General features: G+C 63.8%; 53 protein-coding genes (1 of these 53 only partly in view). 38 read left to right on the top strand and 15 right to left on the bottom strand.

The annotated features are described in order from the left end of the window. Positions 1-18, bottom strand: partial view of a nuclear transport factor 2 family protein gene (locus tag FXV83_RS33445; protein WP_148743821.1) — the 5' end (the start) only. 348 nt of this gene lie to the left of the window's left edge; 18 of the gene's 366 nt are visible here — the first part of the coding sequence; the start codon lies at positions 16-18; the stop codon falls past the left edge of the window. A 308-nt stretch (positions 19-326) separates the two neighbouring features. Between FXV83_RS33445 and FXV83_RS33440 the strand changes: the two genes are divergently transcribed. Then, a complete protein-coding gene (locus tag FXV83_RS33440) occupies positions 327-917 on the top strand; it encodes a TetR/AcrR family transcriptional regulator (RefSeq protein ID WP_148743820.1) in 591 nt (196 codons plus the stop codon). 999 nt (positions 918-1,916) lie between these two features. On the opposite strand, the gene FXV83_RS33430 is transcribed toward FXV83_RS33440, so the two are convergent. Beyond that, positions 1,917-2,876, bottom strand: coding sequence for a c-type cytochrome (locus tag FXV83_RS33430; RefSeq protein ID WP_235940366.1), 960 nt, complete (start codon positions 2,874-2,876; stop codon positions 1,917-1,919). Positions 2,877-3,173: 297 nt separating this feature from the next. Here FXV83_RS33430 and FXV83_RS33425 point away from each other — a divergent pair, with 297 nt between their 5' ends. Next, the gene (locus tag FXV83_RS33425) at positions 3,174-4,799 is read left to right on the top strand and encodes a GMC family oxidoreductase (protein ID WP_148743818.1); all 1,626 of its coding nucleotides are present in this window, start codon (positions 3,174-3,176) and stop codon (positions 4,797-4,799) included. A gap of 23 nt (positions 4,800-4,822) precedes the next feature. Next, entirely contained in the window at positions 4,823-5,803 is a 981-nt protein-coding gene (hemC, locus tag FXV83_RS33420) for a hydroxymethylbilane synthase (protein WP_148743817.1), read from the top strand. 297 nt (positions 5,804-6,100) lie between these two features. Here hemC and hemE read toward each other — a convergent pair whose 3' ends face one another. Then, on the bottom strand, positions 6,101-7,135 hold the full coding sequence (hemE, locus tag FXV83_RS33415) for a uroporphyrinogen decarboxylase (RefSeq protein WP_148743816.1): 1,035 nt from the start codon (positions 7,133-7,135) through the stop codon (positions 6,101-6,103). 110 nt (positions 7,136-7,245) lie between these two features. Here hemE and FXV83_RS33410 point away from each other — a divergent pair, with 110 nt between their 5' ends. Together FXV83_RS33410 and FXV83_RS33405 are read left to right on the top strand one after the other, a co-directional pair. Continuing rightward, a complete protein-coding gene (locus tag FXV83_RS33410; protein WP_148743815.1) occupies positions 7,246-7,464 on the top strand; it encodes a hypothetical protein in 219 nt (72 codons plus the stop codon). Between the two features lie 172 nt (positions 7,465-7,636). After that, positions 7,637-9,541 carry a diguanylate cyclase gene (locus FXV83_RS33405; RefSeq protein WP_148743814.1) on the top strand — a complete coding sequence of 635 codons (1,905 nt, stop codon included), beginning with the start codon at positions 7,637-7,639 and terminating at the stop codon, positions 9,539-9,541. Between the two features lie 8 nt (positions 9,542-9,549). Here the strand turns inward: FXV83_RS33405 and FXV83_RS33400 are convergent, their stop codons facing one another. After that, positions 9,550-9,768, bottom strand: a complete 219-nt coding sequence (locus FXV83_RS33400; RefSeq protein ID WP_148743813.1) for a SlyX family protein — start codon at positions 9,766-9,768, stop codon at positions 9,550-9,552. Then, a complete protein-coding gene (trhO, locus tag FXV83_RS33395; protein WP_187436340.1) occupies positions 9,758-10,540 on the bottom strand; it encodes an oxygen-dependent tRNA uridine(34) hydroxylase TrhO in 783 nt (260 codons plus the stop codon). The genes FXV83_RS33400 and trhO overlap by 11 nt, the downstream gene beginning before the upstream one ends. A gap of 216 nt (positions 10,541-10,756) precedes the next feature. On the opposite strand from trhO, the gene ggt reads away from it, so the two are divergent. From ggt to FXV83_RS33355, 8 genes are all read left to right on the top strand, one after another. Then, positions 10,757-12,343: a gamma-glutamyltransferase gene (gene ggt / locus FXV83_RS33390; protein WP_148743811.1), complete on the top strand. Its 1,587-nt coding sequence runs from the start codon at positions 10,757-10,759 to the stop codon at positions 12,341-12,343. Positions 12,344-12,567: 224 nt separating this feature from the next. Continuing rightward, positions 12,568-13,128, top strand: coding sequence for a (2Fe-2S)-binding protein (locus FXV83_RS33385; RefSeq protein ID WP_187436334.1), 561 nt, complete (start codon positions 12,568-12,570; stop codon positions 13,126-13,128). Between the two features lie 3 nt (positions 13,129-13,131). Continuing rightward, positions 13,132-14,148 carry an FAD binding domain-containing protein gene (locus FXV83_RS33380; RefSeq protein ID WP_148743809.1) on the top strand — a complete coding sequence of 339 codons (1,017 nt, stop codon included), beginning with the start codon at positions 13,132-13,134 and terminating at the stop codon, positions 14,146-14,148. Between the two features lie 2 nt (positions 14,149-14,150). Then, entirely contained in the window at positions 14,151-16,442 is a 2,292-nt protein-coding gene (locus tag FXV83_RS33375) for a xanthine dehydrogenase family protein molybdopterin-binding subunit (protein ID WP_148743808.1), read from the top strand. A 60-nt stretch (positions 16,443-16,502) separates the two neighbouring features. After that, positions 16,503-16,967: an FKBP-type peptidyl-prolyl cis-trans isomerase gene (locus tag FXV83_RS33370; RefSeq protein ID WP_148743807.1), complete on the top strand. Its 465-nt coding sequence runs from the start codon at positions 16,503-16,505 to the stop codon at positions 16,965-16,967. Positions 16,968-17,096: 129 nt separating this feature from the next. Next, a complete protein-coding gene (locus FXV83_RS33365) occupies positions 17,097-17,609 on the top strand; it encodes a cupin domain-containing protein (protein WP_148743806.1) in 513 nt (170 codons plus the stop codon). Between the two features lie 131 nt (positions 17,610-17,740). Beyond that, positions 17,741-18,169 carry a VOC family protein gene (locus tag FXV83_RS33360; RefSeq protein ID WP_148743805.1) on the top strand — a complete coding sequence of 143 codons (429 nt, stop codon included), beginning with the start codon at positions 17,741-17,743 and terminating at the stop codon, positions 18,167-18,169. Between the two features lie 45 nt (positions 18,170-18,214). Beyond that, positions 18,215-18,703 carry a VOC family protein gene (locus FXV83_RS33355; protein ID WP_148743804.1) on the top strand — a complete coding sequence of 163 codons (489 nt, stop codon included), beginning with the start codon at positions 18,215-18,217 and terminating at the stop codon, positions 18,701-18,703. 130 nt (positions 18,704-18,833) lie between these two features. Here the strand turns inward: FXV83_RS33355 and FXV83_RS33350 are convergent, their stop codons facing one another. Continuing rightward, positions 18,834-19,961: a hypothetical protein gene (locus FXV83_RS33350; RefSeq protein ID WP_235940364.1), complete on the bottom strand. Its 1,128-nt coding sequence runs from the start codon at positions 19,959-19,961 to the stop codon at positions 18,834-18,836. Beyond that, positions 19,961-20,668, bottom strand: coding sequence for a FecR family protein (locus FXV83_RS33345; RefSeq protein WP_187436333.1), 708 nt, complete (start codon positions 20,666-20,668; stop codon positions 19,961-19,963). Before FXV83_RS33345 ends, FXV83_RS33350 begins: the two co-directional genes overlap by 1 nt. A gap of 217 nt (positions 20,669-20,885) precedes the next feature. Here FXV83_RS33345 and FXV83_RS33340 point away from each other — a divergent pair, with 217 nt between their 5' ends. Next, complete coding sequence (locus tag FXV83_RS33340) at positions 20,886-22,148, top strand: phospholipid carrier-dependent glycosyltransferase (protein WP_187436332.1); 1,263 nt, start codon at positions 20,886-20,888, stop codon at positions 22,146-22,148. Between the two features lie 58 nt (positions 22,149-22,206). Here the strand turns inward: FXV83_RS33340 and FXV83_RS33335 are convergent, their stop codons facing one another. Further along, on the bottom strand, positions 22,207-22,845 hold the full coding sequence (locus FXV83_RS33335) for an OmpA family protein (RefSeq protein WP_148743801.1): 639 nt from the start codon (positions 22,843-22,845) through the stop codon (positions 22,207-22,209). A gap of 435 nt (positions 22,846-23,280) precedes the next feature. Between FXV83_RS33335 and FXV83_RS33330 the strand changes: the two genes are divergently transcribed. From FXV83_RS33330 to FXV83_RS33320, 3 genes are all read left to right on the top strand, one after another. Further along, positions 23,281-23,517: a hypothetical protein gene (locus FXV83_RS33330; RefSeq protein ID WP_148743826.1), complete on the top strand. Its 237-nt coding sequence runs from the start codon at positions 23,281-23,283 to the stop codon at positions 23,515-23,517. Positions 23,518-23,635: 118 nt separating this feature from the next. After that, the gene (locus FXV83_RS33325) at positions 23,636-23,884 is read left to right on the top strand and encodes a hypothetical protein (RefSeq protein WP_148743800.1); all 249 of its coding nucleotides are present in this window, start codon (positions 23,636-23,638) and stop codon (positions 23,882-23,884) included. A gap of 108 nt (positions 23,885-23,992) precedes the next feature. Continuing rightward, the gene (locus tag FXV83_RS33320) at positions 23,993-25,150 is read left to right on the top strand and encodes a winged helix-turn-helix domain-containing protein (RefSeq protein ID WP_148743799.1); all 1,158 of its coding nucleotides are present in this window, start codon (positions 23,993-23,995) and stop codon (positions 25,148-25,150) included. A 92-nt stretch (positions 25,151-25,242) separates the two neighbouring features. Here FXV83_RS33320 and FXV83_RS33315 read toward each other — a convergent pair whose 3' ends face one another. Beyond that, the gene (locus FXV83_RS33315) at positions 25,243-25,689 is read right to left on the bottom strand and encodes a ribosomal maturation YjgA family protein (RefSeq protein WP_187436338.1); all 447 of its coding nucleotides are present in this window, start codon (positions 25,687-25,689) and stop codon (positions 25,243-25,245) included. 78 nt (positions 25,690-25,767) lie between these two features. On the opposite strand from FXV83_RS33315, the gene FXV83_RS33310 reads away from it, so the two are divergent. From FXV83_RS33310 to FXV83_RS33260, 10 genes are all read left to right on the top strand, one after another. Further along, complete coding sequence (locus FXV83_RS33310) at positions 25,768-27,099, top strand: MFS transporter (RefSeq protein ID WP_148743798.1); 1,332 nt, start codon at positions 25,768-25,770, stop codon at positions 27,097-27,099. A gap of 239 nt (positions 27,100-27,338) precedes the next feature. Beyond that, on the top strand, positions 27,339-28,445 hold the full coding sequence (locus FXV83_RS33305) for an efflux RND transporter periplasmic adaptor subunit (RefSeq protein WP_148743797.1): 1,107 nt from the start codon (positions 27,339-27,341) through the stop codon (positions 28,443-28,445). A 180-nt stretch (positions 28,446-28,625) separates the two neighbouring features. Further along, the gene (locus tag FXV83_RS33300) at positions 28,626-31,763 is read left to right on the top strand and encodes an efflux RND transporter permease subunit (RefSeq protein ID WP_148743796.1); all 3,138 of its coding nucleotides are present in this window, start codon (positions 28,626-28,628) and stop codon (positions 31,761-31,763) included. 31 nt (positions 31,764-31,794) lie between these two features. Continuing rightward, positions 31,795-32,394 carry a TetR/AcrR family transcriptional regulator gene (locus FXV83_RS33295; RefSeq protein ID WP_148743795.1) on the top strand — a complete coding sequence of 200 codons (600 nt, stop codon included), beginning with the start codon at positions 31,795-31,797 and terminating at the stop codon, positions 32,392-32,394. A 195-nt stretch (positions 32,395-32,589) separates the two neighbouring features. Next, positions 32,590-33,213, top strand: coding sequence for a flavin reductase family protein (locus FXV83_RS33285; protein WP_148743793.1), 624 nt, complete (start codon positions 32,590-32,592; stop codon positions 33,211-33,213). A gap of 314 nt (positions 33,214-33,527) precedes the next feature. Next, positions 33,528-35,795 carry an acyl-CoA dehydrogenase gene (locus FXV83_RS33280; RefSeq protein WP_187436331.1) on the top strand — a complete coding sequence of 756 codons (2,268 nt, stop codon included), beginning with the start codon at positions 33,528-33,530 and terminating at the stop codon, positions 35,793-35,795. Then, positions 35,795-37,078 carry an acetyl-CoA C-acetyltransferase gene (locus FXV83_RS33275; RefSeq protein ID WP_148743791.1) on the top strand — a complete coding sequence of 428 codons (1,284 nt, stop codon included), beginning with the start codon at positions 35,795-35,797 and terminating at the stop codon, positions 37,076-37,078. Before FXV83_RS33280 ends, FXV83_RS33275 begins: the two co-directional genes overlap by 1 nt. A gap of 2 nt (positions 37,079-37,080) precedes the next feature. After that, positions 37,081-39,177: a 3-hydroxyacyl-CoA dehydrogenase NAD-binding domain-containing protein gene (locus FXV83_RS33270; protein WP_187436330.1), complete on the top strand. Its 2,097-nt coding sequence runs from the start codon at positions 37,081-37,083 to the stop codon at positions 39,175-39,177. Positions 39,178-39,184: 7 nt separating this feature from the next. Beyond that, positions 39,185-39,595 carry an acyl-CoA thioesterase gene (locus tag FXV83_RS33265; protein ID WP_148743789.1) on the top strand — a complete coding sequence of 137 codons (411 nt, stop codon included), beginning with the start codon at positions 39,185-39,187 and terminating at the stop codon, positions 39,593-39,595. Positions 39,596-39,763: 168 nt separating this feature from the next. Then, the gene (locus tag FXV83_RS33260) at positions 39,764-39,955 is read left to right on the top strand and encodes a hypothetical protein (RefSeq protein ID WP_148743788.1); all 192 of its coding nucleotides are present in this window, start codon (positions 39,764-39,766) and stop codon (positions 39,953-39,955) included. 453 nt (positions 39,956-40,408) lie between these two features. Here the strand turns inward: FXV83_RS33260 and FXV83_RS33255 are convergent, their stop codons facing one another. Further along, a complete protein-coding gene (locus FXV83_RS33255; RefSeq protein WP_148743824.1) occupies positions 40,409-40,873 on the bottom strand; it encodes a nuclear transport factor 2 family protein in 465 nt (154 codons plus the stop codon). A gap of 152 nt (positions 40,874-41,025) precedes the next feature. On the opposite strand from FXV83_RS33255, the gene FXV83_RS33250 reads away from it, so the two are divergent. Both FXV83_RS33250 and FXV83_RS33245 read left to right on the top strand, forming a co-directional pair. Next, on the top strand, positions 41,026-41,700 hold the full coding sequence (locus FXV83_RS33250; protein WP_148743787.1) for an HAD family hydrolase: 675 nt from the start codon (positions 41,026-41,028) through the stop codon (positions 41,698-41,700). Positions 41,701-41,792: 92 nt separating this feature from the next. Then, a complete protein-coding gene (locus FXV83_RS33245; RefSeq protein WP_148743786.1) occupies positions 41,793-42,641 on the top strand; it encodes a DeoR/GlpR family DNA-binding transcription regulator in 849 nt (282 codons plus the stop codon). A gap of 4 nt (positions 42,642-42,645) precedes the next feature. Here the strand turns inward: FXV83_RS33245 and FXV83_RS33240 are convergent, their stop codons facing one another. Together FXV83_RS33240 and FXV83_RS33235 are read right to left on the bottom strand one after the other, a co-directional pair. After that, entirely contained in the window at positions 42,646-43,071 is a 426-nt protein-coding gene (locus FXV83_RS33240) for a type II toxin-antitoxin system VapC family toxin (RefSeq protein ID WP_148743785.1), read from the bottom strand. Beyond that, the gene (locus FXV83_RS33235) at positions 43,068-43,349 is read right to left on the bottom strand and encodes a type II toxin-antitoxin system Phd/YefM family antitoxin (RefSeq protein ID WP_148743784.1); all 282 of its coding nucleotides are present in this window, start codon (positions 43,347-43,349) and stop codon (positions 43,068-43,070) included. Before FXV83_RS33235 ends, FXV83_RS33240 begins: the two co-directional genes overlap by 4 nt. A 260-nt stretch (positions 43,350-43,609) precedes the next feature. Here FXV83_RS33235 and glpD point away from each other — a divergent pair, with 260 nt between their 5' ends. The 7 genes from glpD to FXV83_RS33200 all read left to right on the top strand — a co-directional run bounded on the left by glpD (position 43,610) and on the right by FXV83_RS33200 (position 51,327). Continuing rightward, positions 43,610-45,160, top strand: a complete 1,551-nt coding sequence (gene glpD / locus FXV83_RS33230) for a glycerol-3-phosphate dehydrogenase (protein WP_148743783.1) — start codon at positions 43,610-43,612, stop codon at positions 45,158-45,160. Beyond that, on the top strand, positions 45,157-46,236 hold the full coding sequence (locus tag FXV83_RS33225; RefSeq protein WP_148743782.1) for an ABC transporter ATP-binding protein: 1,080 nt from the start codon (positions 45,157-45,159) through the stop codon (positions 46,234-46,236). Before glpD ends, FXV83_RS33225 begins: the two co-directional genes overlap by 4 nt. A gap of 12 nt (positions 46,237-46,248) precedes the next feature. Next, positions 46,249-47,334: an ABC transporter ATP-binding protein gene (locus FXV83_RS33220; protein ID WP_148743781.1), complete on the top strand. Its 1,086-nt coding sequence runs from the start codon at positions 46,249-46,251 to the stop codon at positions 47,332-47,334. Beyond that, positions 47,334-48,308 carry a carbohydrate ABC transporter permease gene (locus FXV83_RS33215; protein ID WP_148743780.1) on the top strand — a complete coding sequence of 325 codons (975 nt, stop codon included), beginning with the start codon at positions 47,334-47,336 and terminating at the stop codon, positions 48,306-48,308. Before FXV83_RS33220 ends, FXV83_RS33215 begins: the two co-directional genes overlap by 1 nt. Next, on the top strand, positions 48,308-49,114 hold the full coding sequence (locus tag FXV83_RS33210) for a carbohydrate ABC transporter permease (RefSeq protein ID WP_148743779.1): 807 nt from the start codon (positions 48,308-48,310) through the stop codon (positions 49,112-49,114). Before FXV83_RS33215 ends, FXV83_RS33210 begins: the two co-directional genes overlap by 1 nt. Positions 49,115-49,126: 12 nt before the next feature. Beyond that, complete coding sequence (locus FXV83_RS33205) at positions 49,127-49,456, top strand: DUF2160 domain-containing protein (protein ID WP_148743778.1); 330 nt, start codon at positions 49,127-49,129, stop codon at positions 49,454-49,456. Between the two features lie 128 nt (positions 49,457-49,584). Then, positions 49,585-51,327, top strand: coding sequence for an ABC transporter substrate-binding protein (locus FXV83_RS33200; RefSeq protein WP_187436337.1), 1,743 nt, complete (start codon positions 49,585-49,587; stop codon positions 51,325-51,327). Positions 51,328-51,522: 195 nt separating this feature from the next. On the opposite strand, the gene FXV83_RS33190 is transcribed toward FXV83_RS33200, so the two are convergent. The 3 genes from FXV83_RS33190 to FXV83_RS33180 form a co-directional block, all read right to left on the bottom strand. Next, positions 51,523-52,626 (bottom strand): alkene reductase, encoded by a 1,104-nt coding sequence (locus FXV83_RS33190; RefSeq protein WP_148743775.1) that lies wholly within the window; start codon positions 52,624-52,626, stop codon positions 51,523-51,525. Between the two features lie 172 nt (positions 52,627-52,798). Beyond that, complete coding sequence (locus tag FXV83_RS33185; protein ID WP_148743774.1) at positions 52,799-53,302, bottom strand: DUF1993 domain-containing protein; 504 nt, start codon at positions 53,300-53,302, stop codon at positions 52,799-52,801. A gap of 107 nt (positions 53,303-53,409) precedes the next feature. Then, positions 53,410-54,711 (bottom strand): lytic murein transglycosylase, encoded by a 1,302-nt coding sequence (locus FXV83_RS33180; protein WP_148743773.1) that lies wholly within the window; start codon positions 54,709-54,711, stop codon positions 53,410-53,412. 302 nt (positions 54,712-55,013) lie between these two features. On the opposite strand from FXV83_RS33180, the gene htpX reads away from it, so the two are divergent. Continuing rightward, entirely contained in the window at positions 55,014-55,949 is a 936-nt protein-coding gene (gene htpX / locus FXV83_RS33175) for a zinc metalloprotease HtpX (RefSeq protein WP_148743772.1), read from the top strand. A 137-nt stretch (positions 55,950-56,086) separates the two neighbouring features. Continuing rightward, positions 56,087-56,728, top strand: a complete 642-nt coding sequence (locus FXV83_RS33170; RefSeq protein ID WP_187436329.1) for a tetratricopeptide repeat protein — start codon at positions 56,087-56,089, stop codon at positions 56,726-56,728. Positions 56,729-56,772 lie beyond the last annotated feature (44 nt).

Below are 56,772 nucleotides of genomic sequence, written 5' to 3'. Positions count from 1 at the left end.
GATGTCACGGCTCGGCATGGGCACACCTCGCAATTAAATCCGACTGATAGTCGGTAAATACCGACCACGAGTCGAAAAGTCAACTGGCCGTCTATGTCGAATTCGATTAGAGCAGAGTGAGATTGAATCGATGCGAGCCAAGAACTCAGAGCACCTCTCCCGTAGGGAGAGGTCGGATCGCATCGAAAGATGCGATCCGGGTGAGGGGTTACGGCCTCCCTGGACGCCGCGGCCCCTCACCCGGATTGCTGCTGAACGATGCTTCGCATCGCCAGGCACAATCCGACCTCTCCCCGCTGGGGAGAGGTGGACCGAGACGAGACAGCATGGCGAAACAGGCAGAGCGGCGGGCCGCGACATCGGAGGCGATCCTCAACGCGGCGCGCCGCCTGTTCGGCACGCAAGGATTTGCCGCCACGACGATGGACGAGATCGCCGACGCCGCCGGTGTCGCCAAGGGCGCGGTCTATCATCACTTCAAGACCAAGGAGGCGGTGTTCGAGGCCGTGTTCGATGAGGTCTCGCGCGACCTGGTCGCCGAGATCGACGGCGCGGCCCGCGCCGAGAAGGACGTGCTCGCCGCGATGGTCGCCGGCACCCAGCATTATTTTGCCGCAACCGCCAAAGGCCCGACCGGTCGGATCATCCTGCGCGACGGCCCAGCCGTGCTCGGCTGGGAGCGCTGGCGCGAGATCGACGCGCAGCATTTCGGCGGCAAGCTGCCGCGCGCAATCGCGGCCGCCATGGACGCCGGCCTGATCGCGCGGCAACCGGTCGAGCCGCTGGCGCGGCTGCTGCTCGGCGCGGTAACGGAGGCTGCGGTCGCCTGCGCCGGACGCGCGGACATCGCAAGGGCGGGCGCGGAATATGCCGGTGCGTTCAGGTCGCTCGTCGAGGCGCTGCGCCTGCGCCCATGATTGTGTGCGGTCCACCAGCCTCCCGCCATGGTCTCTTGCTCATCATCCGATATTCCGGCCGTGCGCAGCCCGCTCTCAAACCGCAGGTGAGATTTCAGGAAGTCGGCGTTGCCGTCGCTACCGTGGCCGTCGCAGTCGCAAGCTTGGTTTTGCGCCCTGTGGGGTCGCGCGTACCTTCCGCAGGCAAGAGGCTCAAGTCTCAGCTCTTCTTCTACTTGCAGCCGCTCCTACTTGCGGCCGCGGCAGATCGTAAGCTGGCGCTTTAGGATCTCTTCTTCCTGCTCGATCGATTTCTGCCGCGTGACGTTACTTGTCTCCGCATTGGGCTTGGAGGCCTTTGCTGCGCGTGACTTCGTGGGGTGCGAGCCAAACGCCACAGACAGCAAGCCAATGGCAAAGAGGGGCGCGCTTCTCATCCGCGTCCTTCGGCTTTGGTCGAACAATTGATCGCATGACTTTCCCGAGCCACGCCATCTTGAAAGTATCCGGCCTTCACGATCACCTCATCGTTGGGGATCCATTCCTCCGCAGTTGAGTCCCAATGATGGGTGTCGTCGAAGTGTTTCCAGGATGGCGGCCTTGGTTTGCTTTCACTCAGTCGTCTTGCATTCAGTGCGCTGAGTTGGACGACCAGTGCCCCAGCTGTCGTCACCCATTCGCGAGCGCTATATCGGGAGTTCCATTTGATTATCGGGAGCATCGGATGCCTCCTTCAAAGTAAGAAGCCGAAGTCATATTAGCCCAGGCCAAGGACACCAGGATGTAAAGCAATTCACAGTCAGCCAGCATCTTAGACATTGCGGCGATCCGGCATGCGTCTGGAGGGGATACCGGAGGGTTAAATGTCCCAGATGATGTCCGCTCTATCACAATCACCTGGCCTCATCGATGAGGTCGGACATGTCCGAAAAGCGCTCAAAAAGCCGGCATGCCAACAAGGTCGCGCCCCAGACGCAGGACAACAGCCTGGATCTCTGCGCTGACAGGACCCAAGTTATGTTAGGGCGTGAGCGACGCCGTATAGGCGGCCAGTGCGATCATGTCCTCGATGCTAAGATTTTCAACGACTGGTTTCATGAGTTCACTATTCGCGCCCTTGCGCGCGCCGGTCTTGAAGTCGAAGAGCTGCCGGAACGCATACGTCGGCGAACGGGCCGCGATCCTGGGCGCCACGGCCGTCCCCTTGAGGTCGGCACCGTGACAAGCGGCGCACTGCACGCGCAGATTGCTGCTCGCCGCCAACAGTCGCCCTTTCTCAATGCTGCCCAGGGGGACATAAGCGATGAAGCGAGCGCGCGAGTCCCGACTGACAAAATATTCGACCTTCTCCGGAATCTCGATGATGCGCTCGCCGATTGGCTCCTTCTCGCCGTCATCGATCCGAGCCAGAAACAAGTCCCTGACATGTGTCTTCGGGACGGTATCGGTTTCTGTGACCGCAATATTCGATCTTGGCTTGATTGACGCAAAATAGTCCGCAGCTTCCCTGAGTTCCTGCTCGGTCACCCCTTTCGACGCCTTGATCATTAGGTCGGTCGCGACCCGCGGCACCGAGTTCGTGCGCAGGCCCGTCTTGAACTCCACCGTTTGCTGGATGACGTATTCTGCGGAAAGACCAAACAGGCTGGCATTCTCAGGGCCGCCCGGCCCGTCCGCCCGGTGACAGACGCCGCAGGCGAACACGTCAGGCTTTCTGCCCGTTGCCACGATCGCCGGCATTGGCGGATGATCTTCGGGATGCCAGTCGGGCGCGGCGAACAGATCTCGCAGTTGCGTGAGCGTAAAACCGGCGGTGCTGTCCGGGACTTGCCTGATCGTGCCATCATCAGGTGCGCGTTGAAAATTCGGCGGGTTTACCGGATAGGCCCATGCCGGTGGGCTGTCTTCGCTGTGGGCGGGCAACGCCGCTGCGGCAAGCAATACGAACGAAAGCGCCAAAGGCGCACCGCAAATTCTCATGGCTTTCGACCTCCGTGCGCGTCGGTGAAGCCAAATTGCTCTTTCCGAGGGCGAAGATCGGAGGCGGCGCCTTAACGCTCGCGAGGCGACAGACACCGCAACTTCTCCGGCCTCACTCCAGAAGAGCATTCTGGCGCCGGGGACTCGATTGCGTCAATAAGCGATTCAGCCGCATAGGTCAGCCTGGCGTCAATCAGCCTTGCGTCAAAAAGGTGAAATGGCTGGAATGGTCGGCCTAAGTCTGCTTCATCCTTGGAAGCAGACATGTCACGTTATGAGTACGGGCCCTAGCAACATATGACCGCAAATTCTTCCCTCGCGCCGTCCGATCCCGAATTCGACTACATCATTGTCGGCGCCGGCTCCGCCGGCTGCGTGCTCGCCAACCGGCTCTCGGCAAATGGCAAGCATGCGGTGCTGCTGCTCGAGGCTGGCCCGAAAGATTCCAATATCTGGATCCATGTGCCGCTCGGCTACGGGAAACTGTTCAAGGAGAAGAGCGTCAACTGGATGTACCAGACCGAGCCGGAGCCCGAGCTCAAGGGGCGTCAGGTGTTCCAGCCACGCGGCAAGACGCTGGGTGGATCGAGCTCGATCAACGGTCTGCTTTATGTCCGCGGCCAGCACGAGGACTATGACCGCTGGCGCCAGCTCGGCAACACCGGCTGGGGCTACGACGACGTGCTGCCCTATTTCAAGAAGGCCGAGAACCAGTCGCGCGGCGCAGACCAATATCACGGCACAGGCGGTCCGCTGCCGGTGTCCAACATGGTCGTGACCGATCCGCTGTCAAAAGCCTTCATCGACGCCGCGGTCGAGACCGGCTTGCCCTACAATCCTGATTTCAACGGCGCCGCGCAGGAAGGCGTCGGCCTGTTCCAGACCACGACACGCAAGGGCCGCCGCGCCTCGACGTCGGTCGCTTATCTCGGCCCGGCGAAGACCCGCGGCAATCTCAAGATCGAAACTGGCGCGCTCGGCCAGCGCGTCCTGTTCGAGGGGCGCCGCGCGGTCGGCGTCGAATACCGGCAGGGCGCCATCCTGCGCCGCGCCCGCGCGCGCAGGGAAATCGTGCTGTCGACCGGCGCCTACAACTCGCCGCAGCTGCTTCAGCTCTCCGGCGTCGGCCCTGCCGATCTCCTGCGGGGGCTTGGCATCGATGTCGTGCTGGACGCGCAAGGCGTCGGGCGCGACCTCCAGGACCACATGCAGGTCCGCATCGTGATGCGCTGCTCGCAGAAGATCACCCTCAACGACACCATCAATCATCCGCTCCGCCGCACGATGGCAGGCGCACGCTATGCGCTGTTCCGGAAAGGCTGGCTCACCATCGCGGCCGGCACGGCCGGCGCGTTCTTCAAGACCAGCCCGCGACTGGCCTCGCCGGACATCCAGGTTCACTTCCTGCCGTTCTCGACCGACAAGATGGGTGAGAAGCTGCATGATTTTTCCGGCTTCACCGCGTCGGTGTGCCAGCTCCGGCCCGAAAGCCGCGGCAGCGTGCGCATCAAGAGCGCGGACCCGACCGTGCCGCCGGAAATCCGCATCAACTACATGTCGACCGAGACCGACCGCACCACCAACGTCGAAGGCCTGAAGATCCTGCGCAAGATATTGAACGCGCCGGCACTGAAGCCGTTCGTCATCGACGAGTATGATCCCGGCTCAAAGGTATCGACGGATGCCGAACTCCTGGATTATTGCCGCGAGCGCGGCAGCACCATCTACCATCCGACCTCGACCTGTCGTATGGGCAATTACGCGCTCGCGGTGGTCGACCAGCGGCTGAAGGTGAGGGGCCTCGACGGCCTTCGCGTCGTCGACGGCTCGATCATGCCGGACCTCGTGTCGGGCAACACCAACGCGCCGATCATCATGATCGCCGAAAAGGCCTCCGATATGATATTGGAGGATGCGCGGTAAACGCGTCTCGAAAGGACTGGGACTTGGCTACTCGCTTCAAGATCGGCACCCGCAAAAGCACGATGGCGCTGGCACAGACGGAAGAGATCGCGCGCCGCCTGACCGCAACCGTGCCCGATCTCGATGTGGAGATCGTCAAGTTCGACACCACGGGCGATCTCGACCAGACCAGCAAGCTGTTGCCGCACGGCGGCAAGGGCGGCGCCTTCGTGGCGCAGATCCGCGCCGCCGTGCTGGCGGGCGAGCTGCAGGCGGCGATGCATTCGCTGAAGGACATGCCGGGCAACGAGGACACCCCGGGTCTCGTCCTCGGCGCCACGCTGTCGCGTGATCCGGCAAGCGATGCGCTGGTATTGCGCGATGGCGTTACCCTGGAAGCGCTGCGCCAGTCGCGCGGCAAGGGTTTCAAGATCGGGACGAATGCCGTGCGGCGCGCGGCCTATGCGCGGCGGTTGTTTCCGCAGGTGGAAGTGATCCACTTCCGGGGCGCAGCCGACACGCGCGTGCGAAAACTCGACAACGGCGAGAAGCAGCGCCTGCCGGATGGTGGCGCGGTGGGGCCCGCGGATGCGCTGATCATGGCGCGATCCGGCCTCGATCGCGTCGGCCTTGCGCACCGCATCGCATACGAATTCACCGCGGCCGAGATGCTGCCTGCGGCGGGCCAGGGCATCGTCGCGGTGGAATGCGCGGCGCAGGATTGGCAGACGCGAAGCATCCTCTCGGCGATCGACGATCCGGCCGCGCATGCTTGCGCCGACGCTGAGCGCGAGGTGCTGTGGGTGCTCAATGGCCACTGCAACTCGCCGGTCGCAGCGTTCTCGACCATCGCCGGCGATCAGATGTCGCTCACCGCATCCGTGCTCGATCTCTCCGGCAACAGTATCATCGAAGCCTCACACGCCGGTCCCGCGAACCGCCCCCGTGAGCTCGGCCGCGCGGTTGCGCTCGATCTGCTGGAGAAAGGTGCAGCGGAGATCATCGAGCGCAGCCGCCCAAGGTAAGCCCGCCGGAACGGCCATCGGTGGCCATCGTGAAATCCTGCGCCTGTTTTGCCCGACGAGTCAAACGTCCGTCGCCTGCAGCGCTCGCGCCCTGCCGGACGAAATTCATCAATGATTTGGTTGTTCTCGCGCTTTTTGTGGGAGCGGCCCCTGCACAGCTCGGCCTCGATGGTTCGAGACGCGCCGCAAGCGGCGCTCCTCACCATGAGGGTTCAGGAGTTCGTCGTAACGCAAGACCTCATCCTGAGGAGCCCGCCCAAAGGCGGGCGTCTCGAAGGATGGCCGCACAGAGACCGCTCAACCCCGTACGCGCTTCAGCATCTGCTCGACATGCGCGATCGGCGTCTCCGGTTGGATGCCGTGGCCGAGATTGAAGATCAGGCGTCCTTGCGCAAAGCTTGCGATCACGTTGTCGACCGCGCGGTCGAGCGCGTCGCCGCCTGTGATCAGCACCAGCGGGTCGAGATTGCCCTGAACCGCAACCTTGCTCTGCACGCGCTCGCGGATGAAGGACGGCTCCGCGGTCCAGTCAATGCTGACGGCGTTGACGCCGGTCGCCTCGACATAGCCAGGCAATTGCGCGCCGGCGCCGCGGGGAAAGCCGATGACCTTCGCATCCGGCACCTTGGCGCGCACGCCCTCGACAATGCGCCGCGTCGGCTCGATCGACCAGCGCGCGAACTCGGCCGGCGGTAGCACGCCGGCCCAGGTGTCGAAGATCTGCAAGGCGTCTGCGCCGGCGGCGAGCTGCGCCAGCAGATACTCAATCGAATTGTCCACCAGCACGTCGATGATTTGTGCGAACGCTTCCGGATGCCGATAGGCCATCATCCGCGCCGGCGCCTGATCCGGCGTGCCCTGGCCTGCGACCATATACGTCGCGACCGTCCACGGCGCGCCGCAGAAGCCGATCAGCGCGACCTTGGGATCGAGTGCGGCGCGCACGATGCGCAGCGCCTCGAACACCGGCCCCAGTTTGGTGAAATCGGCGCGAGGCGCCAGCGTGGCCACCTTGCCGGGATCATCCAGCGGCTCGAGCCGCGGCCCTTCGCCAACCTCGAACCGCACCGAGCGGCCGAGCGCATAGGGGATCACGAGAATGTCCGAGAAGATGATCGCAGCGTCGAAGCCGAACCTTCGGATCGGTTGCAGCGTGACTTCGGCCGCGAGCTCCGGCGTGAAACAGAGATCGAGGAAGCCCCCGGCCTTGGCGCGCAACGCGCGATATTCGGGCAGATAGCGGCCAGCCTGCCGCATCATCCACACCGGCGGGGTGGCTTGCCGCTGGCCGGAGAGCACGTCGATGAAGGGCTTTGTCGCGGAATGGGGCACGAACGATCCTGATGCAGATTGAAGTTCCTGATACACCGCCGAACGCCCGAGCGGAACAGGGGAACCAGCGTAATTGCCCGGCGTTGACCGGCCAACGGAGGAGGATTTCCATGGTTGAGAAGTTCAATCCCGCGCCGTATGACAAGCACGCCGACGATCCGCATGAGGCGCTCGCCGCCGATCGCGCTGACGCGAAGCTCGACGCCGGCCTGGTTGACACGTTTCCGGCGTCCGATCCCGTCAGCGCCGCCCAGCCGACGCCGTCAAAGGCCGACGCGGAGGCCGACAGTCCGTCGCTATGGAAGAAGGTCATGGCCATCTTCAGCTGATGGCCGGCCGCGCCGATTTCCGACAGGTTCGCTAATGCCTTGTTAGCGATGTGCGGACGCTTGCGTCCGTAGGACTACGGAAAACCGTGAACATTGCGGCAAATACCGGCGGTAACTTCAGGGTTCACTAACAGAAGCGGCAGAGTTTCCGAACGATCGGAGTTCCTGTCGCATGAGTATCGCCGTTCACAGAGCCGGATGGAGCCGCCTGCCGTTGCGGGCGGCCGCCTTCGTCGTGCTGACCTGCACGGCCATCCTCGGCATCAGCGCCTGGCGGGAATGGAGCGCACGCGAAGCGGTGCTGAGAGGCGCCGAGACGGAGATGGCCAACGTCGCCCGCTCGCTGACTCAGCACGCCGAAGACAGTCTCGATTTGCTGGATTCCGGCGTCGTTGGCGTTGTCGCCCGGCTGGAGATGGACGGCACCGAGCCGGCCACGATCGCCAAGCTGCGCAACCTCCTGGAGGCGCGCAGGAAAGCGATGGAGCGCGTCCATAGCCTCGCCATCGTCGACGATCAGGGCAATTGGCTGACCTCGCCGGGCACGATTGCTTCGACGCTCAGCGATGACGACTTCTTCCGTCACCATCAGCTCTCGTCGAAGCGTGAGGCCTATGTTGGCCGTCCCGTGCAAAGCCAGCTGGATGGCGAATGGGTCGTGACCCTGTCGCGCCGCTTCAACAAGCTGGACGGCAGCTTTGGCGGCGCGGTGCTTGCGACCATCAGTTCCAGATATCTCGCGCATTTCTACGAGCAGTTCGAGATCGGCCGCAACAGCTCGGTGGCGCTTGTGCACAGCGACGGCATGATCATCGCACGCAACCCAAGCAACGACAAATTCGTCGGACGCAGCGTCGCCGACGCGCCGTTGTTCCGCGACCCGAGCCTGCAGCGGGCCGGCGGAGCCTATCATTTCAAGTCGCCGCTGGATGGCGCCGAGCGCGTCAGCTTCTTCAAGCGCAGCATCCGCTATCCGCTCATGCTGCTCGCCACCGTCGACAAGACCGAGCTGCTCGCGCCCTGGCGCGCCGCGGCGATCTCCCGGATGCTCTACGTGCTCGCGCTGGTCATTCTGATCGCGGTCATCGGGGCCGTGCTGGTGCGTCAGTTGCAGCGGGGCCAGCGCATGGCCGCCGCGCTGATCGAGAAAGAGGCCCATTTCCGCCTGCTTGCCGAGGGCTCCAGCGACATGGTGACCCGCATCGGGTTCGACGAGCGGCTGCGCTATGTTTCGCCCTCATCGTTCGGCCTCGTCGGTTGGCGCGCCAATCAACTGATCGGAACGCCGGCGCTCGCCGGCATCAACCCGGACGACCGGCCGCACGTTCAGGCGATCATCGACGCCATGAAGCGTGGCGATATGGAAGAGGCGCGCCTCACCTACCGAAACGCGCACCGGCAGAACGGCGAAGTCTGGCTCGAATCGACCATGCGGGTCACGCGCAAGGACAATGGCGATGCCGACGGCGTGGTCGCGATCTCGCGCGACATCAGCGAGCAGAAGAAGCTGGAGACCAGGCTCGAGACACTCGCGATCGAGGACAGTCTCACCGGGCTTGCCAATCGCCGCCGTTTCGACGAGCGGCTGAAGGAGGAATGGGCGCGCGCCTATCGCGACCGCTCGAGCCTCAGCCTGTTGATGGTCGACGTCGATCACTTCAAGGCCTACAACGACGAATACGGCCATCCCGCCGGCGACGCCTGCCTCCGGGTGGTCGCCAAGGTCATCGCGGCGGAGATGCAACGCGCTGGCGACCTGGCGGCACGCTATGGCGGCGAGGAATTCGCTATGTTGCTGCCGAATACCGATGCCGCGGGTTGCGCCAGAATTGGCGATCGGATCCGCCGCGCGATCCGCGAGGCCGGTCTCGTCCACACCTCTAATCATGCGACGGGCTTCGTGACGGCTTCGCTTGGGGGTGCGGCCTGCCGGCCGGCGCTGGAACGCACGGCAGGGGTCGGCTCGCTCGTCGAGGCCGCCGATCAGGCGCTCTACGCTGCGAAGGAGGCCGGGCGTAACCGGCTGATGATGTCGGGCGAGGTGACCAGCCTGCTGCCGAAGGCGTCAGGCCTGTAGCTTTGCATTCAATAATGCGGCGGGCGCTCGTTGGCGGCGCCGGGCGCATTGGCCTCGGCCTCCTGAAGCCGTTCACCGAGTTGCACGAGCTGCCGCGTTAGCGCGTCGATCTGCTTCCACTGCGCGGTGATGGTCTGGTTCAGGGTTTCGATGGTGTCGTCCTGATAGGCCAGCCGCGCCTCCAGCGCGTCGATGCGCTCGCTCAGCGTCTTGATCTCATTCGTCACGCGTTGCGTCCTTGTCCCGTTCGCGCAGCCCATGTTCTCGCAAGCCACGTTCTCGCAAACCATGGCCGAGCGCGACGCGCTCGTCGAACACGAAGCATTCACCGCGCCAGCGGCTTTGCGCCTCCGGCACCTCTTCCAGATATTTCAGGATGCCGCCCTTGAGGTGATAGACCTCGGCAAAGCCGCGCGCCAGCAGATGCGCGCTGGCCTTCTCGCAGCGAATGCCGCCGGTGCAGAACATTGCGATCCTGCGGTGCTTTTCCGGATCGAGCTGTCGTGCCGCAAAGTCCTTGAACTGGCCAAAGCTCGTGAGGCCGGGATCGACCGCGCCCTCGAACGTTCCCATGCCCACTTCGAAGGCGTTGCGGGTATCGAGCAGCAGCGTATCGGGTGCCTCGATCAGCGCGTTCCATTCGGCGGCATCGACATAGGTGCCGACCCGGTGGGTCGGATCGGCGGCCTCGTCCCCGAGCGTGACGATCTCCTTCTTCAGCCGCACCTTGAGCCGGCCGAACGGCATCGTCTCGGCGGTCGAGAATTTTAGTTCCAGATTGTTCAGCCTGCCGCCGAACATGTCGCCGTGCGCGAGTTCGTGGGCGAAGGCGTCGATCGCAGCCGGTGCACCAGCAATTGTGCCGTTGATGCCCTCCCGGGCCAGCAGCACGCTGCCCTTCAGCGCCAGGCCAGCGCAGAACGCGCGCAGCGGTTCGCGCAGCTCGCGGTAGTCGGGCAGGGCGGCGAATTGATAGAAGGCCGCGACCTTGTGAACCAGGTTCTTTGACGTCATGGCGGCTCGTTTAGCAGGCGGCAGGCGCCCAGAAAACCCGCATGGCCGAAAGCCGCAAAGGTCTATACGCCCAGCGGATGGCAGCCATTTCCCTGGTATGCCAGCATTGCCCGGGCGGGCCGGATTGTGTCATGAAGACCCCGGTTTTTCCGAGGCGGCGCGACACACGCGCCCCGACGTCTCAAGAAAGCAAGAATTCGCATGAGAAGCTTCCATTTTCCCGGCAGGTCCACGGTCCACGCCACCAATGCGATGGTCGCGACCTCGCATCCGCAGGCGAGCCTTGCCGCGATCGAGGTGCTGCGCGAGGGCGGCACGGCGGTGGACGCGGCTGTGGCGGGCTCGGCGCTGCTTGGCGTGATCGAGCCGCAGTCGACCGGCATCGGCGGCGATTGCTTCGCGCTGATCCAGCCGCGCGGCGAAGGCAAGATCGTCGCCTATAACGGCTCCGGCCGCGCGCCCAAGGCGGCGAACGCGGACTGGTACCTCGAACGCAAGATCACGTCCGTGCCGCTGACCTCGGCGCATGCGGTCTCGATCCCCGGCGTGATCGACGCCTTCGCGACCGTTTTGCGCGATCACGGCAAGTTCGGCTTCGACCGGCTGCTCCAGCCCGCGATCAAGGCGGCCGAGGAAGGCTATGTCGTCGCGCCCCGCATCGCCTTCGACTGGAAGAATCAGTTCGAGAAGCTGAAGAACGGCACCAACACCGAGCGCTATCTCCTGCCGCAAGGCAAGCCGCCGGTGGCCGGCGACATCATCCGCCAGGCGGAGCTCGGCAAGACGCTGCGGGCGATCGCCAAGGATGGCCGCGACGCCTTCTACAAGGGCGCGATCGCGGAAGATATCGTCGAGACCCTGCGCGGAATCGGCGGCCTGCACACGCTCGACGATTTCGCCGCGCACAGCACCGAGACCACGACGCCGATCGGCACGATGTACAAGGGCTACGACGTCTGGCAGTGCCCGCCGAACGGACCGGGGCTCACTATGTTGCTGATGCTCAACATCCTGTCGCGCTTCGACCTGACGAAATACGCGCCCCTCAGTATCGAGCGCTTCCATCTTGAAGCCGAGGCCGCGCGCATCGCCTACATGAATCGCGAGCTGCACGTGGCCGATCCCGATCATATGCAGTTCGAAGTCGCCAAGATCCTCGCCAAGGAATTTGCCGAGGAGCATATCAGCAAGATCCGCATGGACGGCATGCTGGATCTGCCGAACGTTGCGCCGCCGATGAATCCCTCGACCATCTACATCACCGTCGTGGACAAGGACCGCAACGTCTGCTCGTTCATCAATTCGATCGCGCATTCCTTCGGCTCGGCGATCGTCTCGAACAAGACCGGCGTGCTGCTCCAGAACCGCGCCGGCGGCTTCCGCATTCAGCCGGGTCACCCGAATTGCATCGCCGGCGGCAAACGGCCGCTGCACACGATCATGCCGAGTCTGCTCACCAAGGGCGGCCGTTCCGTGATGCCGTTCGCCGTGATGGGCGGGCAGTACCAGCCGGTCGGTCAGGCCCATGTCGTGACCAACATCCTCGATTATGGTTGCGACGTGCAGGAAGCAATCGACATGCCGCGCGGCCTGCACTACGAGGGCCAGTATCAACTCGAGGACAGCGTTCCGGCCGATATCGTCGAAGGCCTGAAGAAGCTCGGCCACAAGACCACCAGCGTGGTCGGCCCGCTCGGCGGTGCTCAGGCGATCTGGATCGACTGGGACAAGGGCACGTTGACGGGCGGTTCCGATCCGCGCAAGGACGGCTGCGCGCTCGGCTACTGATCGTCCTGCGCGAGACAGGTTCCCCGCACAGGATCAGGAAGATTTGACAAAGGGTGACGCGGCATCTGCTGCGTTGCCCTTTCTCGTTCGGAACTGCGCTCATTGGCCCAAGTTAAGGGGCGATGAGCGGTGCAGGCGCGCGCCGCTTTCCCAAGAAGCGGCGGAGGCCGTCCATGTCAGACAATTCAAGTTCCAAGCGATCCGGATTCGATCGGCGTGCCTTCATGGCCGGCGCCGGCATCGCGCTCGTTCCGCTGACCGCGCGTGCGGCTGTGCAAGACCCAACTCCGGCGGCCGCGCAGGATCCGGCGCTTCCCGTCGAGGTCACGCTGCGAGTGAACGGTCAAGACAAGCGCCTTCGCATCGACGCGCGGACGACTGTGCTCGATGCGTTGCGCGAGCATATCGGTCTCACCGGCAGCAAGAAAGGTTGCGACCACGGCCAGTGCGGCGCCTGCACGGTATTGGTCGGTGACCGGCGCGTGGTTTCCTGCCTGACGCTGGCGCTCGCGGCCGAAGGCCAGGAGATCACCACCATCGAAGGTCTCGCCACCGGCGATCACCTGCATCCAATGCAACAGGCTTTCATCGACAACGATGCGTTCCAGTGTGGCTACTGCACGCCCGGCCAGATCATGTCGGCGGTGGCCTGCGTGAAAGAGGGGCATGCCGGAAGCGATGAAGACATCCGCGAATATATGAGCGGCAACATCTGCCGCTGCGCCGCCTACCCCAACATCGTCGCCGCCGTGAAGCAGGCCGCATCCGACATCATGAAAGGTTAGGTCATGCGATCCTTCCTGTATCAGAGGGCGACAGACCCGGGCATGGCCGTACAGGCGCTCAGCGCAGCCGCTGCGGCCAACAATCCGCTGACCCAGGCTGCCGCACAGCCACTCGCCGGAGGCACCACGCTCATCGACCTGATGAAGCTCGATGTGATGCGGCCCGCCGCGATTGTCGATATCAATCCATTGGCGCAGGGTTGGTCCGGTATCGAGACCGGTGGCGAAAAGTTGCGGCTCGGTGCGCTCGCAAAAATGTCCGACGTTGCCGCGCATGCTGACATTCAGCGCCACTATCCGGTGATCGCGAATTCGTTGAGGCTTGCCGCTAGTGCCCAGTTGCGCAACATGGCAACGCTCGGCGGCAACGTGATGCAGCGGACGCGCTGCAGCTATTTCCGCGATATCTCCTATCAGAACTGCAACAAGCGCATTCCCGGCTCCGGCTGCGCCGCGATGGACGGCGTCAACCGGATGCATGCGGTGCTCGGCACTTCCGATCAATGTATTGCGACCTATCCGGGCGATTTCGCCCAGGCGCTGATTGCGCTGGATGCCACGGTGGAAATCACCGGCAAGTCTGGCACCCGGAGCATGCCGTTTGCGCAGCTGCACAAGGCACCGGGCAACACGCCGGACATCGAGACCACGCTTCAGCCGGGGGAGTTGATCTCGGCCTTCTCCATCCGCGGGCGCTGGCCGCGCTCGGTTTATCTGAAGGCACGCGATCGGCAATCCTATGAGTTTGCGCTCTCGTCGGCTGCGATCGCGCTGGACGTGCAGGACGGCGTGATCCGAGACGCGCGTGTGGCGCTTGGCGGCGTCGCCACCGTGCCGTGGCGCGCGCGCGAAGCGGAGGCGCTGCTGAAGGGCCGGAAGTTCGATAACGGCCTGGCACAGCGCGCCGCGGATGCCGCTTTCGCAGACGCCAAGGGCCGACAGCACAACAGTTTCAAAATATCTCTCGGAAAACGCCTTGTGGCGCGTGCGCTCCAACAGGCTTCGACGATGGAGGTTTGATCATGACCGTTGCCGCTCCCGAGCCGAAAGTGAATATGGGCAACCCTGTGCCGCGCTATGATGCGGTTGTAAAGGTCACGGGGCGGGCGACCTACGCGTCCGACATGCCGCTGGCTAATCCAGCCTATGCATACCTGGTCACCAGCGCCATCGCCAAGGGGCGCGTGGAGAGCTTCGATCTCGCCGGTGCCAACCGCGTCCGCGGCGTGATCGACATCGTCACGCATGAAAACGGGCCGAAGCTGAAGGAGTTGAAGCTCTACAGCAACGGCGGCTATGCCGGAACCACGATCCAGCCGCTGAGATCTGCCGACATCGCGCATGATGGCCAGATCATCGCCGTGGTCATCGCCGAATCCTATGAGGCGGCGCGTGAAGCCGCCAACCGCGTCAAGGTCAGTTACACGGCGGTTGTGCCCAGCGCGACCTTCGATTCCCCGGGAACGACGACGGCCGCTGCGAAAGGGCAGAATTCGCAATTCAAGGAAGATCCGCAGGTCGGCAACTTCGCCAAAGCATTCGAGGATGCCGAGGTCAAGCTGACCGCTTCCTACGATACGCCGACGCAGCACCACAATCCGATGGAGCTGTTTTCAACGAGCTGCGCCTGGATCGGCGACAACCTCGTCATCTACGAACCAAGCCAGTACGTCTATGGCCTGAAGAACGGCGTCGCCGAGCAGCTTGGGATCGATGCCGACAAAGTCCGCGTGGTCAATCCATATGTCGGCGGCGGCTTCGGCTCACGCGGCTCGATGACGCCGCGGACCGCCATTATCGCCGCCATCGCCAGGCGCCTGAACCGGCCGATCAAGCTGGTCCCGACCCGCGACCAGGGCTTTACCATCGCAACTTATCGCGCCGAGACGCGGCATGAGATCAAGCTCGGCGCCAGCCGCGACGGCAAGCTGGTCGCGCTCAGGCACGAGGGTGCCGAGGTCTCCTCGCGCCCCGATCCTTATTGCGTTGGCGGCACCAAGACGACGACGCGGCTCTATGCCTGCCCGAACGTCGACAGCCTGGTGTCGATCGTGCGCGCCGACCGCAACACGCCGGGGTTCATGCGTTCTCCGCCGGAAGTGCCGTATCTGTTCGCGCTTGAAAGCGCGATGGACGAACTCGCGGTCAAGCTGAACATGGATCCGGTCGAGCTTCGCCGCATCAACGACACTACCAACGAGCCGATCGGCGGCAAGCCCTACACGTCGCGCTCGCTGATGGCGTGTTTCGACGAAGCCGCCAAGGCGTTCGGCTGGTCGCAGCGCTCGCCGGAGCCGAAGTCGATGGCGGACGGCGATTGGCTGATCGGCTATGGCTGTGCCGCGACTTGCTATCCGACGCAGATGGGACCGTCGGCAGCGCGCGTGCGCCTGCAGCGAGACGGCCGCACCCGCGTCGAGATCGCCGGGCACGAGATCGGCACCGGCGCTTACACCATCATCGCGCAGACCGCATCAGAACGGCTGGGCGTGCCGCTGGAGAAGGTCGCGGTCTTTGTCGGCGACAGCGAGCTGCCGCCGGCGCCGGTCGCGGGCGGCTCGAACTCGACCGCCAGCACCTGCTCGGCGGTGATGATGGTGTGCGACCAGATCCGCCAGCGCCTGTTCAAGGCGATGATGCCGAACCAAAGCCTGACTGACAGGGCCAAGGAGACCGTCGGCATCGGTCAGACGCCGGCCACGCGGGCGGCGAAGAGCGATCGTTCGCTCGATCTTGAGAAGGCCTTTGATGCGCTTGGCGCCGGCGTTGTCGAGGAATATGGCGAGTGGAAGCCGGAAGACGCGCCGCCGGATTCGTTCCAGGCCATGCATAGTGGCCATGTCCGGCTGGTCGGCGGCCACAGTCTGAAAGACAAAATCGCCTATGCGTTCGGTGCGGAGTTCGTCGAGGTCAGGGTGAACCGCTTCACGCACGAAATCCGCGCCCCGCGCCTGGTCGGCGCCTTCGCGGCCGGCCGGATCATGAATCCGCGCACGGCCCGAAGCCAGCTCATGGGCGGGTTGATCTGGGGCATGTCCTCGGCGCTCCTGGAGGCCACCGAAATCGACCAACGCACAGCGCGCTACGTGAACGACAACTTTGCCGACTACCTTGTGCCGGTAAATGCCGACGTCCCCGGAGTCGAGGTGATCCTGCTCTCCGAGCAGGACGATCACATCAACCCCGCAGGCGCGAAGGGGCTCGGCGAGCTCGCCAATGTCGGCACCAATGCGGCGGTCTGCAACGCGATCTATCACGCCACCGGTCAGCGTATCCGCAAGCTGCCGGTGCGGCTGGAAAATATCGAGGTCTGAGGGGTGGAAACCGCACCGTCGTTGGGCTAGACACCTTCCGCCTCAAACGGAAGGTGTCTTATGCAGCGTCTCCAGCGCGTGCTTCTCGTCCTGATGTCGGCACTGGCGATCACCGTGATCGGCGGCGTGTCGCATTTCGTTTCCACCACGGCCACGGCCCAGACCGCAGGAAAGCCCATGACCACAGCTTCAGGCTTGCAGATCATCGACAGCGTCGCCGGCACCGGTGCTTCGCCAAAGCCCGGCCAGATCTGCGTGATGCATTACACCGGCTGGCTCTACGAGAACGGCCAGAAGGGCAAGAAATTCGACTCGTCCGTCGATCGCAACGAGCCGTTCGAGTTTCCGATCGGCAAGGGCCGCGTCATCGCCGGCTGGGACGAGGGGGTCGGCTCGATGAAGGTCGGCGGCAAGCGCACGCTGATCATCCCGCCGCAACTCGGCTATGGCGCCCGCGGCGCCGGCGGCGTGATCCCGCCGAACGCGACGCTGATGTTCGATGTGGAATTGCTCGCGGTGAAGTGAACCACCGCAAACAAAAAAGACCGGCTGCGGCCGGTCTTTTCGCTTCTAGGAGGGTTCCGATTTTGTCATGGCTTGCCGGCGCGGCTTTGAGCTAGCTTGCGAAAGCACGGAACAACAGAAAGCAGTCCAATGACCGGCCATGATCATTCGCATTCCCACCATGACCACGATCATGACGATCGCTGGAAACATGACGGCGTGCGCGTCATTCCCGGCAATCAGCTCGATACGAACGTGCCGTCCACGCCAGGCATGGACCGCGCGGCCGCGATCAATTTCGCGCGCGTCGGCGCGCAGAAATTGTGGGCGGGCACGGTGAGCATCAAGCCCGATGCCAAGACCGGCGCGCATCATCACGGCCATCTGGAAAGCGTCATTTACGTGGTGAAGGGCAAAGCTCGGATGCGATGGGGCGAGAGCCTGCAATTCACCGCGGAGGCCGGTCCCGGCGATTTCATTTTCGTGCCGCCCTACGTGCCGCACCAGGAGATTAACGCCAGCCGCGATGAGGTGCTGGAATGCGTGCTGGTGCGCAGCGATGGCGAGGCGGTCGCGGTCAACCTCGACATCGAGCCAATCGAGAAGCCCGAGACGGTCCTGTGGATCGACCCCGTCCACCGGGACCCGAACGAGACGAAGTAGGGCTGCCAGGAGGCCTTGCGGTTCTGTGCGACAGAATCCCGCGGGCAAGGGTCTAAAAAATATTCGGAAGCCGTGTCGGATGGCCGCTGGCCCATCCGTCCTTGGGCAGAACCCCGCCCAAGGAGCTTCCGATGCCCAAGATGATCTTCGTCAACCTGCCGGTGACCGACCTCAGGCGCGCCACCGCCTTCTACGAGGCGATCGGCGCGGTCAGGAATCCGCAATTCTGCGACGATACCGCGAGCTGCATGGTCTTCTCCGAGGCCATCTACGCCATGCTGATGACTCACGACAAATTCCGCCAGTTCACGCCGAAGCCGATCGCGGATGCCAGGACCTCGAACCAGGCGCTGTTCTGCCTGTCCGCGGACAGTCGCGCCGAGGTCGACGATATCGTCGGCAAGGCCGAGGTCGCGGGCGGGGTGGCCGATCCCAGCCCGAAGGAGGAGTTCAGCTTCATGTACGGCCGCAGCTTCGAGGATCCGGATGGTCATATGTGGGGTGTGAACTGGATGGACATGGCGGCCGCGACAACGCAGCCCGCCATGGCGACCACCTGACCGAACCTCGATAAAAATCGAAAATCCAGAAGAGGAGAATTCACGATGCCCAAGCTCGTGCCCTGCATGTGGTTCAACGGCGATGCCGAAGAAGCCGCCAAGTTCTACGTCTCGCTGGTGCCGAATTCCGAGATCACGCACGTTCAGCGCAACGTTTCGGACAACCCATCCGGCAAGGAAGGCTCCGTGCTGGTCGTCGAGTTCACGGTGGCAGGTCAGCCCCTCGTCGCGCTGAACGGCGGGATGAAGATGGAGTACACCCACTCGCTCTCGCTGATGATCCATTGCGACGATCAGGCCCAGGTCGACAGCGTCTGGAACGCCTTCCTGGTCCACGGCGGCAAGGAAGAGCAGTGCGGCTGGCTGAGGGATCGCTATGGCGTGTCCTGGCAGGTGGTGCCGAAGGTGATGTTCGAATTTCTAGCGAGCCCGGACAAGGCTGCGGCCGCGCGTGCGATGCAGGCCATGATGAAGATGGTGAAGCTGGATGTCGAGATTCTGCGCCGCGCCTTCGAGGGCAAGTCGGCGGCGTGATAGCGCCGACAAGATATGTAGGGTGGGCAGAGGCGCGTTTGCGCCGTGCCCACCACCTGTCCTCCGCCCAGAAAGGTGTGGGCACGCTACGCTTTGCCCACCCTACGAGACTATGCCTGAGCGAGGCGTCTCAATAATTGATCCTTAGCCCGACGCCGCCGTGGATGGTGTTGCCGACGGGTTGCGGGCCGAGTGTGCCGTTCGCAAAGAGGTCCACGATCCAGCCCTTGGACACGCGGAAGCCGAGGCGGCCGCCATATTCGAACCAGCCCTGGTTGCCCATTGTCGGCACCACCGTGCCGTCGCCGGTCACGGTGGCGACGATGCCGCTGCGGCTGGCGAACGACTGCACCCAGCCGCCATTGACGTTGGCCTCGATGTTGCTGCCATACAGATGCGTCCACTGACCGCCGATCTTGACCAGGCTGGTGCGGTCGGTGCCGGTCGCGATGGTGGCGTCGAACGGATTGAACGCCACCGTGCTGTCGCTGTAGCCCGACACGCGCTGCCAGAGCTGCCAGACCTCGATCGACGCCGCGACCTCGTCCCGGGGTGATACGCGGCTCATCCAGCCGGCGCGGCCATACACGGCGTAGTTCGCGGCGTTGGTCGAGCTCGTCACGCTTACCGGCCCGAAGCTGGTATTGTAGCTGCGGGTGTAACGCACCTTCTCCCACGGCGTCAGGATCGTGCCGACGTCGAAGAACGGACGCGACGAGCCCCAGTCCGTGAAGTCATAGCGCAGCGCGAAGGCGCTGATCGGCGCGCTGGTGACGTTGTAGCCACCCTCGCTGTATTGCGTGTAAGCGATGCCGGCGAGCAGCGACAGGTTGGGGGTAAGCTCCTTGCGGCCGTGGATACCGGCCGAAAACGAGCCGGCCGAGCCGAAGGCGCTGAGGCAATCGCTGCAATTGACCTGCTCGTTGACGCCTAGCAGCACCGTGCCGAGCACCCGGTTGGTAATCATCTGGTTGAAGCGCTGGTTGGCGAGGCCGCCGAGCGAATTGCCGCTGGAATCTGCGCCCGTCGGCGTTGGGCTCGGCGACGGAGTTGGAGAGGGACTTGGATAAGGGCTTGGGGAGGGACTTGGGGAAGGCGTCGGGGACGGCGAGTATGTCGACGTCGGGGACGGCCCGCACTCGGCCTCGCAAGCTTGGGCTGTGGCCGGACGGACATCGAGCACGGCAAACGCGAGCGTGGCAGCCATGGTCACCGCGCCGGCGAGGAAGAGGCGCTTGAAGCGGAGTTGCGCAATCATCAGCGCCCGCACAGCATGCCGTCGTCATGGACGGCGGGCGTGATGGCCGGCGAGGCGTCCGCATATTGATTGATCGAGCACAGCCCGGCGCTTGCGGCGCAGGTCGCGGCAAAGGTCCAGGGCGGCGTATTGCTTTTGGCGATGCCGACCTTGCCGCCGGTCGAGGTGATGATTGCGGTGTCGCCGGGCTGGGTCAGTTGCACGCATTGGAAGCTCAGCGTGCAGACGCGGGCTGCGCCGTCCTGTAGCACGACAATAGAGCGGCCGCGTCGCGAGAGGATGTCGAGCGTGGTGCCGCGCACGCCGATGGTCGCGAGCGGCGTGGTGATCTTGTAGGCGGTCTTCTCCGAATGTCCGGTGACGAAACGAAATGCGCCGGTGGTCATGCGGATCGCGACGTCGCGATAGCTATGCTCGTCGTTGAAGACGGTGCGATCAAGCTTCAGCGTTGCGCTCGGCCCGAGCGACAGATTGGTGCTGTCGGCCATGACGAAGCGCGCTGCGCTGTCGGCGCCGGTGCGCACGATCTCGTCGCGCAGCATACTGTCGCCGACGCTGATCGGCGTCGCGGTTGCGGCCACGCGCACCACTTCGTTCTGGATCACCACGGCCTCGCCGACGCGCGTCTGCGCCTGCGCCTGCGCGCAAGGCGCGGCGCAAAAGGCAGCCGACAACAAAGTGGAGAAAAACAAGAAACGCAAATTCATTTCGCAACCGATCGATGTGTCCCTGATCGTACCGGATCGCGCGCGCTTGCGATGTGGCCAAATTATCACAAGCGGCGCGGGACGTGCGTTATGCTTAGTGACAGTCGCGGTGGAATGCGTTCAATGAGGGGACGCGATTACTTTTGTCCGCGGTGACGCTAATTTGCCACGCAAAACCACTCCACAGCAGCAGCTCGAATTGCCTGCGGTTCCAAAAATGTCGCGGAGCGCAGTGATCGCTGTCGTGATTTTCCTGGTCGCGCATCTCGCGCTTCTGATCGGTCTCGCCGCGCCGGAAAAATTCGTCTTCGACGAGGTGCATTACGTGCCTGCGGCGCGGCAGATGCTTGGCTCCGTGGCGTCGCAGCCGGTGCTCAATCCGATGCATCCGCCGCTGGCGAAGGAGCTGATCGCGGCGTCGATCGCGGCCTTCGGCGACAATGCGCTCGGCTGGCGCTATCCGGCGACGCTGTTCGGCGCGCTCGCGATTGTCGCGATCTACCTCTGCGGCCTCGCGCTATTTTCCGCGCAAGCGCCGGCAATCGCTGCGGCGCTGATCGCGGCCTGCAATCAGATGCTGTACGTGCAGGCGCGCATCGCGATGCTGGACATCTTTGCGTTCGGCTTCGGCCTGCTCGCCACCGCCGCCTTCATGCACGGTTTTCGAAGAGAGCGCCCACATGCGCTGTTCGCGCTCGCGGGCGCCCTGTTCGGCCTCGCTGCCGCCTGCAAATGGAGCGGCCTGTTTCCGCTCGGCGTCTGCATCGTCATCGTCGCTGTGGTCCGCCTGATGCAGGGCTGGCGCACGCTGTTCGCCGATGCGAAGCCGGGAGACTGGTATAGTCCCGACCTCTGGCCCGGCTTTCGGGTGCAGCATGTCGCGCTGTGTTTCGCCGTCCTGCCGGCGGTGACATATATCGCCGCTTTCGTTCCGCTTTATGGATTGTCGCTGTCGGACCTGATCGAGGCGCAGCGCCGGATTTTTGCCGACAACACCACCACAGCGATCGCCGGCCACACCTATATGAGCTCGTGGCCGTCCTGGCCGTTGCTGGCGCGCCCGGTATGGTTCCTGTTCGATAAGTTAGCGGAAGATCGCGTTGCCGCGATCGTCTTCCTCGGCAACCCCTTGGTGCTGTGGCCGGCCCTGCTGGCGATCGCCGTCGTGTTGCGCGACTTCGTCGTCGCGCGCCGCTGGGATGCATTCCTGATCGCGTCGTTCTATTTCGGGCCCTGGCTCGCCTGGGCGCTGCTGCCCCGCGCCCTAGGCTTCATCTATTACTATCTGCCGGCCGCAACGGCGGCATCGCTTGCGCTCGTCTATGTGCTGCGAAGAGAGGGGCTTCCGCGCTGGTTGCTGTGGGCCTATGTCGGCGTCGCAGCCATCGGCTTTGCGGTGATGTTGCCGGTCTCGGCGGCCTTCATCGGCACGTCGATGCAGACCTTCAACCGGCTGATGCTGTTTCAGAGCTGGATATGAAATCGCCGCCTGCCACGATCATGGCAGGCGGCGTGGTTCGTTCGCCGGTTACGTCAAATCACTTGGACGCGGTCTTGGTGTCCATGTTCACGACCTGGACGCGGCGGTTGATCGGGTCGGCGCCGTTGACGGTGTCCTTCAGCTTGGTCTTGCCGTAGCCGACGGTGACGAGATCGGTGCCGGCGAGACCGTAGTTCTGGACCAGGTATTTCTTGATGGTGTCGGCGCGCCGCTCGGAGAGTCCCTGGTTGTACTCTTCGGTGCCTATCGCATCGGTATGGCCGGCGACCACGAAGGTCGAACCCTTCAGCGATGGATCGGATAGCGCCTTGCCGAGCGCCTGCACCGAAGGCACCGAGGTCTTGGCGATGTCGGCCGAGTTGTAGTCGAACTGGATCTCCAGATCGATCTTCGGCTTGGTCGCTGCGAGCTCGGCGATCTGCTCACGCTCGCCCGTCGACAGCGACCGGGTCGAGCGGTTCCGGACGGTATTCAGGAAGGTCGATTCCTTGGCCTGCACCGCCGGATCGGCCTGCGGACCAGCGGAGAGGCCGCGAGTCGCGGGCTTCGGCTTCAACGCGTCCAGGATCTGGTTCGTGGAGACGTTGTCGCCGGCCAGTGCCAGGCCCGCCGACATTGTCAGAACTGCCGAGAGAGTAATCGCCTTCAGTCCAAAAAATCTATCAAAACGGGTCATTGTCGTATCCTCGCTGTTACGCCTGATGGCGATTTGATGCTGCGAGCATAGGGAAGGTTCAAAAGCCCTGATGTGATCTTGGTCACGGTTGGAAACAGGAAGTTCCGGGCCTGATCCTAAACGCCGGGCAGAAGGGCGGCCAAGGGCGTGTCGGCCGTTCCGTTCGGTGAGGCCTCCCGCCCGCGTGGAGGCAAGGGAACGGCGAACCTGACTGCGCAGTTTACTTCCGTGGCTTGCAGCAATCCCTGGACATTGATCGCCGCAAAGCCGTCGCGCGGTGACCTGTCTGCGAACAAGCTTTGGGCCAGATGCGCGCCTAGCAGAATCGATCGTTCGACCATCACAAGCAAAAGGAGCCGAGTCCATCCAGTGCCGAGGCCGAGTGACCAATTCTATCGCAGTGGCCCGCCGGATCGGACAGTGTCCCTGACCTCCATGCCCATCTATATCGGCGCGGCGATGATTGCGGTGGCGATCCTGCTGTCGACGTTGATCACGAGCCTTACCACCCGCTATGCTGGGCTCGAAGGTCCGACCGACGAGAACATGTGGCTGGTCGACCGCCTGACCGGCAATGTCTACCGCTGTCAGTCGGAGGGGCGGGGCAAGGCCTCGTGCGAGCCGGATGTCGCGACCGGTAGCGTCGGGGAGCGCCCAAAAGCCGCACACTAGGGACGGTTATCGTTGCGGCGCAGCAACAAAAATGTCTTCTCCCTGAAAGCTTGTCGCTAAAGAATGGCTTTCGCGTTGGCCGGCATGATGCCGGTTCGTCCTATGGAGGAGGCGTTCGATGAAGATGTTGCTTTCGGCTGTTGCGCTTGCTGCATTCGCGGTTTCGCCGGCTTCTGCGGCAAAGATGCAACCGTGCACAGGCGAGACTATCGGCAAGGCGATGACCGCGATCGGGACGGTTGATTCGCCTGCCAAACAGGCGATGGCAAAGGAAGTGGCTGCCGCCAACACCGACATGAGCAAAGGGGATATGCGGGGCGCCTGCAAGCATTACATGAAGGCGCAGAAGATGGGCGCGATGAAATAGCTCGGATTCGTTTGTTTGCAGGCCGCGCTGTCAGCAGCTGGCAGCGCGGCTTTTCTTTGCCCGCTTCTGCTTTGCAGTTGCGCGAATCCCGCTAAATTCGTCTCCGCAATGTCACGCTCGCAAATACCCTTTCCGCTCACCGCGACACAGGCCCGGCAGATCTGGCTGCGCGCCCAGCGGCTGGACGTACGTGCGCCATTCGGGGAGGGCGCGCAAGCGGTCGCAGACGCGGTCGCCCATCTCGGCTATGTGCAGATCGACACCATCAACGTGATCGAGCGCTGCCACCACCACATCCTGTTCAGCCGCATCCCGTCCTATCGCCGCGCCGATCTGCGCCACGCCCAGAGTGTCGACAAGAGCGTGTTCGAATATTGGACTCATGCGCTGTCCTATGTGCCGGCCAGCGACTTCCGCTTCTTCCTGCCGGCGATGCGCGAGCACCGCCGCGAGGGGCACAAATGGTTTGCCTCGGTCACGCCGGCCGACATGCGCAAGGCGATGCGGCTGGTGCGCGCCGGTCCGCTGACGATTCGCGACATCGAGGACGACGTGCTCACCGAGAAGGAGCATCTGTGGCAGAGCCGCAAGCCGTCGAAGCGGGCGCTGCAGCTCGCCTTCTATACCGGCGCCGTGACCATCAGCGAGCGACAGGGCATGCTCAAGACCTATGAGCTGATGATCCGGCATTTCGGCTGGGACAAACTGCCGAAGCCGGCATCAGCGAAGGAGATCACGGCCTATCTGGTTGAGCGCGCACTGCGGTCGCAGGGCGTGGTGAGTCTCGATTCGGTCTGCCATCTTGACGCGCCGAGCAAGAAGGCGGTCGCCAGCCTAATCGCCGCGCGCGTCCGCCGCGGCGAACTCGTGCCGGTCGCGATCGACGGGGCCGGTAAGCAGGAGCATTGGGCCGAGCCGTTGGCGCTGGAGCCGGGCGAGGTGCCGCCAGATCTCGTCCACATCCTCTCACCGTTCGATCCCCTGATCATCCAGCGCAAGCGCACCAATTTGATCTTTGGCTACAACCATTTGTTCGAAGCCTATGTACCCAAGGCGAAACGCAAGCTCGGCTATTTCGCGCTGCCGGTGCTGGTCGGCGACGAGATCGTCGCCGCGCTCGACCTCAAGACCGACAGACAGGACAAGAAGCTGCTGGTGCAGAAATGGACCTGGGTCGGGCAGGGGAAGAAGAAGGGGCGCAAGGAGCTGAAGCGGCGTATCGAGGACGAGCTCGATCGCTTCGAGCGGTTTCAATTGGCGGAGTGATACCGGTCCCCACGGGCGCGGCAATGGTAGGGTGGGCAAAGCGAAGCGTGCCCACCACTGTCGTGACGTGAAGGAGCACGGTGGGCACGGCGCTAACGCGCCTTTGTCCACCCTACGAGACTGCGCACCTCGACGAGTCGGTCCATCCAGACGCCAAACACAATCCCGATCGCGTAGGCCAGCAAATTCCACAGCGAGAAGATGCGCCCCAACAGCAGCGCGCCGGCCGTGGTCAGCCGGAATGCGTCGAGCCATGGCGTATGCACTAGCCGGGAAAACTCGAGCATGGCCGCGATCACCACAGCGATGGCTGCGATCTGTGCCCGCGACAGTCGCGGCAGCAGAACCCCAAGCAACAAGAACACCATGGTCGCCCACAGCAGCGAGCCGCCATACTTCACGATGAAGGCGGGAAGGCCGAGCGGAAAACCGTACCATCGCAAGCCCAGCCCGCAGGCGATCACGATCAACGCCAGGGCAGCGCGGGTCACCGATATCTGCAGCGGCGTAACAGGTTTATCCGACTGCACGCCGTGCATTGCTTGCTCCATTGACTCTTTGCCGGCGATGCTCAAAACCCCGGATCAGCCCATAAAAGCAACAACCCGAGGGGAGCCATGAGCCAGACCACGACCTTTGCCGATTCTGCCGGCGTCGCCAAAAGCGCAATCGAGACCTCGACCATCCGCGCCATTTCCTTGCGCCTGATTCCGTTCCTGGTGTTGGCCTACTTCTTCTCCTATCTCGACCGTGTCAATCTCGGCTTCGCCGCGCTGACCATGAATGCGGAGCTGAAGTTCACACCGCTGATCTTCTCCTGGGGCGCCGGCATCTTCTTCATCGGTTATTTCATCTTCGAGGTGCCGAGCAATCTGGCGCTGGAGAAGTTCGGTGCCAGCCGCTGGATCGCGCGCATCATGGTGACCTGGGGCATCATCTCGGCGCTGATGGCGACGGTCTCGGGCGAGTGGGGCTTCTATATCCTGCGCTTCCTGCTCGGTGTCGCCGAAGCCGGCTTCTTCCCCGGCATCATCCTTTATCTCACCTACTGGTACCCAGCTGAATATCGCGCCCGCTTCCTCGCCGCGTTCGCGGTCGCAGTCCCGGTCTCGACGGTGATCGGCGCGCCGGTTTCGGGCCTGTTGCTAGGGCTGGACGGTGCGATGGGCCTGAAGGGCTGGCAGTGGCTGTTCATCATCGAGGGCATTCCCTCGGTGCTGCTCGGCATCGTCACCTGGTTCTATCTCACCGACAGGCCTGAGAAGGCAGACTGGCTCTCGGCCGAGCAGAAGTCCTGGCTCAAGACGAAGCTCGATTCCGAGATTGCCGCCAAGCAGGCGGTGAAGCAGCTGTCGCTCGGCGAAGCGCTGTCGTCGCCGAAGGTGATAATGCTGAGCCTGGTTTATTTCGGCTTCGTCGGTGCGCTCTATGGCATGCAGTTCTGGCTGCCGCAGATCGTCAAGGCGTTCGGTCTCACCAACGCCCAAACCGGCTTCGTCACCGCGATCCCCTACCTGTTCGGCACCATCGCGATGATCCTGTGGGCGCGGCATTCCGATGCCACGCACGAGCGCGTGATGCATGTCGGCGCGCCGCTGCTGCTCACCGCCGTCGCGCTCGGCGTCTCCAGCTACCTCACCGATCCCGCCATGACGATGGTCGTGCTGACGGTCGCCGCGATCGGCGTGTTCTGCTGCTTCGGTGTGTTCTGGACCTTGCCGACCGCCTGGCTCTCCGGCACGGCGGCGGCCGGCGCCATCGCGCTGATCAACTCGATCGGCAACCTCGCGGGCTTCGGCGGGCCATACCTGATCGGCTGGGTCAAGGAAGCCACCGGCCAGACCTCAACCGGCCTGCTCGTGCTCGCGGTGCTGCCGCTGATCGCCGGCATCCTGGTGTTCGCCGGCGGCCACGAGAGCAAGCACGAATTTGCCGGGCAGGGGCGGTGAGAGGAGCTCCAGGGTGGGCAAAGGAGCGCTCTTCGCGCGCCATGCCCACCGTTTTTCTGAATGACGGCGGAAATGGTGGGCACGCTCCGCTTTGCCCCACCCTACGATAGCACCTCCATAGAGGCACCCCAATCCTTACCGCCCCTTAACGATCACAGATTTCTGATGACTGACGATTATTGACTTTTATCAGTGATTAGTCGACATTCCTCTCAATCGAGATGCAGGAGTGTCCTTCGATGTTCGTCCGGTCAGTTTTATCCAGCTACTTCAAGCTGTTGGCAGGTGTGTCGCTGGCCTTGATGGCCGCGGCGCTGGCCGGGTGCAATGATACCGTGGCCCAGAAAGCCGAGCGGCCGCGGCCGGTACTGGTCGCGACCGCCCATTATGATGCCGAGACACCGGAGCGCAGCTTCGTTGGCACCGTCCGTCCCCGGATCGAAAGTGACCTCGGCTTCCGCGTCGCCGGCAAGGTCGCCAGGCGCCTCGTCGAAGTCGGCCAGACCGTCGAGATCGGGCAACCGCTCGCGACCCTCGATGAGGTCGACCTCAAGCTCCAGGCCGAGCAGTCCGTGGCCGAGCTGACGGCTGCGACCGGTGTGCTGGCGCAAGCCGCCGCCGCCGAGCAGCGCGCCAAGGATCTGAAAGCCAAGGGCTGGACCACGGATGCCCAGATGGATTCGAGCCGCGCCGCCGCCGACGAGGCCCGCGCGCGCCTGAACCGCGCCGAGCGCGCGGTCGAGCTGACCAAGAATTCCCTTTCCTACGCGACGCTCAACGCCGACGCCCGTGGCGTCGTCACCGCAACGCTGATCGAGCCCGGCCAGGTGGTCGCCGCGGGCCAGGCTTCGATCCGTGTCGCCCGCTTTGCCGAAAAGGAAGCGGTCGTCGCGATCCCTGAGACGCTGGTCGGACGTGCCAAGTCGGGCGCCGCCAGCGTCACTCTTTGGTCGGAGCCTGGCAAGAAGTATACGGCCAAGCTGCGCGAGATCGCGCCCACCGCGGATCCCGCCACGCGCACTTATCTTGCGAAATTCTCGCTTCCGGAGGCCGACGACAAGGTTTCGCTCGGCATGACCGCAACACTGACGCTGTCGGACGCCGCAACCGAGCGCGTCGCGCGGTTGCCGCTGTCGGCACTGTTCAACGAAGGCGGCAAGCCCTCGTTCTATGTCGTCGACGACAACGGCGCGGTCACGCTGAAGCCGGTCGTGGTGAAGTCCTACGAGAGCAACGACGTCGTCATCACCAGCGGTGTGGAAGAGGGCGCCAAGATCGTCGCCCTCGGCGTGCAGAAGCTCGATCCGAGCCAGAAAGTGCGGATCGTGTCGTCACTGTCTTTCTAAGTTTTTATGAGTCTCATCGTTGCGAGCTGAGTTTCGGCCCTCGTGCAAATGCGAAGGCTGAAGCGGCGAAGCGATCCAGAATCTGCCCAGCCCCCTGGATTGCTTCGCTGCCTCGCGATGACGGGTTTGAACAGAGTGGCTGTGGTTTTTTGGCGATTGGATCGTCTTACGGAGAGTGCGATGAAGCGCTTCAATCTTTCGGCCTGGGCCGTCAGCCATCCGACGCTGGTCCTGTTTCTGATGATCGTGCTCGGCGCCGCCGGCTTCTTCTCCTATCAGAAGCTCGGCCGCGCCGAGGATCCGTTCTTCACGGTGAAGGTGGTCAACGTCTCCGTGATCTGGCCGGGTGCGACCGCGCAGGAGATGCAGACCCAGGTCGCCGATCCCATCGAGAAGAAGCTCCAGGAGCTGCCTTACTTCGAGAAGGTGCAGACCTATTCGAAGCCCGCCTTTGCCGCGCTCCAGGTCACCTTCCGCGATTCCACGCCGCCGAAGGATGTGCCCTATCTCTTTTATCTGCTGCGCAAGAAGCTCGTCGACGTGCAGGGCCAGCTGCCCTCTGGCATTCTGGGGCCCGTCGTCAACGACGAGTTCTCCGACGTCGATTCCATCCTGTACATGATGACCGGCGATGGCGCCAATTACGCGCAGCTCAAGAAAGTGTCGGAGGGATTCCGTCAGCGCCTCCTGAAGGTGCCGGGCGTGACCAAGGTCGACGTCTACGGCAATCAGGACGAGCGCATCTTCGTTGAATTCTCGCACGCCAAGCTCGCCACCCTCGGCATCACGCCGCAAGCGCTGTTCGATTCGCTCGCCAAGCAGAACAATGTGACACCGGCCGGCACGGTCGAGACCTCGTCGCAGCGCGTGCCGCTGCGCGTCACCGGTGCGCTCGACGGCGCCAAGGCGGTGGCCGAGACGCCGGTCGAGAGCAACGGCCGCGTCTTCAGGCTCGGCGATATCGCCACCGTCACCCACGGCTATGTCGACCCGCCGAGCTTCGTCGTACGCCAGGAAGGCAAGGCCGCGATCGGCATCGGCGTCGTCACTGCCAAGGGCGCCAACATTCTCGATCTCGGCAAGGAGGTCGAGAAGGCGACCGCTGAATTCATGAAGGCTGTGCCGCAGGGCGTCGACGTCCGACTCATTGCCGACCAGCCCAAGGTTGTCGAGCACGCCGTCGGCGAGTTCGTGCATTCCTTCATGGAAGCGCTGGTTATCGTGCTGTTCGTGTCGTTCCTGGCGCTCGGCTGGCGCACCGGCATCGTGGTCGCGCTGTCGGTGCCGCTGGTGCTCGGCATCGTCTTCATCGTCATGAACACGATGTCGCTCGACCTGCACCGCATCACGCTCGGCGCGCTGATCATCGCGCTCGGCCTGCTCGTCGACGATGCCATCATCGCGGTCGAGATGATGGTGGTGAAGATGGAGCAGGGCTGGGACCGTTATCGGGCCGCGTCCTTTGCCTGGGAATCAACCGCGTTTCCGATGCTCACGGGAACGCTGGTCACGGCCGCTGGCTTCCTCCCCATCGGCTTTGCCAATTCCGCGGTCGGCGAATATGCCGGCAGCATTTTCTGGATCGTGGCGATCGCGCTGGTCGCCTCCTGGTTCGTGGCGGTGATCTTCACGCCCTATATCGGCGTCATGCTGTTGCCCAATATCAAGGTGCACCAAAATCACGATCCGCACGCGGTCTACGAGACCCGCATGTACCGCGGCCTGCGCGCCATCGTGCAGTGGTGCGTCAACCACCGCATCACCGTGGTGGCCGCCACCGTCGGCGTCTTCATCGTCTCGATCGTCGGCTTCGGCCAGGTCCAGCAGCAGTTCTTCCCGCTGTCGGAGCGGCCCGAGCTGTTCCTCCAGCTCCGTCTGCCCGAGGGCACCGCCTTCAACGTCACCGAAAAGGCGGTGAAGAAGGCCGAGACGCTTTTGAAGGACGACAAGGATATCGAGACCTATACCGCCTACGTCGGCCAGGGCTCGCCGCGCTTCTGGCTCGGCCTCAACCCGCAGCTTCCGAACGAGGCCTTCGCCGAGATCGTCATCGTCGCCAAGGGCGTCGAGGCGCGTGAGCGCGTCAAGGCCAAGATCGAGAACGCGGTCGCCGAGGGCATGCTGGCGGAGGCGCGGGTGCGCGTCGACCGCTTCAATTTCGGTCCGCCGGTCGGCTTCCCCGTGCAGTTCCGCGTGATCGGTCCCGACGCCAACAAGGTGCGCGAGATCGCCTACCAGGTGCGTGACGTCATGCGGGAGAACAAGAGCGTCAAGGACGTTCAGCTCGACTGGAACGAACAGTCGCCCTACCTCAAGCTTGTCGTCGATCAGGACCGGGCCCGCGCCATGGGCCTGACCCCGCAGGAGGTTTCGCAGGCGCTAGCGATGCTGATTTCGGGCGCACAAGTCACGACCGTGCGGGACGGCATCGAGAAGGTCGGCGTGGTTGCCCGCGCAGTCTCGTCCGAACGCCTCGACCTCGGCGGCGTCGGCGATCTCACCATCACCTCGCGTAATGGCGTCGCGGTGCCGCTGCAGCAGATCGCCAAGATCGAATATTCCCACGAGGAGCCGATCATGTGGCGGCGCAACCGCGACATGGCGATCACCGTGCGCTCCGACGTCGTCGACGGCGTGCAGGCGCCCGACGTCACCAACCAGATCACGCCGAAGCTTCAGGCGATCAAGGATCATCTCGAGCCGGCCTACCGGATCGAGCCGGGCGGTGCGTTCGAGGAATCGGCCAAGGGGAATGCCTCGATCTTCATCCTCTTCCCGCTGATGGTCATGGTGATGCTGACGCTTCTGATGTTCCAGCTTCAGAGCTTCTCCCGCCTGATCCTGGTGTTCCTGACCGCGCCGCTCGGCATCGTCGGCGCCTCCTTGGGGCTTAACGTCGCCAATGCCCCGTTCGGCTTCGTGGCGCTGCTCGGCCTGATCGCGCTCGCCGGCATGATCATGCGCAACGCGGTCATTCTGGTCGACCAGATCGAGACCGACGTTTCCCACGGCCTGACACGGCGCGAGGCGATCGTGGAGGCAACCGTCCGCCGGGCCCGTCCGGTGGTGCTGACGGCGCTCGCCGCCATCCTCGCCATGATCCCGCTGTCGCGCTCGGCGTTCTGGGGCCCGATGGCGATTACCATCATGGGCGGCTTGTTCGTTGCGACCTTCCTCACGCTGCTGTACCTGCCGGGTCTCTACGCCCTGTGGTTCCGCAAGAGCCTGGATGAGGCCGGTACTGCGGCGCAGCCTCCCGCGCCGCAGCATGAGAGCGATGACCATTCGGCAATTCCGCTTGCTGAAGCCGCTGAATAAATGAAGACTGCTAACTGACGAGTCCTGACAAATGACACTGATTGCGGAGCATATCGAAGGCGACACCCGGGATCGTATTCTCGAGGTAGCCGAGCGGCTGTTCCGCCAGATCGGCTACCAGAAGACGACGGTCGGGGACATTGCCAAGGAGCTCAGGATGAGCCCCGCCAATGTCTATCGCTTCTTCGAATCGAAAAAGGCGATCCATCAAGCCGTGGCCCGCTCACTGATGGGCGAGGTCGAGCTGGAGGCGCAGCGGATCGTGGCCAGGCCCGGTCCGGTGCTGGAGCGCTTCCGCGAGCTGCTGACCACCATCCATCGCATGAACACTGAACGCTATGTCGGTGATTCCAAGCTGCACGAGATGGTCGAGATCGCGATGCAGGAGGACTGGGATGTCTGCGTCGCCCACATGGAGCTCATCACCACGGCGATCGGCCAGATGATCGCGCAAGGCGCCGCCTCCGGCGAGTTCGAAGCTCCGGACCTGGAGCTCGCCTCAATGTGCGCCTGCACCGCCATGATGCGGTTCTTCCACCCCCAGATGATCGCCCAGTGCGCCACCAAGCCGGGCCCGAGCATCGACCAGATGATCGATTTCGTCATTGCGGGTTTGTCGCCGCGTCACTGACGGGCGGCGGAATTTTTCGTATAAACAGATATGCTATCATTCCCGGCGTCGGTCCAGCGGCCGCCCCGGGGATGATACGCACGGACGAATCAACAAACTCCGTTATTGCGAGCGCAGCGGAGCAATCCAGAGTCTTTCCGCGGAGGCAGTCTGGATTGCTTCGCTGCGCTCGCAATGACGAGGAGGAAACAGCGCGTGACCGACAAAGATCTGCACTTCTACGAGCCCGCCAAGGGCCACGGCCTCAAGCACGATCCCTTCAACGCCATCATCGCGCCGCGGCCGATCGGGTGGATTTCGTCGCGCGACACCAGGGGCCACGTCAACCTTGCGCCCTATAGCTTCTTCAACGCATTCTGCTACGTGCCCCCGATCATCGGCTTCTCCTCCACCAACTGGAAGGACACGGTCGAGAACATCCAGCAGACCGGGGAGTTCGTCTGGAATCTCGCCACCATGGATCTGGCCAAGCAGATGAACGCGACCGCGGCGCATGTCGCCCCGGAGGTCGACGAGTTCGAGGTTGCGGGACTTACCGCCGTGCCGGGCAACCTCGTCAACGTGCCGCGCGTCGGCGAGAGCCCAGTGGCGCTCGAGTGCAAGGTCTCCGACGTCGTCCGCCTCAAGGGGGCCGACGGCAAGCAAGCCGACGCCTGGCTGACGCTCGGCGAAGTCGTCGCCGTCCACATCGACAAGGCCATGATCAAGGACGGCGTCTACCAGACCGCCGCCGCCCACCCGATCGTCCGCGCAGGACGGCAGGGAGACTATTTCGAGATCAAGCCGGAAAACATGTTCGAGATGGTGCGGCCGGACTAGGCCCACCTCGCCCTCTCCACGTCATTCCGGGGCGCGCCGAGAGGCGCGAACCCGGAATCCATTCATCGACCAACGCTGCCGCGCGACAGATTCTCAGATGCGCAATTGCGCATCATAGTTCACGCTCCGCGTGCCCCGGAATGACTGCGGCGAGACATTCAGCCCCATTTCCCCTCTCGGAACTGCCACCGCACCCGGCCGTTATGGCCTTGGGCGGCCGCCCGGCCGCGTCAATTTTGCCGGCGAAGTGTTCACTTCCGCCAGCCACTTTCCGCTAAAATGCCCGACAACCGCGCCGATGCATGAGGTCAGCCATGAGCTTCCGCCGCGACACCATCACCAAGCCGATCTTCTCCTGGGCACGCGGGGTCTTGCCGGCGATGTCCGGCACCGAGCGCGAGGCGCTGGAGGCCGGCGACGTCTGGTGGGACGCCGATCTCTTCACCGGCAATCCGGACTGGTCGAAACTGCTGGACATCGCGCCGGCGAAACTGACCGACGAGGAGCAGGCCTTCCTCACCGGCCCGGTCGATGAGCTCTGCGCCATGCTCGACGAGTGGAAGATCTTTTGGGAGTTGCGCGACCTGCCGCAGGACGTCTGGCACTTCGTCAAGCGCGAGAAATTCTTCGGCATGATCATTCCGAAGGAATTTGGCGGCCTTGGCTTCTCGCCCTATGCGCATTCGGAAGTGGTGCGCAAGATCTCGACCCGCTCGATCGCCGCCGCAGTCACCGTGATGGTGCCGAACTCGCTCGGGCCGGGCGAACTCCTGATGCGCTTCGGCACCAGGGAGCAGCAGGAGCGTTGGCTACCGCGGCTGGCCGATGGCCGCGACATTCCCTGCTTCGGCCTCACCAGTCCGGAAGCCGGCTCCGATGCTGCCTCGATGGTCGACACTGGAATCGTCTGCAAAGGGAATTTCGAAGGCCGCGAAGTCATCGGCCTCAGGCTCAACTGGCACAAGCGCTACATCACGCTCGGCCCCGTCGCGACGCTGCTTGGCCTTGCATTTAAGGCCCATGATCCCGATCATCTGGTGGGCGATCAGGAGGAGCTCGGCATCAGCGTGGCGCTGATTCCGACCAACCTTCCCGGTGTCGAGATCGGTAAACGCCATTTGCCGTCGATGCAGGTGTTTCAGAACGGCCCGAATTGGGGCCGCGACGTCTTCATTCCGCTCGATTATGTCATCGGCGGCGAGGCACGGCTGGGGCAAGGCTGGAAGATGCTAATGACGGCGCTCGCCGCCGGGCGCGGCATCTCGCTGCCGTCGCTGTCGGCAGCGGGCGCCGCCTATGCCGCGCGCACCACGGGGGCCTATGCCCGCATTCGCGAGCAGTTCGGCATCTCCATCTCCAAGTTCGAGGGCGTCGAGGAGCCGCTGGCGCGCATCGTCGCCACCGCCTACCAGCTCGATGCGGCGCGGCGGCTCACTTGCGCCGCACTGAATGCCGGGGTTCATCCCGCCGTCATCTCCGGCATCATGAAGCTGCACGCGACCGAGCGGATGCGAACCGCGGTCGACGACGCCATGGACATCCATGGCGGCAAGGCGGTGATCGACGGGCCGCAAAACTATCTCGGCAATCTGCACCGCGCCGTGCCGGTCGGCATCACCGTGGAAGGCGCCAATATCCTGACCCGCAATCTCATCGTGTTCGGGCAGGGCGCCATTCGCGCCCATCCCTATCTGCTCGACGAGATGAACGCGCTGGCCGAAACCGACCGCGATCGCGGGCTCACCGCGTTCGACAAGGCATTCTGGAAACATGTCGGCCACAGCTTTCGGACGTTGTTCCGCGCCTTCGGCCGGAGCTGGACATCTGGTGCTTTTGCGCCGGCGCCGGACGCCGGCGAGGCGACGCCATTCTATCGCCAGCTGTCGCGCTATTCGGCTGCGTTCGCGCTCTGCGCCGACATGGCGCTGCTCACGCTCGGCGGCGCGCTCAAGCGCAAGGAGATGCTGTCAGCGCGCTTCGGCGACATTCTCTCCGAGCTCTATCTGCTCTCGGCGGCGCTGAAGCGCTGGCACGACGAGGGACGGCAGAAGGAGGATTTTGCCGCGCTGGAATGGTGCATGGCGACCGGCTTCAGGACTATCGAGAACAGGTTCGCCGAAATCCTCGCCAACCTGCCCAACCGTTTCGTCGCCGGCTTCCTCAAGCTCGTGGTCCAGCCCTTCGGCGCCCGCGTGCTCGGCCCAAGCGACCGCGTCGTGCACCAATGCGCAAGCCTCGTGCTCGAGCCGTCAGCCGCGCGCGACCGCCTCACGCCCGATCTTGCTTATGTCGATGACGACGGCGGCTTCGCGCGGCTGGAGCGCGCGTTCAAGCTGGTTGCAGCCACCGATGCCATCGCCAAGCGCATGCGCGCGGCGCATATGGGCGACTGGAACGAGGCCGTGGCCAAGGGCGTGATCACGCAGGCCGAAGGCGAGCAGCTTGCGGCGGCCCGTGAGGCCGTCACAAAAGTGATCGAGGTCGATGATTTTGCGCCGGAGGCGCTGTCGCCGATTTACAAGAAAACCGCAGGCGTGCATCAATTCTTCCAGGAACTCGGTGAACAGAGGGCGGCGAGCTGATGGCACGACCGGTTTTCATCGTCGACGGCAGCCGAACGCCGTTTCTAAAAGCACGTTCGGGGCCGGGACCTTTCACACCTGTGGACCTTGCTGTGCAGTGCGGCCGGCCGCTGCTGGCGCGCCAGCCGTTTGCGCCCACGACGTTCGATCAGGTCATCCTCGGCTGCGTCAACGTCATTGCGGACGAGATGAACCCAGCCCGCGTCGCCGCGCTCAGGCTCGGCATGGGCGAGGACATGGTCGCTTTCACCGTGCAGATCAATTGCGGCTCCGGCATGCAGTCGATCGACACCGGCTACCGCTACATCCGCGAGGGCCACGCCGACATGATCCTCGCCGGCGGCACCGAAGCTTTGAGCCACGCGCCGCTGGTCTGGCCAAATTCCGGCGTCCGCTGGTTCGCCGGCCTTGCCACCGCCAAGGGCATGGCCGCAAAGCTCGCCGCGGCCTTCAAGTTGCGGCCGCGCTATCTCAAGCCGATCATCGGCCTCGAGCGTGGGCTCACCGATCCCGTTACGGATCTGAACATGGGCCAGACGGCGGAGGTCGTCGGCCATCTCTTCGGCATTACGCGCGCGCAATCGGATGCCTATGCTGCCGAGAGCCATCGCCGGCTCGCACGTGCGCAGGTGGAAGGATTTCTGAAGGGTGAGGTCGAGACCGCGTTCTCCCGGGACGGCAACTTCTTCGACCATGACGACGGCGTTCGGCCCGACTCGTCGTCCGAGACGCTGGCAAAACTAAAGCCGGTGTTCGAGCGCCCTTGGGGCCAGGTCACCGCCGGCAATTCCTCGCAGATCACCGACGGCGCCTCCTGGGTGATCCTCGCTTCCGACGGGGCGGTGGCAAAGTACGGATTGACGCCGAAGGCAGTCATCGTTGACAGCAACTGGGCTGCGCTCGATCCGAGCATCATGGGGCTCGGTCCCGTGCTGTCGGCGACGCCGCTGTTGAAGCGCAACAATCTCACCATCAAGGACGTCGAGACCTGGGAGCTGAACGAAGCCTTTGCCACCCAGGTGCTGGGCTGCCTGGCTGCCTGGAACGACGACAAGTTCTGCCGCGAGATCCTCGGGCTCGACGGCACCGCCGGCGAGATTGACCGTGACAGGCTCAATGTCGATGGCGGCGCCATCTCGCTCGGCCATCCCGTCGGCACGTCCGGCAACCGCATCGTGCTGCATCTCGTCAACGCCATGAGGCGGCTCGGCACGCGGCGTGGGGTTGCCACCGAATGCATCGGCGGCGGGCTCGGCGGCGCCATGCTGATCGAGGCGGTGTGACCATGGATTCGAAGATCATGACCGCGTTCGGCGACCGCGTGCTGACGCTTGGGCCTCAGCCTGCGGCCGACAGCCCCTACCGCCACTTCAAGCTGTCGCGCGATGCCGACGGTGTCGCCTGGCTGCTGTTCGACCGCGCCGATGCAAGTGCCAACACGCTGTCCTCCGGCGTGTTAGAGGAATTCGACGCCGTGCTCGCGGCGATCGAGACCGAGCGTCCTGCCGGTCTTGTGATCCGCTCGGCAAAGCCGTCCGGCTTCATCGCCGGCGCCGACGTGAACGAATTCCGCGGAGCCGGCGATGCCGCAATGGTGGAGACGCGCATCCGCGCCGCGCATGCCGTGGTCGACCATCTGGAAGCGCTGAAGCTGCCGACGGTCGCGATCATCCACGGCTTCTGCCTCGGCGGCGGGCTCGAGGTCGCGCTGGCGTGCCAGTCGCGCATCGCCATCGACGGCGCGCGCTTCGGCTTTCCGGAGGTGATGCTGGGCCTGCATCCCGGCCTCGGCGGCACCGCGCGCTTCACCGCGCAGGTCAACCCGACGCAGTCGATGGCGCTGATGCTGACCGGCCGCACCATCGATGCGCGCCGCGCCAGATCGCTCGGCCTTGTCGATACCGTGACGCAGGAACGGCACGTCCGCAACGCAGTGAAGGACGCGCTGTTTGGCCGCCTGAAGCGGGCGCGGCCGGGTCTCTTGACTCGCGCGGCGAATTTCGGATCCGTGCGCGGGCTTTTGGCCAAGCGCATGCGCAGCGAAGCGGCGAAGGCGGCATCCCGCGAGCACTATCCAGCGCCTTACGCGCTGATCGATCTCTGGGAAGCTCATGGCGGCAGCAAAGCCGCGATGCTCAGGGCCGAGCAGGCGTCATTCGCAAAACTGATGGTGACGCCGACTGCGCAGAATTTGATCCGGGTGTTCTTCCTGCGCGAGCAGATGAAGAAGGCCGCCGGCAGCGGCAACACGATCAAGCAGGTCCACGTCATCGGCGCCGGTGCCATGGGCGGCGATATCGCGGCGTGGTGCGCGAGCCAGGGGATGCGCGTCTCACTCGCCGACATGAAGGCTGAGCCGATCGCCAGCGCGGTGAAGCGCGCGGCCGAGCTCTTTGGCAAGATCATCCGCAAACCCACCGAGTTGCGCGACGCGCTCGATCGCCTGATCCCCGACATGGAAGGCGAGGGCGTTCGCAATGCCGATCTCATCATCGAGGCGGTGCCAGAAAAGCTCGAGCTGAAGCAGAAGGTCTATGCCGGCCTCGAGCCCCGGATGAAACCGGGCGCGATTCTTGCGACCAACACATCGAGCATCCCGCTCCAGGATCTGCGCACGACGTTGGCGCGGCCGGAGCGCCTTGTCGGTCTTCATTTCTTCAATCCCGTGTCGCGGCTGCAACTGGTTGAGGTCATCAGCCATGACGGCAACGCCCCTGAGGTGCTGAAGCAGGCGCTCGCCTTCGTCGGCGCGATCGACCGGCTGCCGCTGTCCGTGAAGAGCTCGCCCGGCTTCCTCGTCAACCGCGCGCTGACGCCCTACATGCTGGAAGCGATGGTGATGCTGGACGAGAGGATCGACCAGCGGCTGATCGATGCGGCGGCCGAACAGTTCGGCATGCCGATGGGACCGATCGAGCTTGCCGACCAGGTCGGGCTCGATATTTGTCTTGATGTCGGCGACATGCTGCGCACCAAGTTCGGCGATCTCCTGCCGCCGACGCCGGCCTGGCTGCGCGAGAAAGTCGCCAAGGGCGAACTCGGCCGCAAGACCGGCAAGGGCTTCTACGTCTGGAAGGACGGCAAGGCGGAGAAGGCGCCGTTGCCCGAGACCGGCCCACGTGTCACCGACCAGATGATCGACCGCTTGGTGCTGCCGATGTCCAACGTCTGCGTGGCCGCGCTGCGCGAAGGTATTGTCGACGATCCCGATGCGGTCGACGGCGCCATGATTTTCGGAACCGGCTACGCGCCGTTCCGCGGCGGCCCGCTGAACTATGCGCGCGCACGTGGCGTGGAGAATGTCGTATCCACGCTGCGCGCACTGGCCGAGAGATTCGGCGGCCGCTTCGCGCCCGATCCGGGCTGGGACAATTTCAAGTGAGAGACATATGAGCGACCAGACGAATGCCGGGCCGAGCGGCGATCTCTGCATCCGCACGTTGGCGATGCCGGCTGACACCAACGCGAACGGAGACATCTTCGGCGGCTGGCTGCTCAGCCAGATGGACGTCGGCGGCGGCGTGTTCGCCTCGAAAGTCGCGAAGTCGCGCACCGTGACGGTTGCAATCGAGGCGATGAATTTTCGCAAGGCGGTCTATGTCGGCGATCTCGTCTCGGTCTACGCCAACCTTGTGCGTGTGGGGCGGACCTCGCTCACCATACATCTCGAAGCCTGGGCGCTGCGGCGCAGGGAAGCGCATCCGTTCCTCGTCACCGACGGAAATTTTACCTACGTCTCGATCGACGACCACGGTCGTCCGCAGGCAATCAGCCAGACCGATACACGGATCCCGACCTGACCGCGCTGCGTCCGCAGCCGTCGCGTCTTCGCCAAGAACAAGTCATAAAACGGATGAGGTCCCGGCGTACTCAATTGCCTGTCGATTCGGGGTGGAAACGGCCTCAAATGCCCAGGAACCTTTGGGCGGGAGTGTCGTTGTTTGCCCGCACTGAGGAATCCACGGACCATGCCGGACAGCTACATCATCGAAGTCAATTCAGAGGCCGCAGGTATCGTCGTTCGCTCTCAGGGGGGCTACTGCTTCTTCGCCTCCTCCCCACGTTTCAACCGTCTCGAAGGCCAGCTCTTCCGCAACGCCCGCGAAGCCGAGCGCGCGGCGCGCAAGCTGGCTAACGGAGAGGTGGAGGAAGCGGCGTAGTTGCCACCCGCTCGCTCGTCATTCCGGCGCGCGCAATGCGAAGTAGGAATCTTTTGCCGCGAACACCTTCCCTTCTCCCCTTGTGGGAGAAGGTGGCGCGAAGCGCCGGATGAGGGGTTATCTCGGCAAATTCAACTGTGAGGGGCCCGCTCGCGGAGAGAACCCCTCACCCGCTCGCCGCTGCACGGCGACGCACCCTCTCCCACGAGGGCAAGGCAATCGCATATGGCCTTTTGGGCGGCCTGAGCGCGCGCCTCGTCCTTCGAGACGACCGCTCCGCGGTCTCCTCAGGATGAGGCTGAGCGGCATCGGCGCCCGTTGAAACCGCTGCCGCGCACTCCATCCTCATCCTGAGGGCCCGCCCCAAGGCGGGCGTCTCGAAGGATCGGCCACAACAAGATCAGCCCATCTGCGATCATCCTGCACAACAAGGGGAGAGGGGGAAGAAACGCATCACAACTTCGTCGCGGAGCGCGAGAGCAGCTTCCAGTCGTCGCCCTGCTTCTGCCAGTTCATCAGGATGTGAAGGTTGGTCGGCACTTTCTTCCCATCGGCTGCCATTTCCTGTTCTGCGACCCAGTGGAAGCGCACGATCGCGGCGGGGCCGACGACCTTGATGGTCCGATCCTGGTACTCGATCGACAGGAATTTCGATTTGCCGTCGGTGGCATTGGCGATGAAGGTTGCTTTGTCCTCGACCTTGCCGCTGGAATGACTGTAGCTCACCTCGTCGGCGCAGAGTACGCCGAGCGCCTTGGGGTCGGCTGCGATCTGAGCCAGGCGGAACGCCTCGACTTTTTTCGCCACTGCCTCTTCGTCTGCCGAGGCTGCCAGGGCCGGGGTCGCCAAAGCAAGTGCGGAGAGGGCCAGGGTCGAGAGAGCCAGACCTGAGATGGAAAGGTCGCGCCGGTTGATCATGTTTCCTCCTTTTTGATCTTGCACCAAGTGTTGCAGCCGCGTTTGCGTTTGTCGAGGGGGACGTCGGGCTCTTGAAAGCGCTGCATTGCGCATGTCGGCGCGTATTGATACGTCTCGCGCATTGATGAGCAGCGCGCAGGGGAAACACGGAAATGATGCAGGCCGCAGGCAAGGCATTGCTGTTCGATATCGACGGCACGCTTGCCGATACCGATGCCCTTCACCGCGAGGCGTTCAATCGGGTGTTTGGACCGCGCGGTCATGTGGTCGACGAAGCGCGTTTCAAGCGAGAGATTCAGGGCTTCTCCAACGCCTCGATCGGGGAGCGATTTCTGCCGGCGGAATCGCCGGCATTCCGCGCGGCCGTCATGGACGAGAAGGAACTGACTTTTCGCAATTTGGTCGCCGGGCGGATCGAGCCTTTGCCGGGGCTGATGACGCTGCTCGACCTCGCGGACGCGGCCGGCATTCCCATGGTCGCCGTCACCAACGCGCCGCGCCTGAACGCCGAGTTGCTACTGTCGGGCCTGGGCATCACGCATCGCTTCAAGGCGATCGTGATCGGCGATGAGCTGCCGCATGGCAAGCCGCATCCGCTGCCCTATCAGGAAGGGCTGCGCTTCGTCGGCGCGAGCGCGCAGGCCTCGATCGCGTTCGAGGATTCCCGTTCCGGCGTTCAATCGGCCGCGGCTGCGGGAATACCGACCATAGGGATGCGGACTACCCTCGGCCACGCCGACCTTGTTGCCGCCGGCGCGGTCGCCTCGGCCAGCGCCTACGACGATCCGGAGCTGCTTGCGCGCCTCGCCGTTGCCATGGCGTGGTGAAGGGCCTCATTTATTAACCGTGATCGGCTCCTGCATTGACGGGGCGAGCGAACCGCCGCACCATGCGTCTTTCCTGACTTGAGGCCCTCGCCGTGACCGGACTGACCCATCGCCAAGCCGAAATCCTCAACATCGCGCGCGCCTCCGGCCGGGTGATGGTCGAGGAGCTCGCGCGCCGCTTCGAGGTCTCGGCGCAGACTATCCGCAAGGATCTCAACGATCTCTGCGAACGCCGCTCGCTGACGCGCATCCATGGCGGCGCCATTATCGCCTCTGGCGTCGAGAATCTCGCCTATGAGGCGCGCCGTTTCGTCGCCGCGGACGAGAAGAAAGCGATTGGCGCTGCGGCCGCCTCGCTGATCCCGAACGGATGCTCGCTGTTCATCAACATCGGCACCACGACGGAGGAGGTGGCGAGCGCGCTGACCTCGCATGAGGATCTCCTCGTCATCACCAACAATCTCAACGTGGCCATGCTGCTCTACCGTCATCCCCGCATCGAAGTGGTGGTCGCCGGCGGCATGGTGCGGCGGGCCGACGGCGCCGTGGTCGGCTCGACTGCGACGCAGCTGATCGGCCAGTTCAAGGTCGACTACGCCATCATCGGCGCCTCCGCGATCGACGAGGAGGGCGCGCTGCTCGATTTCGACTATCGCGAGGTGCAGGTGGCCCAGGCCATCATCGCCAACGCACGCAGCGTCATGCTGGTCGCGGACTCGACCAAGCTGCGCCGCAGCGCGCCGGTCCGCATCGCTCACATCACCCAGATCCAGACCTTCGTGACCGACCAGGAATTGCCGGAGCGCCTCGCAACGATTTGCCACAGCAAGGGCATCGAGGTGGTCGCGGCGATGCCGAAGGCGGCGGACGATATCGATGATGCGACGGTCGAGGTGCAGGACGCCGCGCCCGAATCGGCGCCTGTGGTGCGCCTGCGCTAGGATTTTATGCGTCGCTCCACGGGTTGAGGAGCGAGACACCGAATGCCGCAAAGTCTTTTACATTGCGCGTGACGAGCGTGAGGTTGTTTGCGAGCGCGGTCGCGGCAAAGAAGCCATCCATGACGGACAGGGCGACGTCGCTTCTGCGGCTCTGCGCCATCAAGTCACCCCAGCGCTCGGCCACCGCGTGGTCGATCGGCAGGATACGCTCGGCAAACCGTTCCGGCAAATCATGGGCGAGCCAGGCAGCCAGCGCCGTGCGTCGACGGCCGTCCTCCAGCAATGCGATGCCGCGGCGAAGCTCGGCGATTGATGCAACGCTGATGAACGCACGATCCTCGTCGATCGTACCAAGCCACGCCAAAACTTTCGGGGAAGGCGCCGGCCGCTGAACCTCCGACAGCACGTTGGTGTCGAGCAGCAGGTTCACGGCATCTCGTCGTGTGGCGCATCGTGAACGCGTTCAAGCTCGAGGTCGGCACCGCGCAGCGGCGAAGCCAGCAGGAATTCGGCCAGCGTGCCTTTGCGCGCGGTCTTTCGCTCCCATTCGTCTGCGGAAACGACCACGGCATTCGGCTTGCCGTGACGGGTGATGATCTGGGGGCCGCTTTGGGCACGGTCGATCACCTCGGACAGTCGCGCCTTGGCGTTGGCAAGCGTCCAAGTGTCAGTTGGTGACGAGTCGGGTGCAGTGCTGTGATCTGTCATGCCGCAAAGAGCCAATATGACTATAATGACTATAATGACTATAATGACTATAATGACTATATATCACGGTCACGCATCCAATCACCAGAGGTTCTGATTACAAATTCGGCCGTTTGGCCGCCGCCTTCTTCATCCGACTGCCCACCAAAAAGTTCCGTCTTTCGCTTCCTTTCTCCCCTCTTTCATCTTGCTTTCGTTTTTCGGTGTGATCTAATCAAAAACGAAAGTAGCCGCTCGACGGAACGAGCGGTCCCAGGGGGATGCGTCTGTTGGAGCGTATTTTCGACCTCGCCATTATCGGAGGCGGTGTTAACGGCTGCGGCATCGCGCGCGACGCGGTGGGTCGCGGCAACAGCGTTTTCCTGTGCGAAATGAACGATCTGGCCAGCGGGACGTCGTCCTGGTCGACCAAGCTCGTGCACGGCGGCCTGCGCTATCTCGAATATTACGAGTTTCGTCTGGTCCGCGAGGCACTGATCGAGCGCGAGATCCTTTGGGGCATCGCTCCCCACATCATCCGTCCCCTGCGTTTCGTTTTGCCGCACCATGCGGGCCTGCGCCCGGCCTGGCTGCTGCGACTCGGTCTCTTCCTCTACGATCACATCGGCGGCCGCCACCTCTTGCCCGCGACGCGCTCGGTCGATCTCAGGCGCGACGAAGTCGGTCGCCCGCTGATCCCCAATCGCTACGCCCGCGCGTTCGAATATTCCGACTGCTTCGTCGATGACGCCCGCCTCGTCGTGCTCAACGCGCGCGATGCCGCCGACAAGGGCGCCGAGATCCGCACCCGCACCCGCGCCAGCGAGATCCGCCAGGCCGACGGCATCTGGACCGTGAGCATGGTCGACACCCTGACCGGTGTCCGCTCGTCGGTTCAGGCCCGCGCGTTGGTCAATGCCGGCGGACCCTGGGTCGAGGACGTGCTCGGCCGCGGCGCCGGCCTCAATGCCAAGGCCAAGGTGCGCCTGGTGCAGGGCTCGCACATCGTGGTCAAGAAGCTCTACGACCACGACCGCGCCTACATGTTCCAGAATGCCGACGGCCGCATCATCTTCGTCATTCCCTACCAGGACGACTTTACGCTGATCGGCACCACTGACCGCGACTATGACGGCGATCCCGCCAAGGTGAAGGCGACACCCGAGGAGATCCAGTATCTCTGCGCTGCCGCCAGCGAATATCTGGCCAAGCCGGTGACTTCAGAGGATGTGGTCTGGACCTATTCCGGCGTGCGTCCGCTCTATGATGACGGCGCCAGCGAAGCCAAGGCCGCCACCCGCGACTACGTGTTCGAGCTCGACATGCCCGGCGGCGCGCCGCTGCTGTCGATCTACGGCGGCAAGATCACGACCTATCGCCGCCTCGCCGAAGAGGCGCTGGAGCGGCTTGCGCCTCATCTTCGCAGCGCGAAGGCGCGCGAGGGCTGGACCGGCAAATGGCCGCTGCCCGGCGGCGACATGGGCGTGTCCGATGTCGACGGCCTGATTGCGGAGCTCCAGCGCGGCTATCCCTTCCTCAGCCACGAGCACGCGCGCCGTCTGGCCCGTGCCTATGGCACCCGCGCCATCAAGCTGCTCGGCGATGCCAAATCGGCGGCCGATCTTGGCCAGCCCTTCGGCGCGACGCTGACCGAGCGCGAGGTTCGCTACCTCCTGGCCAACGAATGGGCCGTGACGGCCGAGGACATCGTCTGGCGCCGTTCCAAGCTCGGCCTGCGACTATCTGCTGACGAGATCGCGGGCCTGGACGACTGGATTGCAACCCACGCCGTGTCGCAAAATCCCCTGCTGGAAGCAGGAGGACGCTCATGACCGTGACGCTCGATCACGTGACGCGCTCCGTCGAGGGAGTTCCGCATATTCGCGACGTCTCGCTGACGCTCGAGAGCGGCACGCTCAACGTGCTGCTCGGGCCGACGCTGTCCGGCAAGACCTCGATCATGCGGCTGCTCGCCGGTCTCGACAAGCCGACCACGGGCAAGGTGCTGGTCGACGGCAAGGACGTCACCGGCGCCGATGTGCGCCAGCGTTCGGTGGCGATGGTTTACCAGCAATTCATCAATTACCCATCGCTCACGGTCTATGAGAACATTGCCTCGCCGCTGCGCGTGCAGGGCAAGCCGCGCGCGGAGATCGAGAAGCGTGTGGCGGAAGCCGCAAGGCTGCTCAGGCTCGAGCCGTTCCTGAAGCGCACGCCGCTCCAGCTCTCCGGCGGCCAGCAGCAGCGCACTGCGATCGCGCGCGCGCTGGTCAAGGGCGCAGATCTCGTGCTGCTCGACGAGCCGCTCGCCAATCTCGATTATAAGCTGCGCGAGGAGCTGCGGACCGAGCTGCCGCGCATCTTCGAGGCGTCCGGCGCGATCTTCGTCTATGCCACTACCGAGCCGACCGAGGCGCTGCTGCTCGGCGGCAACACGGTCTGCATGTGGGAGGGCCGGGCGCTCCAGATCGGCGAGACGCCCAACGTCTACCGCCGGCCGCAGACGCTGCGGGTTGCGCAGGTGTTCTCCGATCCGCCGCTCAACCTCGTCGGCATCGAGAAGAAGAATGGCTCCGTGCAATATGCGGGAGGCATCGCCGCGCCGGCGTCTGGTCTCTATTCGTCGCTGGCCGACGGCGCCTATCGCGTCGGTTTTCGTGCGCATCAGCTTGCGCTCGCCAATGGCGAGACTGACCGCCATGCCTTCCATGCCACGGTGACGGTGACGGAGATCACCGGTTCGGAGAGTTTCGTGCATTTGACCCGCGATGGATCGAATTGGGTTGCGGTGCTGCACGGCGTGCACGAGTTCGAGCCCGGCCAGACTATCGATGCCGTGCTCGATCCCAACGACGTTTTTGTCTTCGATGCTGCCGACCGGCTGGTCGCGGCACCGGGCAATTCCTGAGGGAGATGCTCCATGGCCCGCATTGACCTCGTCGATCTAGCCCATTCCTACGGCGGCAATGATGCGCCGCAGGACAGCTTTGCGCTGAAACCGGTGACCATGACCTGGCGGCAGGGCGGCGCCTATGCGCTGCTAGGGCCGTCCGGCTGCGGCAAGACCACGCTGCTCAACGTCATTTCCGGCATCATCACGCCGTCCCGCGGAAGAATCCTGTTCGACGGCGACGACATCACACCGCTGTCAACCCAGAAGCGCAACATCGCCCAGGTGTTCCAGTTTCCGGTGATCTACGACACCATGACGGTGGGGCAGAACCTGGCGTTTCCGTTGAAGAATCGCGGCGTGCCAAGGGCCGAGATCGACAAGCGCGTCGCCGAGATCGGCCGCCTGCTCGATCTCGAACCCTATCTCAATCGCAAGGCCACGCGCCTCACCGCCGACGCCAAGCAGAAGATCTCGCTCGGCCGCGGTCTCGTCCGCTCCGACGTTGCCGCCGTGCTGTTTGACGAGCCCCTGACGGTGATCGATCCCGAGCTGAAATGGCAGCTCCGCTCGAAGCTGAAGGCGCTGCATCGCGAGCTCGACCTCACCATGATCTACGTCACCCACGACCAGACCGAGGCGCTGACATTCGCCGATACCGTGGTCGTCATGCATGACGGCCGGGTGGTGCAGAGCGGCACGCCGGCCGAGCTGTTCGACAAACCGGCGCACACCTTCGTCGGCTATTTCATCGGCTCGCCCGGCATGAACATCCTGCCGGCTGAGGTGAGAGGACGTGAGGCGCGGATCGGCGGCCATGTCATTGCGCTCAATCGCAGCTATGACAGCCTGCCCGCGGGCGCGAAGATCGAGATCGGCGTGCGTCCGGAATTCGTCGATGCGGTCACGCCGGCACCCGGCCTGCTGACCGCGAAGATCGATCGCATCGACGATCTCGGCCGCATCCGCTTCGCGCGCGTCCGCGTCGGCGATGCCAAGCTCGCGGCGCGCTCGCCTGCCGGCTTCACCAGTTCGGACGGTACGGCCGGGCTGAAATTCGATCCGTCGCACGTCCACGTCTATGCCGACAGCCTTCTGGTGGAGGGAGCCGCCTGATGGACAAGACCGTCAACCAAAAAGCCTGGTTTCTGGTAGCGCCGGTGTTCCTGGTCGTCGCCTTCTCGGCGGTGCTGCCGCTGATGACGGTGGTGAACTATTCGATGCAGGACACCTTCGGCAACAACCAATTCTTCTGGAACGGCGTCGGCTGGTTCAAGGAATTGCTCGATCCCTCGACCGATCTCGGCGGCCGCTTCCTGGCCTCGCTCGGGCGCAATCTGTTCTTCTCGCTGGTGATCCTTGCCATCGAGGTGCCGCTCGGCATCGTCGTCGCGTTGTCGATGCCGCGCCAGGGTTGGACGGTGGCGGCCTGTCTCGTCATCCTCGCACTGCCGCTGCTGATTCCGTGGAACGTGGTCGGCACGATCTGGCAGATTTTCGGCCGCCCCGACATCGGCCTGCTCGGCTATGTCCTCAACGCCATCGGCATCGACTATAATTACGTCTCCAACGACATCGACGCCTGGGTCACCGTCATCGTCATGGACGTCTGGCACTGGACCAGCCTGGTCGCGCTGCTCTGCTATGCCGGCCTGAAGTCGATCCCCGAGGCCTATTACCAGGCCGCCCAGATCGACGGCGCCTCGCGCTGGGCCGTGTTCAAGGCGATCCAGCTGCCCAAGATGAACCGGGTGCTGCTGATCGCGGTGCTGCTGCGCTTCATGGACTCGTTCATGATCTACACCGAACCCTTCGTCGTCACCGGTGGCGGGCCGGGCAACTCGACCACCTTCGTGTCGATCGAGCTCGTCAAGATCGCGCTCGGTCAGTTCGACCTCGGCAAGGCCGCCGCGCTGTCGCTGGTCTACAACCTGATCATCCTGATCGTCTGCTGGATATTCTATACCGTCATGACCAATGCCGGCGTCGAACGCAAAGTCCAGGCGGAGAGCGAGCCGGCGCTCGATTTCAAGGCTTCGGCCGGGCTCAAGCCCGTGCCCGCACTCAAGCCAAAGGAAGGAGTAGCCTGATGCACTCAATTCCCGGCCGGCGCGTCATCATGGCGCTGTTCCTGATCTTCCTGCTGCTGCCGATCTACTGGCTCGTCAACATGAGCTTCAAGACCAACGCCGAGATCGTCTCGACGATGACGTTGTGGCCGCACACACCCACGCTCCAGCACTACAAGCGCATCTTCACCGACGAGAGCTGGTATTCCGGCTATATCAACTCGCTGGAATATGTCGTTCTCAACACCATCATCTCGATCTCGGTGGCGCTGCCGGCGGCCTACGCATTCTCGCGCTATCGATTCCTCGGCGACAAGCACCTGTTCTTCTGGCTGCTGTCGAACCGCATGGCGCCGGCGGCGGTCTATGCGCTGCCGTTCTTCAATCTCTATTCGGCGATCGGGCTGTTCGATACGCCCTGGGCGGTCGCACTTGCGCACTGCATCTTCAACGTCCCGCTGGCGGTGTGGATCCTCGAAGGCTTCGTCTCCGGTGTGCCGCGCGAGATCGACGAGACCGCCTTCCTCGACGGCTATTCCTTCCCGCGATTCTTCATCAAGATTCTGGTGCCGCTGATCGCGAGCGGCATCGGCGTCGCCGCCTTCTTCTGCTTCATGTTCTCCTGGGTCGAGTTGCTGCTCGCGCGGACGCTGACCTCGGTGCAGACAAAGCCGATCGCGGCGATCATGACGCGCACGGTGTCGGCAGCCGGCATGGACTGGGGCCTGTTAGCTGCCGCCGGCGTGCTCACCATCATTCCGGGCGCCCTCGTGATCTGGTTCGTCCGCAACTATATCGCGAGCGGCTTCGCGCTCGGCCGGGTGTGAGGGGAGGCTTTTATGGAATCCATCGCATGGATGGCCTGGACGCTGCCGACCGCGATCTTCTTCGTCGCGCTCGCCTGCACGCTCGCCGTGATGACTTGGCTTGCCGCGGCCTATCCGGAGGCCGAGCGTGTCGGCGTGCTGCGCATCCCGACCACCCGGGGCGACCGCCTGTTCATCTCGCTGATCACGGCCGCGGTCATCCACCTCTTGTGGATCGCTTTCATCGGCACCGACGCGCTTGCTACACTACCAATCAGCGAGGAGGGCATTGAGATTTCGCGCCTGTGGCTCGCATCAGGAATTTCGCTTGTCACGGCCGTGCTCATTTTTCGCACGGTCTAGCTCGCGAAGGGACGGCCAGATCCGGGAGCAAACCCGGGCCTGTATAAAGTTTGTCGCTGCAACGGAGGAACAACATGCGGCAGTTTAGGAGAAGGGAACGTCCATTGACCAAAAGCAGATTTCTAACGATGTCGAGCGCCGCCGCGCTTATCGCGGTGTCGTTCGCCGTCTCGGCGCCGGTCCGCGCCGCCGACGACGCTGCGATCCAGAAGTGGATCGCGGAATTCCAGCCCTCGACGCTGTCGAAGGAAGACCAGAAGAAGGAGCTGGAGTGGTTTGCCAAGGCCGCCGAGCCCTTCAAGGGCATGGAGATCAACGTCGTCTCCGAGACCATCACGACCCACGAATATGAGTCGCAGACGCTGGCCAAGGCGTTCTCCGAACTTACCGGCATCAAGCTCAAGCACGACATCATACAGGAAGGTGACGTGGTCGAGAAGCTGCAGACCCAGATGCAGTCCGGCAAGAACGTCTATGACGGCTGGATCAACGACTCCGATCTGATCGGCACGCACTTCCGCTACGGCCAGACCATCGCGCTGTCGGACTACATGACCGGTGAGGGCAAGGACGTCACCGACCCCATGCTCGAGGTCAACGACTTCATCGGCAAGTCCTTTGGCACGGCACCGGACGGCAAGCTCTACCAGCTGCCTGACCAGCAGTTCGCCAACCTCTACTGGTTCCGCTACGATTGGTTCACCAACCCCGACTACAAGGCCAAGTTCAAGGCCAAGTATGGCTACGAGCTCGGCGTGCCCGTGAACTGGTCCGCCTATGAGGACATCGCCGAGTTCTTCACCAACGACATCAAGGAGATCAACGGCGTCAAGGTCTACGGCCATATGGACTATGGCAAGAAGGACCCCTCGCTCGGATGGCGGTTCACCGACGCCTGGCTGTCGATGGCCGGCAACGGCGACAAGGGCATTCCGAACGGTCTGCCGGTCGACGAGTGGGGCATCCGCATGGAAGGCTGCCGTCCGGTCGGCTCCTCGGTCGAACGTGGTGGCGACACCAACGGCCCGGCCGCGGTCTACTCGATCACGAAGTATCTGGACTGGATGAAGAAGTATGCTCCGCCGCAAGCGCAGGGCATGACCTTCTCTGAGTCCGGTCCCGTGCCGGCGCAGGGCAATATCGCCCAGCAGATGTTCTGGTACACCGCTTTCACCGCCGACATGGTGAAGCCGGGCATCGCCGTGATGAACGCGGACGGTACGCCGAAATGGCGTATGGCTCCGTCGCCGCATGGCGCGTACTGGAAGGAAGGCATGAAGCTCGGCTATCAGGACGCGGGCTCGCTCACGCTTCTGAAGTCGACACCCGCGGATCGCCGCAAGGCGGCCTGGCTCTATCTCCAGTTCATCGTCTCGAAGACGGTGTCGCTGAAGAAGAGCCATGTCGGTCTCACCTTCATCCGTGAATCCGACATCTGGGACAAGTCGTTCACTGAGCGTGCGCCGAAGCTCGGCGGCCTGATCGAGTTCTACCGCTCGCCCGCGCGCGTGCAGTGGACCCCGACCGGCAATAACGTGCCCGACTATCCGAAGCTCGCGCAGCTGTGGTGGCAGAACATCGGCGATGCGTCGTCCGGTACGAAGACGCCGCAAGCCGCGATGGACTCGCTTGCCGCAGCTCAGGACTCCGTCATGGAACGCCTGGAGAAGTCCGGCGTGCAGGGTGCCTGCGGTCCGAAGCTGCACAAGAAGGAAACGGCCGAGTACTGGTTCGCCAAGGCCCAGAAGGACGGCACGATTGCTCCTCAGCGCAAGCTTGCCAACGAGAAGCCGAAGGGCGAGACGGTCGACTACGACACGCTGATCAAGTCGTGGCCGGCAACCCCGCCCAAGCGCGCCTCGCTGCAGTAAGGTACGTCTCATAACCACGAAAGGCCGGGAGAAGTCCCGGCCTTTTTCTTTGTTTCTTTGTGCGGAGCCCACTCTGCACCCACATCGTCATTGCGAGCGTAGCGAAGCAATCCAGCGTCCTTCCGCAGAGGCAGTCTGGATTGCTTCGTCGCAAGGGCTCCTCGCAATGACGGAGGATGAAGCGTTCGCGCAGCCTTACTCCGCCGCCTCGGCCGCTTCCAGCGCCGGATAGTCCGTATATCCCTTTGCGCCGCCGCCGTAGAACGTGTTCTTGTCCCACTCGTTCAGCGAGGCCCCCTTCTTCAGACGCTCGACCAGATCGGGGTTGGAGATAAACGGCTTGCCGAACGCGATCAGATCGGCGGCGCCGGCATCCAGCACCTTGGTCGCAAGATCGAAGTCGTAGCCGTTGTTGGCGACATAGGCGCCGGAGAAGCGCTTGCGCAGGCCCGCATAGTCGAACGGCGCGATGTCGCGCGGGCCGCCGGTGGCGCCCTCGACGACATGGAGATAGACCAGCTTCAGGGCGCTGAGCCCGTCGACGATATGGTGGTACAAAGCTTGCGGGTTCGAATCCGAGATATCGTTGGCCGGCGTTACCGGCGAAATGCGGATGCCGGTGCGGTCGGCGCCGGCTTCGGCGGCAACGGCCTTCGAAACCTCCAGCATCAGCCGCGCGCGGTTTTCGATGGAGCCGCCATAGGCATCTAGGCGCTTGTTGGTGCCGTCCTTGGCGAACTGCTCGAGCAAATAGCCATTGGCGCCGTGGATCTCGACGCCGTCGAAACCGGCTTCCAGCGCATAGCGCGTCGCGCGCTTGAAATCCTCGATGGTCCCTGGAATTTCGGAAAGCTCGAGCGCGCGGGGCTCGGAAACGTCGGCGAAAGTGCCGCCAACGAAGGTCTTGCCCTTGGCGCGGATCGCGCTCGGCGCCACCGGAGCGGCGCCATTGGCCTGAAGCGCGACATGCGAGATGCGTCCGACATGCCAGAGCTGGATGAAGATCTTTCCACCGCGCTCATGGACGCGGTCGGTGACCTTGCGCCAGCCGGCGGCCTGCTCCTTGGTGTAGATGCCTGGCGTGTCCTGATAGCCCTGGCCCTGCTGCGAGACCTGGCTCGCTTCGGTGATCAGCAGGGCTGCGGAGGCGCGCTGGCCGTAATAGTCCGCGGCAAGCGGGCTCGGCACGAAGCTGCCGGGCACGGCCCGGTTGCGCGTCAATGGCGCCATCACGAAACGGTTCGCAAGCGTGATCGGGCCGAGCTTGTAGGTCTCAAACAATTTGGTCGGACGGCTCATGGGATTCGCTTCCAGGCAATGAGAGGTTCCGAACACTTGTGCATTGCGGCAACCAGTGCAAGAGAAGAGCCATACGGAAAGTGCAGGCGAGCTACGCGGCAACGTCCGCGTAGCATAATTCATGTGCAATTTGGATCACGGCAGCGGGTTTTCGCTGCGGCCATATCGAAGCTCAGTTCGCGCCGAGGAAATCGCGCTTGCCGATATCGACGCCGTTGTGACGCAAGATGCCGTGGGCGATCGCCGCGTGGAAATAGAAGTTCGGCAGCGAGAATGCGCTCAGGAATTGCTGCCCCTTCATGGTGATGGATTTGTCGGGACCGGCCGGGAAGGTGACGTCCTTGGCGTCGGCGCCCTCGAACTGCTCCGGCTTGAACGATTTCACGTAGTCGATCGTCTTTGCCAGCCGCTGCTTCAATTCGCCAAAGCTCGTCTCGGTGTCGGAGCTTGAGGGTACTTCGCTGTGGGTCAGCCGCGCGCAGCCTTTGGCGGCGAAATCGCTGACGAGCTGGATCTGTTTCGACAGCGGCAGCATGTCCGGGAAGAGGCGGGATCCCAGCAGGACGGCGGGGTCGACCTTCTTGGCCGCGCAATGCGCTTCTGCCTTGGTGAGCAGGCCGATGAGGCTGTTCAGCATTTGCAAATAGGCGGGGACGACGGCGTCATAAAAGGACATGTGATGCTCGCTCTCATGGTGGGGATCTCAGGAGAAACCTGAGCCACTCACATGGGAACGTCATGGAAAAATACAATCGCGGGAGCGGCTTGTGCGGTGCGAAAATTCTACCGGATCGTTCCCGCCGGCTGGGCCTGCGCCGTAGCGCCGCGCATGCGGGCCAGTAGCTCGGCAGTGGGCCAGGAATCGGCGGGCAGGCCGTATTTGACCTGCATCGCCTTGACGGCGGCGCGGCTCTGCTGGCCCAGCACGCCGTCGACTTTGCCGACGTTGAAGCCGGCGCGGACCAGGAGCTGCTGCAATTCCTTGAGCTCGTTGAACGGCAGTTGCGCGACCGGCGCAGACGGCTTGCGCATCGGGGCCGCGCCCGCGATGCGCGAGGCCAGATAGCCCGCTGTGGTCGAATAGATCAGCGAGTTATTCCACTCGGTGTAAGCCGCGAAATTCGGATAGGCCATGAAGGCCGGCCCGGTCCGTCCCATCGGCAGCAGCACGGAGGCCGCGAGATTGTCGTTCGGCAGCGGCCGGCCATCGGGATAGGTGACACCAAGCTGCGCCCATTTCGAGCGCGGCTGCTGCACCGAAAGATCGGTCTGATCCCATGGCAGGTTTTGCGGCACCTTGATCTCTTCCAGCCATGGCTCGCCGCGCCGCCACTTCAAGCCGTTGGCGATATAGTTCGCGGTCGAGCCGATCACGTCGGGTCCGCTGCGCAAGAGGTCGCGCAGTCCATCGCCGTCATAGTCGACGGCATAGTTGACGTAGTGCACCGGCAAAAACTGCGTCTGGCCGAGCTCGCCGGCCCAGGAGCCGATCATCTCGTCGGGCAAGAGATCGCCGCGATCGATCACCTTCAGCGCGGCGATGGTTTCGTTCACGAACATCTCCGAGCGGCGGCAGTCATAGGCCAGCGACACCAGCGATTTCAGCGTCGGCAAATTGCCCATGTTGGCGCCGAAATCGCTCTCGAGGCCCCAGAACGCGGCAATCACCGCCGGCGGCACGCCGTATTCCTTTTCGGCGCGCGCGAATGCGGCCGCATATGTCTTGATGTGCTGCTGGCCGTTCTGCATGCGATAGGGCGCCGCCATACGGCCGGCAAACTCGGTAAAGAGCTGGCCGAACACGCGCTGGCCGCGGTCGCGGTTGACGATGCCCTGGTCGTAAACGAGGTAGGGCGAGGCCTGCGCGATTGTCCGTTGCGACACGCCTGCGGCAACCGCCTGTTGCTTCACGTCGGCCAGGAAGCGATCGAAGCTCGCGCCATTGTGGCACGACGCCGCGCGGGGCGACGGCGCAGTCGCCTTGGGCGCGGCGGGTTTTGCGGATGGCGGGAGGAATTGGGCGGAAGCAGGAAAGGAAACAGCGACAAGGACAACGGCCGCGGTCGCGAGGCGTGTTTGGAGCATGGGGTTTCCGGCAGACAGAAGGGCGCGGTGGAATCTCGCTAAAGCTTATGTGAAGTGGGCGCCTCAAACCATCCCTTCGTCATGGCCGGGCTTGTCCCGGCCATCCACGCGCTTCGGTCCTTGCGTCTACGAAGAACGCGGATGCCCGGGACAAGCCCGGGCATGACGGAAAAAGCAACGTTGAGCGTAGCCGCGGCTCCGCGACGCACCATGAAACCTTGCGGGCGGGGCGGGGTCATCCCTACCTCAACAGCGCCGGCCCGCCGCGCCTCCAGTGGCCACGGCCGGTCCGGGAGACGGCCATGAACTATTTTCGTACCGCAATCCTCCTCGCAGGCCTCACCGCCCTGTTCATGGGTGTCGGCTACCTTATCGGCGGCGCCTCCGGCGCCATGATCGCGCTCGTTATTGCTGCGGCGACCAATCTCTTCACCTACTGGAACTCCGACCGTATGGTGCTCGGCATGTACGGCGCCCACGAGGTCGATCGTGCCAGCGCGCCGGAGCTGGTCGGTCTCGTCGCCGAGCTTGCGGGGCGCGCCGGCCTGCCGATGCCGCGCGTGTTCCTGATGGACGAGCCGCAGCCCAATGCGTTCGCAACCGGCCGCAATCCCGAAAATGCCGCCGTTGCCGTCACCACCGGCCTGATGCACCAGCTCAACCGCGAGGAGCTCGCCGGCGTCATCGCCCACGAGCTCGCGCATATCAAGCATCACGACACGCTGCTGATGACAATTACTGCGACCATCGCCGGCGCGATCTCCATGCTTGCCCAGTTCGGCATGTTCTTCGGCGGCAACCGCGACAACAACAATGGTCTCGGCATCGTCGGCTCGATCCTGATGATGATCCTGGCGCCGCTCGGTGCCATGCTGGTGCAGATGGCGATCAGCCGCACCCGCGAATACGCCGCCGACAATCTCGGCGCACGCATCGCAGGCCAGCCGATGTGGCTCGCGTCGGCGCTGGTGAAGCTCGATAGCGCCGCGCATCAGGTCCCGAACTTCGAGGCCGAACGAAACCCTGCGACCGCGCATATGTTCATCATCAATCCGCTGTCGGGCCACGGCGTCGACAATCTCTTCGCCACCCATCCCTCGACGCAGAATCGCATCGCGGCGCTCCAGCAGCTCGCGGCCGAGCTCGGCGCGCAGGCGACCGCGTCGATCGGCGCCAATGAGAACTATCCGCCGCGAAGCCCGTGGGGCCGCTCGTCGTCGCGTGGTCCTTGGGGCTGATACGGACCCGGCTACAAATACTGTCCGGCTTTGTGACCTGGCGCACACAGGAGCGTTCAAGCCGATGCTAACACCGCTGCCAGATGATTGCTTCGAAAGGGGATGCGTGGCCGGCCTGTCGCTGGCCACCGTCGAAGATGACCAAAGCTGCGGTGCCATTGCTGATCGTCCTGGGCGTGCTCATCGGCCTGTCCACGCACACCGTTGTGAATTGCGGTGACGAGGACGAGCTCGACATCTGCTCGGCCGTGATCGGCTTCTCGCCGCTCCGCGGCTCGCTGATCGCCTTCGCCTATGAGGGGCGCGGACGGATCGCGTTGCGCCATGGCGACTGGCGTCGGGCGGTCGCCGATTTCGACCAGGCCATTCACCTCAATCCCAACCGCGCCTCGCTCTATCGCGACCGCGGCCTCGCGCGCCGGCAGAACGGGGAGGCGGAGCTCGCCATTGCCGACTACGACGAGGCGATCGCGCTCGATCCCAAGCTCGCCGCGCCCTATCACCAGCGTGGCCTTGCGCTCGCCGCCAAGGGCGATCTCGACCGCGCCATCCTGAGCTACAACACGGCAGTCCGCCTCGACCCGTCGGATGCGCAGGCTCGCTTCGATCGCGGCCTGGCGTTCCTCGCCCGCGGCCAGGCGGACGACGCGCGCACCGATTTCGAAGCGGCCCTGGCGCTGCCCACCAGCAAGGACGGCCGCACGCGCGAGGCGGCCCGCGCGAAGCTCGCCGAGCTTTCGAACGCTGAGCCAACCCGCATCGCCGCGCCGAGAAGGTGAAGATTTAGAGGCAAGCTCGCCGCTTGTCCCTCTCCCCTTGTGGG

The sequence above is a fragment of the Bradyrhizobium hipponense genome (assembly GCF_008123965.1).
GTDB classification, from domain to species: Bacteria; Pseudomonadota; Alphaproteobacteria; order Rhizobiales; family Xanthobacteraceae; genus Bradyrhizobium; species Bradyrhizobium hipponense.
Note: the sequence above shows the minus strand (reverse complement) of the source record. Positions and strands in the feature narration are given on the sequence as shown.

Excerpts from the sequence above, each read along its gene's own strand:
- FXV83_RS33440 (WP_148743820.1), top strand. The coding sequence starts at position 327 with ATGGCGAAACAGGCAGAGCGGCGGGCCGCGACATCGGAGGCGATCCTC.
- FXV83_RS33430 (WP_235940366.1), bottom strand. The coding sequence starts at position 2,876 with ATGAGAATTTGCGGTGCGCCTTTGGCGCTTTCGTTCGTATTGCTTGCC.
- FXV83_RS33425 (WP_148743818.1), top strand. The coding sequence starts at position 3,174 with ATGACCGCAAATTCTTCCCTCGCGCCGTCCGATCCCGAATTCGACTAC.
- FXV83_RS33410 (WP_148743815.1), top strand. The coding sequence starts at position 7,246 with ATGGTTGAGAAGTTCAATCCCGCGCCGTATGACAAGCACGCCGACGAT.
- FXV83_RS33405 (WP_148743814.1), top strand. The coding sequence starts at position 7,637 with ATGAGTATCGCCGTTCACAGAGCCGGATGGAGCCGCCTGCCGTTGCGG.
- ggt (WP_148743811.1), top strand. The coding sequence starts at position 10,757 with ATGAGAAGCTTCCATTTTCCCGGCAGGTCCACGGTCCACGCCACCAAT.
- FXV83_RS33385 (WP_187436334.1), top strand. The coding sequence starts at position 12,568 with ATGGCCGGCGCCGGCATCGCGCTCGTTCCGCTGACCGCGCGTGCGGCT.
- FXV83_RS33380 (WP_148743809.1), top strand. The coding sequence starts at position 13,132 with ATGCGATCCTTCCTGTATCAGAGGGCGACAGACCCGGGCATGGCCGTA.
- FXV83_RS33375 (WP_148743808.1), top strand. The coding sequence starts at position 14,151 with ATGACCGTTGCCGCTCCCGAGCCGAAAGTGAATATGGGCAACCCTGTG.
- FXV83_RS33370 (WP_148743807.1), top strand. The coding sequence starts at position 16,503 with ATGCAGCGTCTCCAGCGCGTGCTTCTCGTCCTGATGTCGGCACTGGCG.
- FXV83_RS33365 (WP_148743806.1), top strand. The coding sequence starts at position 17,097 with ATGACCGGCCATGATCATTCGCATTCCCACCATGACCACGATCATGAC.
- FXV83_RS33360 (WP_148743805.1), top strand. The coding sequence starts at position 17,741 with ATGCCCAAGATGATCTTCGTCAACCTGCCGGTGACCGACCTCAGGCGC.
- FXV83_RS33355 (WP_148743804.1), top strand. The coding sequence starts at position 18,215 with ATGCCCAAGCTCGTGCCCTGCATGTGGTTCAACGGCGATGCCGAAGAA.
- FXV83_RS33350 (WP_235940364.1), bottom strand. The coding sequence starts at position 19,961 with ATGATTGCGCAACTCCGCTTCAAGCGCCTCTTCCTCGCCGGCGCGGTG.
- FXV83_RS33345 (WP_187436333.1), bottom strand. The coding sequence starts at position 20,668 with ATGAATTTGCGTTTCTTGTTTTTCTCCACTTTGTTGTCGGCTGCCTTT.
- FXV83_RS33340 (WP_187436332.1), top strand. The coding sequence starts at position 20,886 with ATGTCGCGGAGCGCAGTGATCGCTGTCGTGATTTTCCTGGTCGCGCAT.
- FXV83_RS33335 (WP_148743801.1), bottom strand. The coding sequence starts at position 22,845 with ATGACCCGTTTTGATAGATTTTTTGGACTGAAGGCGATTACTCTCTCG.
- FXV83_RS33330 (WP_148743826.1), top strand. The coding sequence starts at position 23,281 with ATGCCCATCTATATCGGCGCGGCGATGATTGCGGTGGCGATCCTGCTG.
- FXV83_RS33325 (WP_148743800.1), top strand. The coding sequence starts at position 23,636 with ATGAAGATGTTGCTTTCGGCTGTTGCGCTTGCTGCATTCGCGGTTTCG.
- FXV83_RS33320 (WP_148743799.1), top strand. The coding sequence starts at position 23,993 with ATGTCACGCTCGCAAATACCCTTTCCGCTCACCGCGACACAGGCCCGG.
- FXV83_RS33315 (WP_187436338.1), bottom strand. The coding sequence starts at position 25,689 with ATGCACGGCGTGCAGTCGGATAAACCTGTTACGCCGCTGCAGATATCG.
- FXV83_RS33310 (WP_148743798.1), top strand. The coding sequence starts at position 25,768 with ATGAGCCAGACCACGACCTTTGCCGATTCTGCCGGCGTCGCCAAAAGC.
- FXV83_RS33305 (WP_148743797.1), top strand. The coding sequence starts at position 27,339 with ATGTTCGTCCGGTCAGTTTTATCCAGCTACTTCAAGCTGTTGGCAGGT.
- FXV83_RS33300 (WP_148743796.1), top strand. The coding sequence starts at position 28,626 with ATGAAGCGCTTCAATCTTTCGGCCTGGGCCGTCAGCCATCCGACGCTG.
- FXV83_RS33295 (WP_148743795.1), top strand. The coding sequence starts at position 31,795 with ATGACACTGATTGCGGAGCATATCGAAGGCGACACCCGGGATCGTATT.
- FXV83_RS33280 (WP_187436331.1), top strand. The coding sequence starts at position 33,528 with ATGAGCTTCCGCCGCGACACCATCACCAAGCCGATCTTCTCCTGGGCA.
- FXV83_RS33275 (WP_148743791.1), top strand. The coding sequence starts at position 35,795 with ATGGCACGACCGGTTTTCATCGTCGACGGCAGCCGAACGCCGTTTCTA.
- FXV83_RS33270 (WP_187436330.1), top strand. The coding sequence starts at position 37,081 with ATGGATTCGAAGATCATGACCGCGTTCGGCGACCGCGTGCTGACGCTT.
- FXV83_RS33265 (WP_148743789.1), top strand. The coding sequence starts at position 39,185 with ATGAGCGACCAGACGAATGCCGGGCCGAGCGGCGATCTCTGCATCCGC.
- FXV83_RS33260 (WP_148743788.1), top strand. The coding sequence starts at position 39,764 with ATGCCGGACAGCTACATCATCGAAGTCAATTCAGAGGCCGCAGGTATC.
- FXV83_RS33255 (WP_148743824.1), bottom strand. The coding sequence starts at position 40,873 with ATGATCAACCGGCGCGACCTTTCCATCTCAGGTCTGGCTCTCTCGACC.
- FXV83_RS33250 (WP_148743787.1), top strand. The coding sequence starts at position 41,026 with ATGATGCAGGCCGCAGGCAAGGCATTGCTGTTCGATATCGACGGCACG.
- FXV83_RS33235 (WP_148743784.1), bottom strand. The coding sequence starts at position 43,349 with ATGACAGATCACAGCACTGCACCCGACTCGTCACCAACTGACACTTGG.
- glpD (WP_148743783.1), top strand. The coding sequence starts at position 43,610 with ATGCGTCTGTTGGAGCGTATTTTCGACCTCGCCATTATCGGAGGCGGT.
- FXV83_RS33225 (WP_148743782.1), top strand. The coding sequence starts at position 45,157 with ATGACCGTGACGCTCGATCACGTGACGCGCTCCGTCGAGGGAGTTCCG.
- FXV83_RS33220 (WP_148743781.1), top strand. The coding sequence starts at position 46,249 with ATGGCCCGCATTGACCTCGTCGATCTAGCCCATTCCTACGGCGGCAAT.
- FXV83_RS33215 (WP_148743780.1), top strand. The coding sequence starts at position 47,334 with ATGGACAAGACCGTCAACCAAAAAGCCTGGTTTCTGGTAGCGCCGGTG.
- FXV83_RS33210 (WP_148743779.1), top strand. The coding sequence starts at position 48,308 with ATGCACTCAATTCCCGGCCGGCGCGTCATCATGGCGCTGTTCCTGATC.
- FXV83_RS33205 (WP_148743778.1), top strand. The coding sequence starts at position 49,127 with ATGGAATCCATCGCATGGATGGCCTGGACGCTGCCGACCGCGATCTTC.
- FXV83_RS33200 (WP_187436337.1), top strand. The coding sequence starts at position 49,585 with ATGTCGAGCGCCGCCGCGCTTATCGCGGTGTCGTTCGCCGTCTCGGCG.
- FXV83_RS33190 (WP_148743775.1), bottom strand. The coding sequence starts at position 52,626 with ATGAGCCGTCCGACCAAATTGTTTGAGACCTACAAGCTCGGCCCGATC.
- FXV83_RS33185 (WP_148743774.1), bottom strand. The coding sequence starts at position 53,302 with ATGTCCTTTTATGACGCCGTCGTCCCCGCCTATTTGCAAATGCTGAAC.
- FXV83_RS33180 (WP_148743773.1), bottom strand. The coding sequence starts at position 54,711 with ATGCTCCAAACACGCCTCGCGACCGCGGCCGTTGTCCTTGTCGCTGTT.
- htpX (WP_148743772.1), top strand. The coding sequence starts at position 55,014 with ATGAACTATTTTCGTACCGCAATCCTCCTCGCAGGCCTCACCGCCCTG.
- FXV83_RS33170 (WP_187436329.1), top strand. The coding sequence starts at position 56,087 with ATGACCAAAGCTGCGGTGCCATTGCTGATCGTCCTGGGCGTGCTCATC.